We start from the raw sequence: 57,671 nt of genomic DNA, 5'->3' as shown, positions 1-57,671 counted from the left end.
CCGCGGGTACGGCGCGCTGACCCATTCGTTGATGAAATCGACCACGCCGACCACGACGGCGCCCGGCGCGTCGGCTTCGTCGGGAACGATCAGGTTGCACAGCGCGGTGGCGATGCGCCGCTGGCGTTCGTCCAGGGTCAGCGGCCAGATCGATCCCGGGCCGTAGGTCTTGAGCAGGTCCGGGTCGGTGCCGTAACCCACGCCCGAGGGCAGTCGGGGCGGCGGCGGATCGGAACTGCAGGCGGTCAGTTGCATCAGCGGCAGCGCGCTGGCCGCGGTCAGCATCCACTTCAAGGTCGTGCGGCGGTCCATCACAGCTCCTTGCGGCGCATGCGCGCCAGGATGTGGTCGCTGGCGCGCCAGGCCAGCGCCATGATGGTCAGGGTCGGGTTCTTGTCGGCGTTGGAGGCGAACACCGCGCCATCGGTGATGTAGAGATTGTCCACGTCCCAGGTCCGGCACCAGCGGTCGGTGACCGAGGTCTTCGGATCGGCGCCCATGATCGCGCCGCCGAGTTCGTGGATGATCGAGCCGCCGGTGTCGATGGCCTTGGCGCCGTCGGTCTGGACTTGACCCTGCACCCGCCCGCCCATCGCTTCGATGATGTCGGCGAAGGTGCGTTGCATGTGCGCGGCCTGGCGGGTTTCGTGTTCGGACCATTGCCAGTGGAAGCGCAGCACCGGGATGCCCCACTTGTCTTTGACCTGCGGATCGATCTCGCAGTACGAATTTTCGTTCGGAATCATTTCGCCGCGGCCGGCGAAGCCGACGAAGGAGCCGTAATAGCGGCGTACGTCCTGTTTGAACTTCACGCCGTAGCTGCCGCCGGTGAGCCATTCCAGCCCGGCGCCGGTGTGCACGCCGGGCATGCGCCGGCCGCCGCCGAATTCGATGTGATAGCCGCGGGCGAAACCGAGCTTGCCGGCCAATTGTTCCTTGTACAGCCACCACGGCGAATACATGTGGCCGCCGTCGGCGCCGTCTTCGTTGTGCAGCGGCAGGTTTTCCAGCAGCGGCACTTGCCCGGTCAGGTCGGCGCCGACGGTGTCCATCACGTAACGGCCGACCTTGCCGCTGGAGTTGGCCAGACCGTTGGGAAACGAAGTGGATTTGGAGTTGAGCAGGATCCGCGCCGATTCGCAGGCACTGGCGGCCAGCACCACCACCCGCGCGGAGGCGGCGAATTCGCTGCCGCTGGTCTTGTCGATGAAGCGAACGCCGTCGGCCTTGCCCTTCGCGCCGAGCACGACTTCGCGCACCATCGCATCGCAGACGATGTCGAGTCTTCCGGTCGCCAGCGCCGGCGGCAGATGCACGGTAGTCGATTGGTAATTGGCCCCGGTCGAGCAGCCGCGGCCACAGGGCGTGGCCCACCAGCAAGCGGCGCGCCGCTGCATCGCTTCGCGCAGGATCCGCTGCGCTTCCGGGTTGCCCGGATGCAGCTTGGCCGGCAGGTTGCCCGCGTCCAGCGGCCGCGTCAGCACCGCGCGGTGTCCGGCGATCACCGGAACGCCCAGGCGCGCGGCGCGCTGCTGCACCAGCAGATCGCTGACCCTGGGCTTGGGCGGCGGCAGCAACACGCCGTCGGGCGAATTCGGCGTGTTCTCCAGGCCGTCGTTGTCGCCGTACACGCCGATCAGCATCTCGACCTTGTCGTAGTACGGCGCCACATCGGCGTAATCGATCGGCCAGTCGAAGCCCAGGCCGTCGCGGCTGTAAGGCTTGAAGTCGTAAGCACCGTTGCGCAGCGAAATCCGGCCCCAGTGATTGGTGCGGCCGCCGAGCATGCGCGCGCGCCACCAGTCGAAGCGGCCGGCGTGGTCCTCGCGCGCGTTGACGTAGGGCTCGCCGGGGACTTGCCAGCCGCCGTCGACGGTGGCGTCGTAGAAACCGAAGGCCTTGTCCGGGGTGTTGACGCCGCGCAGCGGCGCCTGGTCCGGGGTCTGGAACATCGCGGTTTCGGTCGCCGGCGTGTAGTTGCGTCCGGCTTCCAGCATCAATACCCGCGCGCCTTCCATGCACAGGGTGTAGGCGGTCTGGCCTCCGGCGGCGCCGGAGCCGACCACGATCGCATCGTAGGAATCTCTGATGGCGGCTGCTGTCAGAAAGGGCACGGTAGGACCTCGGCGCGTCAGGATTTCAGGCGGCTCATGTACTGGAAACTCAGCTTGGCGCTGGCCAGCGGCGGCCGTTCGAAGTTTTCCTGTTCGACGAAGTAATGCCGAATCTTCTGCGGGTCCATCGCCGAGAACAGCTTCGGCCAGTCGACGCGGCCGTTGCCGATCTCGACGGTCTGGGTATCGACGCGATCGACGAAGGTCTTCGCGTTCTTGCGCACGTCCTTGATATGCAGCGAGGAAATACGGTCGGCATGCTCGGTCAACAGCTTGAGCGGATCGGCGCCGGCCGCGGTGACCCAGCCGATGTCGAGCTGCATCGTCACCAGTTTCGGATCGGTCAGCCGCAGCAGTTCGTCGTAGGCCCTGACGCCGTCGAAGGAACGGAACTCCATGTTGTGGTTGTGGTAGCCGCAGGCGATGCCGGCTTTGCGGGTCAGCTCGCCGATGCGGTTGAGCTGCTCGGCGTTCCACTTCCAGTCGTCCAGGGTCATGCCGGCGGCGAGCGCATTGCCGTCCTTGAAACGCGCATCGGCGGTCGCGGGAAACGAGATCACGATGTTGCGCGCGCCGACGGCCTGGGCGAAGTCGATGCGTTGCTGCAGACCGTCGCGGGCATCGGACATGCCGCAGTGCATGCTGGGCGCGGCCAGGCCGTTGTCGTCGAGCAACGTGCGCACCTTGGCGACGGGCATGTTCGGTATGCCCGCGAACTCGACTTCGCCGTAGCCGATTGCGGCCACCGCCTTCAACGCGGCCGGCAGGTCTTTGGCGACCTCCTCGCGGATCGTCCACAGCTGCAGACCGATCGGCTTTCCGAGCGGACCGCTGCGCGGTTTGGCGGCAAACACGTTCGGGGACATCATCGCGACCAGCGCCAACGAACCGCTTTGGAGAAAAGCACGTCGATTCAGCATGGTGTTCTCGCTATGTCAAAAAAAGTAAGACCGGTTCAACAAAGACAAAAAATGTCAGGGCCGGAATTCAACAAGCGATGCTGCGTTGCGGCAACGCGTACGTTGCGGATCGTCAGCGAGCGGCCTTGTGACAAGCGTTGCGATGCTAACCATTTTTCGCGGTAGAGTCGTCAACGAATTGGTCTAAGGCAGCCCATGCATGGCGACCCGGAACAATGTCTTCGACGCGATCGTGGTCGGCACCGGCATCAGCGGCGGATGGGCCGCGAAGGAGCTGACCGAGCAGGGATTGAAGACCCTGGTGCTCGATCGCGGGCGAATGGTCAAGCACGGCGAGTACCCGACCGCGCTCAAGCAGATCTGGGAACTGCCTTACGGCGGCCGCCCGACCGAGGACGACCTGCACCACCAGATGGTGACCCAGCGCGCCGGCGTGCTGACTCAGGCGAACAAACATTGGTTCGTCGACGACACCGAACATCCCTACATCGAGAAGAAGCCGTTCGGCTGGGTGCGCGGCTATCACGTCGGCGGCCGTTCGATCATGTGGGGACGGCAGTCGTATCGCTGGAGCCCGATGGATTTCGAAGCGAACGCGAAGGAAGGCATCGGCGTCGACTGGCCGATCCGCTATGCGGACATCGCGCCGTGGTACGACCGGGTGGAACGTTTCATCGGCGTCAGCGGCCAGGCCGAAGGTTATGCGCAACTGCCCGACGGGCAGTTCCTGCCGCCGATGGAGTTGAACTGCGTCGAGCAGCATCTCAAGCAGGCGATCGCCGACAAGCTGGGACGCGCGCTCACCATCGGCCGTACCGCCAACCTCACCGCTCCCCTCGCCCACAGCCCGCAGCGCGGCACCTGCCAGTACCGCAACCTGTGCGTTCGCGGTTGCCCGTTCGGCGCTTACTTCAGCAGCAACTCCAGCACGCTGCCCGCGGCGGAGAGCACCGGCAACATGACCTTGCGGCCCAATTCGATCGTCTACGAACTTATCTTCGATCCGGGCAAAGACCGGGCCAGCGGCGTGCGCGTGCTCGATGCGGAAACCAACGAGCAGATGGAATTCCACGCCAAGGTGATCTTCCTGTGCGCATCCACCTTCGGCTCCACCTCGATTCTGATGAATTCGGTTTCCAGCCGTTTTCCGCAAGGGCTCGGCAACGACAGCGGCGAGCTGGGCTGCAACATCATGGATCATCATCTGGGCGTTGGCGCTTCGGCACAGGTGGACGGCTTCGAGGATCGCTACTACAGCGGCCAGCGCCCCAACGGCATCTACATTCCGCGCTTCGTCAATATCGGCAAGGACAAGCGCGCTTATCTGCGCGGCTTCGGTTATCAGGGCGGCGCGTGGCGATCGGGCTGGACCCGGCTGATGCAGGATTCCGCGCTGGGCGCGGAGCTGAAGAGCAAGGCCGCGCAGCCCGGGCCCTGGGGCATGCGCCTGGTCGGTTTCGGCGAGACCCTGCCCTATCGCGACAACCGCGTCAGCTTCGATCCCGAGCGCAAGGACAAATACGGACTGCGCGTGCTGACCTTCGATGCCGGCCTGCGCGAGAACGAAGTCAAGATGCGCAAGGACATGAGCGCCGAAGCGGCGACGATGCTGGAGGCGGCCGGATTCAAGAACGTCAGCGAATACGACAACGCCGACGATCTGGGCATGGGCATCCATGAGATGGGCACCGCGCGCATGGGCCGGGATCCGCAAACCTCTGTGCTCAATGCCTGGAACCAGGTGCATGCCTGCAAGAACGTGTATGTCACCGACGGCTCGTGCATGACCTCCTCGGCCTGCCAGAACCCATCGCTCACCTACATGGCGTTGACCGCGCGCGCCGTCGATCACGCCGTGCAGGAACTCAAGCGGATGAATCTATGAGCGCCGACCTGCACCGCCGCGAGGCGATACGCCGGGTTGCCTTGCTGATGGGCGGCGCGGTGTCGGCGCCGGCCATCCTCGGCGTGCTCGCCGGTTGTTCGGCCGAGCCCGGCTCATCGGCTGAGACGGGTGCGAAGTCCGAATGGAAACCGGTCTTCCTCACCCAGGCGCAAGCCGCGCTGGTGGCGGAGGTCGCCGAGATCATGATTCCGCGCACCGACACGCCCGGCGCCAAGGACGTCGGTATCCCGGCCTTTATCGACAAGATGTTGAAGGACGCTTACCCGAAGGACGATCAAGCGCGTTTCGTCGCGGGCTTGGCGGATTTCGAAGCCCAGGCCAGGCGCGCGCACGGCCGCGCCTTTCTCGAACTGGACCCGGCGCTGCGCGCGGCGCTGGTGACGCAAGCGCATGGCCTGGCCGTCGAAGCGGAGCGAACCGCGCCCAAACCACCGGCTCAGCAACACCGCCCTTTCATCCAGACGATGAAAGAGCTGACCCTGCTCGGCTACTTCACTTCCGAACCCGGCGCCACCCAAGTCTTGCAGTACCGCCCGATTCCCGGCGCCTATCAGGCCTGCATACCGCTGGCGCAGGCGGGCAACGGCAAGACCTGGGCCACGGAAACCAGCCGCCCGTTCTGATTCGCGGACGTACGCCGCAAGCGCGGCGCACGCCCCCTGCGCGAACACCGATCAAATCTTGGGTTCGACGCCCAGCACTCGCACCTTGCTGTTGTTCGGCAAGGTCAGGCTGCGCACCGCTTTGCTCGAATCGAGGGTGAAGCGATAGCCGAACAAACGGAACGGACGCGAGTCGCGGCTGCCGTTGGAGCTCAATCGCGCCGGCATGGTGATCGCAACCGCTTCGCCGAACTTCGGCGCGTTGTACCAGTCGGTCACGCCTTGCTTGAAGCTGGTCTGGCTGCCGTCGGCGTAGGTGACGACGAAGGTTTGCCCGGCCTGATCGCCGCCGCCCGCCGCGGCCAGCACGTTCAAGACCGAGTATTTCCCCGCCGGCAATTCGATCGTCGCGCTGCTGACCGTATTGGGGCCGTTGGCCGGCCCGAACACGAAGGTCGAACCGTTCCAGCTCAGCTGTTTGCCCAACAAGCCGCTGGCATAGGCGTAGCCCGAGCCGTCCAGCCCGCCGGCGGCGACGGCGGCGCCTTCCTCGAAGATGCCGTAGCCGTTGTAGGCGCGGGTCATCGCCCGGGCGTTGATCCGCAGGATGTCGGCGCGCGAGGGCGTACCGGCTTCGTTGACCAGGAACAGCATGTAGTAGCCCGGCGGCGTCAACGTCTCCAACGCCGGCAGGTTGGCGGTGATGCGTTCGCCGTCGCGAGCGAAGCTCAGTTCCAACCGGCGCTGATCCATGTCGAAGGAATGGGTGACCGATCCGGTCTTGATCAACACCACCCGCTTGACCGTGGCCGCTTCCGGCGAGGTCAGCGCGAGGGTGCCGCCGGCGTCGACGGTCATCGGCGCGGAGGTCAGGGTCGGACGCGGCGCGGGCTTGCCGGTGGCGTCGAACAAGTACGGCGGGTAGTAGATCTCGCCGCTGAGATTGGTCTGCGGGCCGGGCGCGCCGCCGCCGAGGGTCAACACGGTGGCATCGGGCAGCAGCAACGAGGTGGAGTGATACAGGCGCATCCGGGTCGCGGTGGCGCCGTCGCTCCATTTGTTGGTGGCCGGATCGTAGAGCTCGCTGGTGTAGGCGACTTCCTTGTCCGGATAGTCGGCCGGGGTCTTGAGCACGCTGGAATCGCGCAACGCGCCGCCGGAAACGAATACGCGCCCGTCGGGCAACACCGCTGCGGTCGACCAGTGACGCGGCCGCACCATCGACGCGGCCGCCGTGACTTTGGGCGCGCGTTCGCTGATGTCGATCACATGCGCCTGGCGCAGCGCGTTGCGGGTATCGGTGCCGCCGCCGAGTTGCAGAATCCGCGACGGCGCGAACATCACCGCCGCCGAGCCGTGGCCGATATTGCTGCCGGCGAACCGGCCCAAGGATTCCATCGAACCCGTGCCGAGCGGCCGCACCCGGTACATGCTCTGCCCGACCAGGCCGAACACATTGCCGTCGGGGCCGACGAAGTTGTGCGGATACCACCAGTCCAGCGACTGGGTCGAAACCGCGCTGAGCAAACGGTATTTGCCGTCGGTGGCGCGCACTTCCGGATAGTCGGCGCCGCCGTTGCCGCCCTGCAGGAAGATCTCGCCGTTGGGCAAGGTGGTGGCGGTCGCGTACCAGCGCTTGCGCTGCAGGGTCGCGGTGCGGGTCAGGCTGTTGTCGGCGAAGCGGTACAGGGTGACGTCGGCATTGGGGTTATTGGTCGACTGCCCGGCGGGGCTGGTGATGTCGCCGCCGAAGATCTGCACATCGCCGCTGCCGGGCAGCACCAACTGCGCGCTGCAGAACAGATCGACCGCGGTGTTGTTGGGCAGCGTGGTGTGGGCATCGGTGCCGATGCCGAACAGCGGATCCCACACGTCGTAAATGAATTTGCCGGTCTGGATGCCGCGCGCGTCGCTGCCGTAGGTCAGCACGCGGCCGTCGGGCAGCAGCACCGCATGGATGCCGATCAGCGGCCAGCTGAACAACGCGGAGTAATTGCCTTTGACCGGATCGCCGGTTTGCGGGATCGATAACGCGCTGGCGGCTTTGCTCGTGATTGCCGCCGCCTTCGCGCCGGACTTCGGCGCTGGTTGCGCGACCGATGCAAGGTTTGATCCGGTGTCCCGCGCGGATTTCGTACCCGAGAACACGAGCACGACTCCGGCGGCCGAAATGGCGCCGAAGGCCAATTTCCATATCAGTTTCATGGGTGTTTTCCCTAAGTTCTTACAGACGATGACGCCGGTCTGATTGGCCGGTGCAGAACCAATAAAGAAGCGCTAGCTTCAAGAACGTAGAGATGGTGCGCGCTCCCCAGCACTTGCAGAAGGGGGACGCGCGGGTTCGGATGAATTATGTGAATTCAGCGAGCGCCGCGGGCTGCGCGGCGCAACACTCAATTGCGTGATAGGCGCCTCGAATTCAGCTTCGATTCTCACTCATCGCCATCACCGCGAACAGCATCCAGGTGGTGTGCGGAATCCATTGCTCGACCCAGCGCCACTGCTCCGAATCCGGACCGGGCGCGAAGCTGATGCCAGAACCGGTATCGCTGCCGACCGCGCCGGTGATGCCGTTGGAGATGCCGCCCACGAACATTTCGCCGGCGCTCTCCAACACCGTCGGCGGGTTGCGCTTGCCGAAGCCGTAGAGCATGGACATGCCGTAAGGATTGCGGCCCAGGGTCCAGTCGAGTTGGTTCTGGGCATAAGCGGCGCGGTCGGCGGGCAGCCCGTAGCCGGCCTTGCCCTGCTCGGCCGTGCCTTGATCGGCCAACTTGCGGCCGCCGACGATCATCGCCGCGCTGAGCGAAGCCAGACGCGCGCTTTCGCCCTGCCACCAGTAGCCGGTTTCATTGCGGTGCGGAATGAAGAAGCCTTCCAGCACCTCGCCCGCGGCCTTGCCGTCCCGGGTCAGCTGGAAGCGCTGGCGGGCGTAGCCGTACGGGTTGGCGACGGCGTTGGTGATGCTCAGCTCGTGCGCAAGCGCCAGGCCGATCGCGTCCAGCGCGCGTTGGCGACGGCCCTGCTCGGGTTCAATATCGACATAGGCCGACAGGCTGATCACCGGCAGGCCCGCCTCGGCCGCGTGGTAGTACGGGCGGCGGCCGCCGTCGCTGATGAAGCCGCCGTCTTTCTGCTGTCGCGCGATCAGGCGGGCGGCGCGTTCGCGCGCGTCGTCGAGGTAAGCCGACTGGCCGCTGGCGTTGTGCAACTCCACCAGCGCCATCAACGCGGTGTAGTCGTCGATGATGTTTTCTTTGCCGTCGGCGCCGTATTGCGCATTGAACTTGCGCAGGTGCGCGTAGCCACGTTCCGCATCGGCCAGGTATTGAGCGCCGTCGAACTCGCCATGACGGCCGCTCTGCTTGGCCAGCATCGAGGCGCGCGCGAGCGCGGCGATGGCCATGCCGCCGCCGGCGCGAAACGCCGAACGGTACAGCGTGGTGTAGGTGCCGGCCGCGCCTTCGTAACCGGTGACCATGCGCTGGGCGCCCGGCGTTCCCCATTGGTCGAACACGGTGGTGTAGAAATAGCCTTCCGCATCCAGGGTGCGATGCAGATAGTCCGCGCCCCAGAACGCCTCATCTTCGATCTGCGTCTGCAGGCCGTGCGCGGCGAACAGCGCCTTGCGCGCGTGCGCACCGTAGGCCAGCACCCAGGCGGCCATCGAGGCCTGCTGCGGATTGAAATAGTTGGCGTAACCCAGGTGCGACAGGTATTTGCCCTTGTCGCCGCCGGCATCCTGCCAGCCGCCCCAGGCATTCACTCTGCGCGTGCTCTGGAAGATTTGCAGATCGCGATCGGCCTCATCGGTATGGCGGCTGCGCTTGAAGTAGCCCAGCAACTGCGCGCCGGTGGTGGCGAAGACTGCGTTGTCGCGCACCGGCACCGGCGCCGAGGACGCCTGTTGTTTGCCGATGCGCACGTCGACCTGGTACTTGCCGGCCTGCTCGGCATCGGAAAAGTCGACGCTGAAGTAACGCTTGCCCGGGCTCCATTCCTTGAACGGCTGCAGCGGCAACAGTTCGCCCTGCTTGATCGGCTTGCCGTCGCGCAGCACGGTGTAGCTGCCCTGACCGGCATCGCCCGCATATTCGACGATGGCCCGCTTCGGCCCCTGCCGTTCCAGCGCCACCTGATTGATCTGCACCAGCAACGGCGCCTTGGGCAGGCTCACCGACACCGTGGTCTTGGACTTCTCGGCCGAGGCCGCGGCGGCCACCTGCAGCAGGCTGGCCAGCGCCATCGCCAGCGCGGCCATCGTTTGAATTCCGGTCTTGCGGGAGGGCGGCAAACAGGTCATCGGCACGGTTCCGGATAGACTAGGCTCGGATCGCAACTTAGCCATGTGACCGGCCCTCGTCAATAATTACTTCACATGGATGTATGAATAATACGCAGCACCCCTCCCCTACGCTCAACCGGTTCCAACCCCTATGAACAACGGCCGCGGCGCCACCCAGCAATCCAGCGCCCCCTACAACCGCCGGCTGGTGCTGGATTTCATCCGCCAGCACGGCGCGGCTTCGCGCAAGGACATCCAGGAGAAGGTCTCGCTGAGCCCGCAGACGGTGGCCAACATCACCAATGAGCTGGAATCGATCGGGCTGATCGTCTCGCGCCGGCAGAAAGACCTGAAAACCCGCGGCCAGCCGCCGATCGCCTTCGAGATCAATCCCGACGCCGGCCAGTCCATCGGCATCAGCCTGGAACCGGGCCGCGCCTCGGGCGCGCTGGTCAATCTGGTCGGGCGGATCGATGCGCGCTGGGAGGTGCAGTTGCAAGGCTGCGACCGCTCGCAGCTGTTGGCCGGCCTGCTGGAACTGGTGGCCAAGCTGCGCCGGCAGGCCAACAGCCGGGTCTGGGGCATCGGCGTGGCCCTGCCCGGCCCGCTCGGCGATACCGAACTGAGTTTCGTCGGCCCGACCGCGCTGGAGGGCTGGAAAGACCTGTCGATCCTCGACCAGTTGCAGGAAGCCACCGGCCTGCCCTTGTTCCACAGCGTCGACAGCGTCGCCGGCGCGCTCGGCGAGACCCTGTACGGCGTCGCCCGGCACCTGGACAACTTCTTCTATCTGCACCTGAGCGTGGGTCTGGGCGGCTCGCTGATCGTCGGCCGCAACAACTACCGCGGCGCCGACGGCAACGCCACCGAGATCGGCCATGTGCCGGTGGTCCCGGGCGGCACGGCTTGCTACTGCGGCAACCAGGGCTGCCTGGAGCGCTACCTGTCGCTGCATTCGCTGGCCGAAGCCCTGGGCCTGGACGACGCCCAGATCCATACCCAGGACTTGCTCGATCGCCTCGACGACGCCAACGACCAAGCCCTGCAGCAATGGTGCAAGCAGGCGTCCCAACGGCTGCGCGACGCCATCTGCATGATCGAGAACCTGCTCGACCCGCAGACCATCGTCATCGGCGGGTCGGCGCCGCAGAAGCTGGTCCAGCGCCTGGTCGAACTGGCCCAGCCCTGGCACCGCTCGGTGCGCGGCCGCCCCGCCCCGGAACTGCCGCGGGTGATGATTTCCCAGCGCGAGGAAGACTGCTCGCTGCTGGGCGCGGCGGTGCTGCCGATCCATGAGCTGCTCTCGCCGCGGCTGGAGGTTCTGCAAAAAGACGACCTGGGCGAACTCCACGCCGCCGAGCTGCTGGGTCACCGCCCGACCGCCACGGGGCGTCGCATTTAATTAAACTTCCACTGGATATTTTTATTGACGGGGCCGAATTGGGGTGACTATAGTCGCCCCATGAAGCACGACCAGCCCCTGCCCAGCCGCGCCCAATCCAGCCAGCCCCAGGCCGGCGAACCCGCGTTCGGCGAATCGCATTACACCCCGCCCCGTTTCAGCATCGTCGGCGACGTCAGCGTCGACCTGGTCCTGGGCACGCTGACCGACTGGCCCAAGATCGGCACCGAACAACTGCTGCCGCGCAGCGAACTGCGTGCGGGCGGTTCGGCCGCCAACTCCGCCCTCGCCGCCCGCCACCTCGGCCTGAGCCCGCATCTGATCGGCGCCATCGGCGACGACGACCTCGCCCAATGGCTGCTGCTGCAACTGTCCGGCATCCGGGTCGAACTGCAGACCTGCGCCAGCGACACCACCATGTCGGTGGGCCTGTTGCACGCCGACGGCGAACGCACCTTCTTCACCAGTTACGGGCACCTGCAGCATCTGACCCCGGACTTCGTGCTCGAACACCTGCCGCGCGCCAGCGCCGGAAGCGTCGCCTTGTTCACCGCGCCGTTCCTGCTGCCGGGCCTGCGCGAACACTTCGCCCAGTTGTTGGCCGAGGCTTCGTTGCGCGGCTATCGGGTCGCGCTGGACACCGGCTGGCCGCCGGAAGGCTGGACGCCGCGGGTGCATGAGGAAGTCGAGGGCTGGCTGGCCCATTGCGACCATCTGCTGGTCAATGAGCTGGAGGCGATGAGCATCGCCAACCTCGACGACGGCGGCGGCGATCTGCAACGCGCGGTGCAGCGTGTGGCCGGTCTGCTCAAGCCCGGCGCGCATCTGATCGTCAAACTCGGCGCCGCCGGCGCATTGGGACACGTAGACGGCCGCAGCGTCCGCCACGTCACCGACGCGGTCGCGGACATCTTCGACACCGTCGGCGCCGGCGACAGTTTCAACACCGGCTATCTGGCCGCGTGCCTGAATCGAGCCAGCCTGAGCGACGCGCTCGCCGCCGGCTGCCGCACCGCCGCCGCGATCCTGCCGCGCTTCCCGCGCAAGCGCATCGCCGCCGGCGAACTCGCCCATTGCCTGCAGCCGCAAACCTGATACCGGAGCCCCGTCCATGAAGCATCGGCCGCTGATCATCGGTTACATCCTCCTGATCTGGTTCGCGCTGTCCTTCATCACCAACCTGATCGGGCCGCTGATGCCGATCGCGATCCAGGACTTCAAGCTGAGCCTGACCATGGCCGGCTTCATGCCGTTCTCGTTCTTCCTCGCCTACGGCCTGATCTCGATTCCCGGCGGCCTGCTGATCGAAATCCGCGGCACCCGCTACACCTTGTTCGCCGCGTTCGCGTTGAATTTCGTCGGCGCGCTGGCGATCGCGCTGATCCCGGGCTACTTCTCGGTGGTGGCCGGTCTGTTCGTGATCGGCTTGGGGATGGCGCTGCTGCAGGTAGTGATCAACCCGCTGATGCGCACCGCCGGCGGCGAACAGCACTTCGCGTTCTTCTCGGTGATGGCGCAGTTGGTGTTCGGACTGGCCTCCTTCCTCAGCCCGCTGGTGTTCAAGTACTACATGCAGCGCCCGGACGTGGACGGACATCCGCTGGCGTGGCTGACGTTCTATTGGTATTTCAGCGCCGCGTTCGTGCTGCTGGCGCTGCTCAACTACAAGCTGCCGCTGCCGGCGGTGGAGCTGAAGGACGACGAGCGCGCCGGCAGCCGCGAGGCCTACCTCAGCCTGTTGCGCCGCCGCGATGTGCGCTTGTTCTTCCTGGCCATCGTCGCCTACGTCGGCGCCGAGCAGTCCATCGCCAACTGGATGTCGCAGTTCCTGCACAGCTACCACGGCCTGTCGGCGACCGAGCAAGGCGCGGTCGCGGTCAGCCGCTTCTGGGGCTTGATGTCGCTGGGCTGTCTGGTCGGCCTGGGCTTGCTGAAACTGCTGGATTCCAAGCTGGTGCTGGCGATTTTTTCGATCCTGGCCATCGCCTGCCTCGGCCTCGCCCTTTTCGGCCCCGCCTCCCTCTCCGAGTTGGCCTTTCCCCTCGCGGGCTTCTTCTTGTCGGTGATGTTCTCGGTGATCTTCTCGCTGGGATTGAACTCGGTCGCGCAGCACCACGGCGCGTTCTCGGGAATCCTGTGCAGCGGCATCCTCGGCGGCGCGATCGTGCCGCTGCTGATCGGTTTGATCGCCGATCACTGGGGCCTGCGCGCGGGCATGTCGCTGGTGTTCATTCCGCTGCTCTACATCCTCAGCGTCAGCGTCTGGGCCAGACCGCTGGTACGCAACCACACCGTGTACTCCGGGAAAAACACTCCCGTCTCGCCCTGATCGGGGCAACGCATCCGCCACTGCCGGCCTCAACCAAGCACGGGCCCGCCGGCCCGAGTCGCCGTACAACCAGGAGCCAACGATGAAAAAGCATCCCAGCGCTGTCCGACCGACCGGCCTCGCCGTCGCGGTGGCGGCGGTATTGATCGGCTGCGCCACCGCCCCGGTCATGGCCCAGTCCAGCGCGAGCGAGGACGAGCAACAGGCCAGCGCTGGGCAGGCCACCCCGGGCGAAGCCAGGACCACCCTGGAGACCGTGCACGTCTCGGCCACCCGCATCGAATCGGATCTGCTGAAGACGCCGGTGACCGTCACCGCCGTCACCCAGGAAGCGCTGACCCGCGAAGGCATCCGCGACGTGCGCGGCCTGTCGGGCACCATGCCCAATGTGCAGATCGCCTCGGGCCCGGATTCGGGCGTGCAGGTCAGCATCCGCGGCATCGGCGCCAACAACTTCACCGAGATCGGCGATCCGGCCGTGGGCCTGCACGTGGCCGGTCTGTACTCGCCGCGTCCGCAAGGCGCGCTGGCGCTGATGTTCGACGTCGACCAGGTCGAAGTGCTGCGCGGCCCGCAGGGCACGCTGTTCGGCCGCAACTCCACCGGCGGCAGCATCAACATCATCCCGGCCAAGCCGCGCTTCGATTCCACCTTCGGCAGCGCCGAGCTCGACGTGGGCAGCTACAACCTGCGCCAGCTCAATCTGATCCAGAACATCGCGGTCAACGATCGCTTCGCCCTGCGTTTTTCCGCGACCAAGGTCGAGCGCGACGGCTGGATCGACCAGCAGCAGGATTTCACCGACGTCAACATCCCCGAGCGCGGGTTCATCGCCGACGGCATTCCCGACGTCGACCAACGCCGCAACGTCAAGGTCGGGCGCGACAAGTACTACTACAACCGCGACGAATGGGCCGCGCGCATCGCTGCGCGTTTCGCCTTCACCGACAACGTCGAGTGGCTGCTGGCGTACGAGAAATTCCAGAACTCCGGCGCCGGCCAGGTCGGGCTGAAGGACTGCGATCAGGCCGCCGGCACCCGCTTCGCCTGCCAGGGCGGCAAGTGGGACGTGAAGATCAACGTGCCCGGCAAGACCGACATGTCGATCGACACGGTCCGCTCCAACCTCAACTGGTTCCTCAGCGATACCAACAGCCTGGAATACAGCGTCGCCTTCGCCACCCAGAAGCGTTCGCAGATCGCCGACGACGACGGCGGTTATCACGAAATCCCCTCGCAGGTGACCGCCACTTTCCCGGTACCGCCGGAAGGCGACTGGGGCGTGTGGCCGGTGCGCGACAACACCTCGATCACCCTGGATTCCAAGTACAAGTCGGTGGTGCACGAACTGCAGTTCAAGCATCAGGGCGAACGCCTGAAGCTGGTGTCGGGTCTGTTCTGGATGCACGAGAAGAACCAGATCAACTACGCCCAGGAACTGCTGGTCAACGCGCCGTTCGGCTATCCGATCAGCCAGCTCTACCACCAGCCCAACCGCCAGATCGACGCCAAGGCGATCTTCGCCCAGGCCGACTGGCGCTTCGCCCCGACCTGGAACGCCACCTTCGGCGCGCGCTACAGCCGCGACGAAAAGACCGACCGCGGCGGCCAGGTCTACGGCGGCTGGGATACCGAATCGACCGCTTACTACAACGGCCTGTACAACCCCGGCACGCCGGGCCAGCCGGGCTTCCGCCCGCACAACGGCCGCGACCTGACCGAACGCATGGGCCCGTTCGGCGGCATCGACGCCTACAAGCTGTGGGGCCCGCCGGCCGAGAACGAACACTCCGAATCCTGGCGCAAGGTCACCTGGCGCCTGGGCCTGACCAAGGACCTGTCCGACGACGAAATCCTGTTCACCTCGCTGTCCACCGGCTACAAGGCCGGCGGCTTCGGCGACAAGGACGATGCTTGCGGCGGCAAAGTCTGTATCGAGGGCCCGGCCGGCCCGCAGTACACCTTCTTCCCGTACAAGCCGGAAACCGTCACCAACTTCGAAGTCGGCTACAAGGGCTTGTTGCTGGACAAGCGCCTGAGCCTGTCGGTGACCGCGTTCTACAGCCGCTACAAGGACATGCAGGTGACCGGCGATTTCTTCGCCGCCAAGGTCCACGTCGAAGAACCCTGCCCCGATTGGGACCCGACCTGCGATGTGATCAAGAAGTGGCAGACCGTCAACGTCGGCACGGTCAACATCCCCGGACTGGAAGTGGAAGTGGATTACCTGGCCACGCCCAACACCCGCATCGGCGGCTTCTTCTCGTACATCAACAGCAAGATCAAGGACTACCCGACCTTCAGCGACGAGTGGAACTGCGGCGTGCGCGAAGAATTCGGCGCACCGGCCTGCCCCGCGCCCTACAACGGCCCCGACCCGACCCTGGCCGGCCGCCAGATCTACGACATCACCGGCCATCATCTGCCGATGACGCCGAAGTTCACCGCCGGCATCAACGCCTCGCACACCTTCAAGTTCGGCAACGGTTATGAATTGGTGCCGTGGGTCAGCGTGAAGTGGCAGGACAAGATGTATTTCACCCTGCGCAACCTCGACAACCCGCACGTGTCCGACGCGCAGAAGGCCTATACGACGGTCGATGCCAGCTTGAGCCTGCAGACGCCGTCGTTCTGGCGCGCGGAGCTGTATGTGCTCAACGCCACCGACAAGATGACCAAGAACTGGGCCGATGATGCGGGTGGTTTCATTCGTGCTTATTGGAACGATCCGCGCACGGTCGGGTTGCGGGTGCGTTTGGACTACTGATTGACGCGATCGCGATATGGCGCCCGGGCGCCCTGCCTCCCTCAAGGCGCCCGGGCTTTCGTGCGCACACGCGAAAGACCCTGCGCTACCTGTAGGAGCGGCGCGAGCCGCGACCGCGAACCTACGGCCGCCCGCGCAACCATCTGCAACCTGCGCGGTCGCAGCTCGCGCAGCTCCTACAGGTAGGCCATGCGGTTGAAGTGCGATCTGGCCGCTCCCTCGAAACTGTGGCATCCGCCTCAACGCGGCCTCCAAAAGCGTGACCGACCTCACGCCGGGGCCACCCTTGCTGCGCCGCCGCATGCTTTAGCGCCCGGCTTCTGGTGATACTTAAATCGATCCAAAAGCACGCGTATCCGGATCGAGACAGCGGAAGCCCTACCGGTCTAGCTCATTTTTAGATCGATCTAAGCGCCTCCGCCGGCTCAAGACACCAGTCACAGGGGCCACTGAGGGGAGTCATTCGATGAAAGTGCACGCTCGTAACTCGTTGGCGGTCGCGCTGTGCGCGGCGCTGTATGTGCCCGTCTCGGCACAAGCCCAGTCCCAGACTGAGCAAACTGCGGCCACCGCCAAAGCCTCCGATCAAGCCAAGGACCTCGACAAGGTCGTGGTCACCGGCTTCCGCTATTCGATCGAAAAAAGCCTCGACCAGAAGCGCAACGCCAACGCGGTGGTGGAAGTCATCACCGCCGAGGACGTCAGCAAGTTCCCCGACAAGAACGTCGCCGACGCGCTGCAACGCGTGCCGGGCGTGGTGATCACCCGCAGCGGCGGCGAAGGCAAGACGGTGAGCGTGCGCGGCCTGGCGCCGGACCTCACCCTGACCCAGTTGAACGGCAACTACGTCGCTTCCTCCGAAACCAACGATGAGGCCACGCGCTCGTTCAACTACACCCTGCTGCCGGCCAACATGCTGTCCAGCTCCGAGCTGTTCAAGACGCCGGAAGCGCGCATCGACGAAGGCGGTATCGGCGGCACCGTGATTCTGCGCACCCGACGCCCGCTGGAGATGGAATCCAACTCCGGCTTCGTCAGCCTGGAAGGCACCTACTCCGACAGCAGCAAGACCACCGATCCGCAGTTGTCGGCCATGTACTCCTGGCACAGCGACGACAGCCGCTTCGGTTTCCTGGTCGGCGCGACCCAGCAAAAGCGCACCAACCGCAGCATGGAAGTCAGCACCGAGGACTGGAACTGGTACACCGACAAGGTCAACGGCGCGGCCACCCACCCGGTCGTCGATGCCCATGGCCGCCCGCTCGATCCCAGCGTCGGCCAGTGGTGGGGACAAGGCTCGGCGATCAACGACCAAAACGGCCGCCGCTACTCCGGTTTCTTTCTGCCGACCTCGGTCAACTTCGGCGTGCGCGAGGAAGAACGCGAACGCAAGGGTCTGCAGCTGACCACGCAGTTCAAGCCCACCGACAACCTGACCCTGACCGCCAACTACTTCCGCTTCGAGCTGCAAGGCGATTACACGCTCAATCTGCTGAAGATCCCCGAGTGGAACCTGGCCCGGTTCAAACAGGACGGCAACTGGGCCGGCGGCCGCTTGCTCAACGGCTTCACCCTGGACCGCAGCGGCACCATCGTCACCGGCGCGCAGTACGAAAAACTGGCCGGCAAGGCCTACCCCTGCAACGACGCCGAGGCCGCGGCGCAGGGCAAACCCAGCGGCGGTTGGGGTTCGGACGATTGCACCGTGCCGACGCCGCAACTGAGCGGCAGCTACGGCCGCGAAAAGGCGCTGTCGCAGACCGCCGGCCTGGAGGTCGAATGGCAGGCCACCGACCTGCTGCGGATCGCCGCCAAGGGTGGACGGACCTGGTCCAAGGGCGGGCCGTCGATGAACTTCCGCATGTCGGCCAAGCCGCGCCGCAACGTCAACGGCGTGTGGGAGCCCGGCAATAGCTACAGCGCCTGGGATCTGAGCGGCACCCCGTCGATGCAGTTCTCGCCGAACATCCAGAACCAGCTGATGGCGGGCGTCGCCGAGATCGATACCGGTTCCACCGATTCGTCGTGGAAGGAAACCGAGATCAAGCAGAACCACTTCCAGATCGACGCGACCAAGACCTTTCTGAGCGGCTGGCTGGAATCGCTGCAGTTCGGCGCCAAGTACGCCGACAGTTCGGTCCATCGCAACACCGGCAACACCTACTGGGTCTGCCAGGGCGCGGACCCGGGCGATTACAGCAAGCGCTATCAGGCCGGCTGCGACTCGACCGCGGGGATCGCGCAACCGGGGTTCTTCCTGTCCAACCCGATCGGCAATCTGGCCGGCGGCTTCAACGCCAACGTCTTCCCCGGGATCGATTTCCCGGCTTACCTGGGCTATCTCAACAACCGATACGGCGGCATGCAAAGCCGGCGCGAGCCCGACTTCATCTACAACGTCGACGAAAAATCCACCGGCGGTTACCTGCAGGCCAATTTCCGCACCCAGCGCCTGCGCGGCAACTTCGGCGTGCGCGTGGTCAAGACCAAGCAAGGCGCGGAATCGACCGATTCGGTCGAGCGTTTCAACGACTATTTCGCCGACAACACCGCCGGCAATCCGATGTCGTGCACCGATCCCGCGGCCGGCGCGCTGCTGGGCTCCAACGGCGGTTACACCTGCGAAAGCGGCTTCGTCAGGCTGCCCGACCAACTGGGCCGGTCGAAGACCTTCGCGCTCAACACGCTCAACAAGAGCTACACCGACTACCTGCCGAGCTTCAACATCGCCTGGGACGTGAGCGATAGCATCGTGCTGCGCGGTGCCGCGTCCAAGGTCATCGCGCGGTCGGCGTTCACCGACATCGCCTACCCGGGCGGTCTGAACTACTACAGCCCGGAATACAGCGCCGACCGCTCGGCCGCCGGCGGCGGCGATCTGGGTTGGCGAGGCAACGGCAGCAACAAGGATCTGGATCCGTTCGAAGCGACCCAGTTCGACGTCGGCGTGGAGTGGTACTACCGTCCGGGCGCGGTCCTGGGCATGGCCCTGTTCCGCAAGAACGTCAAGAACTTCGTCGTGCCCGTGGTCCAGGACACCGCGGTGACCATCGGCGGGGAAACGGTGACGGTGCAGGACTACAGCACCTCCGCCAACGGCCGCGACGGCGTCTCGCAAGGCGTGGAGCTGTACGCGCAGCACACCTTCGATTTCGGTCTCGGCTTCCAGGCCAACTACACCTACAACGACACCAACCTGGCCGCGGTCGAACTCAACGGCGAGCAGATCGCCAGTTCGCCGTTGGTCGGCAGCGCCAAGAACCAGGCCAATTTCACCGTGTTCTACGAAACGCCGAAGTTCCTGGTGCGGGCTTCGTACAACCGCCGCGGCGAAGTGGTAGGCGGGCTGCACAGCGGTTTGAGCATCTACACCGAGCCCTACTCGCAACTGGACTTGAACGCGTCCTACAACCTCAGCGACCGGCTCAGCCTGAGCGGCTCGGTGCTCAACGTGACCAAGGAAGAACAGCGCGAGCACCTGGGCAACGACACCCGGGCGCGGCTGTGGACCAACAACTACTCCGGCCGGATCATGTATCTGGGTTTGACCTACAAGTTCTGATCCCTGCCTGCGTACAGGCCCGGAAAACCGCCCGCGAGGGCGGTTTTCCGGTTTGGCCGCGCGGCGCGGTCAATCGATGACCGCGATCGCGTCGACCTCGATCAGATAGCCCGGCGACAGCGAGGTCACGCCGAGCAGCACATCGGCCGGCTTGTGATCGCCGAACAACGTCTTGCGCGCGGCTTCAATCGTCGCCAGGCATCGGTCGCGCTGGTAATCGACCACGTAGATGGTGATCTTGGCGACTTGATCGGGCCGTGCGCCGGCCGCGGCCAGCGCACGGCCCAGATTGGCGTAAACCTGGCGCGCCTGTACCGCCAGATCGCCGGGGCCGACCAGATTGCCGTTGATGTCCTCCGGCTCCTGGCCCGAGACGAAGACCATTTTGCTTCCGGTCGCGACCACGACCTGGGTGTAGCTTTGCTGCGGCGGCAGATCGCTGGGGTTGATGCATTCGAGCGTCATCGACTACGTCTCCAGAGTGGGGCGGAAACCGCTGGTTTCTCGCGGCGATTCGATCCCGGACCTTGTCGCGGATCGTTGCCGCCAGTCTAAGCCCGGCTCAGCGAAGTCGGCCGCTGCGCTCACCGCCCGGCCGCGAATCTCGGCGCGTCGTTGGACTCGTCGACCACCGCGGCGACCGCATGCCCGCTGCGCGCGATCGCAGCCATGGTTTCGGCCACCGTCAGCCAGTTCTCGACCCGCACGATCAGCGCGTCGTACTCGAAGTCGCGTTCGAAATTGATCCGACTGCCCAGATCGGCGCGCAACACCGCTTCGGTGATTCCGCGCATGGCCTCGGCATCGATGCTGTCTTGCAGGCGAAACCTCATAGTGCGACCTCGTGCTTGACCGCGGCTGCGGTGGTGGAATCGGATGGGACGGTTTCGCGCCACCACGGCGTCATCGCCTGCGGCGCGCGCAGATCCACGCGTTCGCCCATGCGCGGCGTGGTCAAGGCGATGCCCCGCTCGGCCGCCAGCGCGGACACGCGTTCGAACGGTTCGGTCCACGGGTGCATGGCCAGATCGAAGGTGCCGTTGTGGATCGGCAGCAGCCAGCGGCCGCGCAGGTCCAGATGCGCCTGCACCGTATGCTCAGGCTGCATGTGCACGTACGGCCAGTTGGCGTCGTAGGCGCCGGTTTCCAGCAGGGTCACATCGAACGGCCCGAAACGGCGGCCGATTTCCTTGAAGCCGTCGAAGTAGCCGGTGTCGCCGCTGAAGAACAGCCGCAGCGACGGGCCCTCTTGCGGCCGGTCCAGGATGGTCCACGACGCCCACAAAGTCTTGTCGCTGTCGAACAGGCCGCGGCCGGAAAAGTGTTGCGCCGGGGTGGCGATGAACTGCACGCCGTCGATGGTGGTGCCCTGCCACCAGTCGAACTGGCGGACCTTGGCCGCGTCGATGCCCCACTCGATCAAGCGATCGCCCACGCCCAGCGGCGCCAGGAACACGTCGGCGGTCTTGGCCAGCCGCAGCACGGTGTCGTAGTCCAGATGATCGAAGTGGTCGTGCGACAGGATCACCCCGCGCAGCGGCGGCAGATCCTCCAGCGCGATCGGCGGCGCGTGGAAACGCTTGGGCCCGGCCCACTGCACCGGCGAGGCGCGCTCGGCGAACACCGGATCGGTGATCCACCAGCCGCCGCGCAGTTTGATCAGCATGGTCGAGTGGCCGAGCCGGAACAGGCTGTGGTCCGGCGCTTGTTCGAGTTGCCGCGCGCTCAGCGCCAACACTTGCGGCGGCGCCGCCGGCGCCGAGTCGGCCGGCTTGTTCCACAAGGCGTCGCCGATGATCCGGAGCATCTTGAAAAAGCCGGTAGCCGGGCGCGGGACCGGATTGCGGAAGCGGCCGTCGGCGAACTGCGGCGAGTCGCCGCGCTCGGCGAGCGAGGAACGGGTCTTGGCGGAGGAGAACAGGCAGGCGCTCACGGTGGGGCTCCGATTGGCAGGCTGAAGGGGCGAAGGCGGGAGGCTGAAAACAGGGCGCTCCCGGCTTGCCTGAACATTTACACTGCCCAGTGTAGTGTACTTTTTGAAAAAGTAAACCCATCGGTGTAATCTGTGGCCATGAGCACACCCACCCCGCCCCCGGCCCGCCTGACCGACCGCAAGCGCGCGGCCATCCTCGACGCGGCGGTGATCGAATTCCGCCAGGCCGGTTACGAGGCCACCAGCATGGACCGCATCGCGGCCAGCGCCGGGGTGTCCAAGCGCACCGTCTACAACCACTTCCCGAGCAAGGAAGTGTTGTTCGCGCAGATCCTGCAGCAATTGTTCGAACGCAGCGGCGCCTCGCCGGAACTGGCTTATCGGGCCGACCGGCCGCTGCGCCCGCAATTGCTGGAACTGGTGCGGCAGAAGCTCGACCTGCTGCACGAGGAAGGCTTCATCGATCTGATCCGGGTGGCGATCGTCGCGATCATCCCCTCGCCCGAGCGCGCGCAGGAAATCTTCACCCGGGTCGGCGACAAGGAAGAAGGGCTGACGGCGTGGATCCGCGCCGCGTCCGCGGACGGGCGGTTGAACACCGACGATCCGCAGTTCGCGTCGATGCTGCTGCAGGGGATGATCAAGGGTTTCGCGTTCTGGCCGCAGATCACCTTGGGCAAGCCGATGCTGAGCGTGGCTGAGCGCAAGCGGGTGGCCGAGACCACTACCGACATGTTTCTGGCGCATTTCGCGGCCGAGTGATCGCGGGCGCCTGCGCGGCGTGCCCTCATCCGGTCCTGCGGACCACCTTCTCCCGCCAAGCGGGAGAAGGGCAAAAGCTCCCTCTCCCGTTTACTGGGGAGGTTTGGGGTGAGGGCCGCGCCCTGCCCTCAATAACGCATGACCATAAACAACTTGCCGTTGTCCCTGACCCCCGCCGATATTCCCGGGTAGGTCAAAATCTCGTCGTCGGGATGACGCGGCACCGTCGATTTCCAGTTGAACGCCACGCTGTCCGGCTCGCTCTTCTCCCCCTCGCAGCCCAGAATCTTCACCACTTCCTGGTAGCTCATGCCGTCGACGATCTTGTCGCGCTCGGCATCGCCGAAGGTGCACTTGGACGCGGCGCCGGACTCACCAGCCAACGCAGCGCCGGCGAGCAACAGCGCGCATCCGCCCACCGCGCAAAAACTTGTCAATCTCGAGTTCATTCCTTGACTCCTGATGGCGCCTTCTCGCTACATGCGAAGGTGATCGAAAGCATATTCGATATCGTCACGGCGGAAAATCGCGCGCCCCTCGCAGCGACGCACGCCCGCATCGATTCGGCCGATAAACCGCGCCGCTTACCTGCCTGAACGATTTCTTTTTCACTTGCGTGATCCGAGTCCGGAAGCCGCGTGCGCGCGACGAATTTTCGCGTTGTTGTGCAGTGCGGCGGCGACTTAGGGTGCGCTGTGGCCGCCAAGCCGGGCCACGACGCGAAGCGATCGCTCACCGATGCTCTCGCGTAACCGGATGTTTCGCTGACCGTCCTTCAATCGCCCTGCTCCTGTCGCCGGCCTTGTCGTCCCCACGGCTTGGTTCGCCGGATGCGCGCGCCTGCGCCACGGAAGAAGGCTCTCTCTCTAGGAAGGAAAGACTAATGAAACGACTGTACGGTTCCCTTGCTCTGTTGTCGCTTTCCATCGGCGCCGCGATCGCCGCGCCGGCCAGCTTGCCGGCGGCGTTCGATCACGCCAACGTCGCCTCGGTCGACAAGATCGCGCTGCGCACGATGCCGGCGGTGAACGTGGACAAGTTGAAGGCCGAAGACCGGTTGCGCGACAAGCGCGGCGACATCCCGCGTTTCGCGTTTCCGATGACGGTCGACATCACCCCGCTGAATTCCGGCGTATGGGAAGACCTCGACGCCGAGCACGTGATCTGGCGCCAGCGCGTGCGTTCGGACAAGGCGATGTCGCTGAACTTCGGCTTCAGCCAGTACCACATGCCGGCCGGCGGGCGCTTGCTGATCTATCCGGCGACCCAGGCCAAGGCCGGCGACCGCGATCTGATCCGCGAATACACCGACCAGGACAACAACGAGCAAGGCCAGCTGTGGACGGCGATCGTCCCGGGCCAGGAAGCGATGATCGAAGTGGTGGTGCCGCGCGCCAGCGCCGGCCAGTTGAAGCTGCGCCTGAGCAAGGTCAATCACGACTACGTCGGTTTCGGCCCGCTCGCCCGTCGCCTGGCCGAGGCCAGCGGCGAGAAAGGCGTGTCCGGCGCGTGCAACGTCGACGTGGTCTGTCCCGACGGCAACGGCCGCCGCGACATCATCCGCTCGGTCGCCGCGTACTCCAAGAACGGCTCGTTGGCCTGCACCGGTTCGCTGGTCAACAACACCGCCAACAACAAGAAGATGTACTTCCTCACCGCCCATCACTGCGGCATGACCACCGCCGCGGCCGCCAACAGCATCGTGGTGTACTGGAACTATCAGAACTCGACCTGCCGCGCGCCCAACACCCCGGCCAGCGGCGCCAACGGCAACGGCTCGCTGAGCCAGAACCAGTCGGGTTCGGTGGTGCGGGCGACCTCGGCCAATTCCGACTTCACCCTGCTGGAACTCAGAACCGCCGCCAATCCGGCCTTCAATCTGTTCTGGGCCGGCTGGGATCGCCGCAATCAGAACTTCCCCAGCGCCATCGCCATCCACCATCCCAACGTCGCCGAGAAGCGCATCAGCCTGTCCACCACCTCGACCTCGTTCGTGGCCTGGGGCGGCGGCGCCGGCACTACGCACTTGAATGTGCAGTGGCAACCCAGCGGCGGCGTGACCGAGCCGGGTTCCTCGGGCTCACCCTTGTACAGCCCGGACAAGCGCGTGATCGGCCAGTTGCACGGCGGTCCGTCGAGCTGCAGCGCCACCGGCGCCAACCGCAGCGATCAGTACGGCCGCATCTTCACCTCGTGGACCGGCGGCGGCACCGCGGCCACCCGCTTGAGCAATTGGCTGGATCCGGCCAACACCGGCGCGCAGTTCATCAACGGCATTAACTGATCCGCGCGCGTCCGATTGAAGAATGATCGGACCGGCGAGCCGCTCCCGACCGGAGCGGCTCGCCGCACGCGGCTGATTAAAGCGTCGGCTCCGACAGCGGCGGATTGAGCCGCGCATCCAGCCGGGCGAACTCCTCGACCACGAAATCGATCAGCGCGCGGATCCGCGGGGTCTGACGCATGTCCGAATGAAACCCCGCGCGCACCGAGCGCACCGGCATCGGCTGCGGCACCGCGATCCGCCGCAATGCGGCGTCGCGATCGCCGAGAAAACACGGCAGCACCGCCATGCACGCGCCGCCGCTCGCCGCCGCCAGATGCGCGCGCAATCCGTTGGCGTGCAGGGTCGTGCGCGCCGCGTACGCGACCTCCGGCAGCCAGGCCTCGTGGGGCACTTCGCCGGCGGCGCGGTCCAGCCGCGCCAGCAAGTGCCCTTCGAAACCGTTCGCGGCATCGGGCTGCCCGCGCTCTTGCAGATAGCGATCCGATGCGTACAGCGCATAGGCGGCCTGACCGACCCGGCGCTCGACCAGATTCTCCTGTTCGAACGCGCCGAAGCGGAACGCCAGGTCGGCCTCGCGCCGGGCCAGATTGAACACCCGGGTGTCGTTGATCAGCTCGATCAGCACGCCGGGATGCAAGGCCGAAAATCGCGCCAGCATCGGCGCGATCACTTCATCGCCCAACCAGTCCAGGCTGGTCACCACGATCTCGCCGTTCAAGCCGGTGTCGCGCGCGGCCATTTGCCGCTGCACCGCCAGCGCACCGGCGTCCATTTGCTCCAGCCCGCCGATCAGCGAACGGCCCAGCGCGGTGAGCCGCAAGCCGGCCTCCTCGCGCTCGAACAACTTCGCGCCCAGCCGCTGCTCCAGACCGTTCAAACGACGGCTGACGGTGGGCTGGCTGCTGCCGAGCGCACGCGCCGCGGCGCTGAGGGTGCCGTTGCGGGCGACGGCCAGCACTACTTTCAAATCGTCCCACTCGATCGTCATCGGCCTTGTCCGCTCATGCGTTTTTTACTTATGCCGCCGGCCATGCGTTTTCGAATGGCCGGCATGCCGAATCGATGACTGCGCCGGCCGCCGTCGATTTCTACACTGGCATGCGCGACGTCGGCCGAACAAGTGCGGGAACGCACCTTGCCGCCCGTGTTTGGCGATGCCACCGCTGCCCTCCCCCAAGCGACGACATGCTCACCATCGACCACCTCATCCTGCGCGTCAGCGATGCGCAAGCCTCCATCGGATTCTATCGGCGCTATCTGGACCTGAGTTACGAAGGCCGGGCCGAGCCGTTCGAAGTGCTGCGGGTCAATGCCGACAGCACCCTGGATTTGCTCAACGTGGCGCCGAAAGATCCCCTCCACCTCGCTTTCCGAGTCGACCGCGAACGCTTCGAAGCCACCCGCGAACGCTTGCGCACCGCGGGCATCGCCTTCGGCGGCGGTCCCTTCGCCCGCGACGGCCGCTCGCAGCCGCAACTCGGCGCCGGCGGCTGGGCCGAAGCGCTGTATTTCTTCGACCCGGATCGCCACAACATCGAGATACGCACGCATGAGCCACGCTGAACATTCCATCGCCGCCGCGGACGCGGTCGTCCCGGTGTTTCCCGACCTGCGCGGCAAGGTCGCCGTAGTCACCGGCGGCTCGCGCGGCATCGGCGCGGCGACCTGTCTGGCCTTGGCCCGCAGTGGCGTGCGCGTGGCGATCAACGGGCGTGACCCGCACGCGTTGCAAGCCAGCGTCGCGGCGGTGAACGCGGCCGGCGGCGAAGCGATCGCGGTGGCCGCCGATTGTTCGCAGCTGAGCCAGGTGCAAGCCATGCAGGCCGAAGTCGAACGGCATTTCGGCGCGCCCGACTTCGTGCTCGCCTTCGCCGGCGGCGGCACCGGGCGGCCGGTGCCGGTGCAGGACATCAGCGAACAGGACTGGCGTTCCAGCATCGACAACAACCTCACTTCGACGTTTTTCACGGTCAAGTGTTTCCTGCCCGGCCTGTTGGCGCGCGGCAGCGGCGCGATCCTGACCATGGCCTCGGCCGGCGCGCGGGTCGCCTCCGGCGCTCCGGCCGGCTACGGCGCGGCCAAGGCCGGCATCGTGATGTTGACCCGGCATCTGGCTCAGGAAGTCGGGCCGCAGGGCGTGCGGGTCAATTGCATTTCGCCCTCGGCGGTGCTGACCGAACGCACCCAGACCGCGTTGACGCCGGAACGGCAGGCGCGAATGCTCGCGGGCTTTCCGCTCGGTCGCCTGGGCACGCCGGACGATGTCGCCGCCGCGTCGCTGTTCTTGCTCAGCGATGCCTCGGCGTGGGTCACCGGCGTGGTGTTCGACATCGCCGGCGGTCGGGTCATGGTGTGAGGCGGCCGCGGTATCGCGCGGTCGCTTCGATGAAGTCAGCACCTGGGCTCGCATAACCACAGCGATGTTGCGGGTGCCGACGCCGATGCTGCAGTGCAGATTGACTCCCTTTTGGCGGAGTGAGAGTTTTGATTTAGATCGATCTAAATCTGGGGCTGCACTTGTCTCGACTTTCGACTCCGCCGCGGGCCGCCATCGGCCTGGCGGCGCTCTTGCCGGCGCTGCTGCTGAGCGCTTCGAGCTTCGCCAAAGACAAACCGTCCGCCGCGGCCAAGCCCGGATTCGCGGCTTACACCGAAACCGCCGGCGGCGCCGGTTTCGAGATGCTGCCGATCCCCGCCGGCCGTTTGCGCATCGGCAGCCCCGCCACCGAAAGCGGACGCGCGGCCGACGAAGGCCCGCAAGCCGAGGTCTCGGTCGGCGCGTTCTGGATGAGCAAGTACGAAGTCACCTGGGACGAGTACGACCAGTTCCGCAAGCAAGCCCCCGCGCTGAGCAAGGGCGCCGACGCGCCCGGCGACGCGGTGACCGGGCCGACGCCGCCGTATGCCGACGAATCGTGGGGCTTCGGCAAGGGCCGCCAGCCGGCGATCGGCATGACCTGGCACGCGGCCACCGAATACTGCCGCTGGTTGTCGGCCAAGACCGGCCACCGCTATCGCCTGCCGACCGAGGCCGAATGGGAATACGCCGCCCGCGCCGGCACCGACACGCCGTGGTCGTCGGGCGCCGACGCCGCCTCGCTCGACGCCAGCGCCTGGCATGCCGGCAACGCCAACAGCGTCCCGCACAAGGTCGGCGGCAAGAAACCCAACGCCTTCGGCCTGTACGACATGCACGGCAACGTCGCCGAATGGACGCTCGACCGTTACGACCCCCAGCGCTACGCCGCATTGAAAGGCGCGGCCGCCAAAGATCCGTTCGCAACGCCCGGCGCGGCGCGTTATCCGCATGTGGTGCGCGGCGGCTCGTTCGACGACGACGCCGTGCATCTGCGCAGTGCCGCCCGCCGCGCCTCCAAACCGGCCTGGAGCCGGCGCGATCCGCAGGAGCCGCAAAGCATCTGGTGGCATACCGATGCGAGCTTCGTCGGCTTCCGGATCGTGCGCGCGGTGAACGAAACCCCGGCGCTGAAGCAATTCAAATCCAAGGTGACCCGCGCCAGCCCCAATCAGTAAGCGCTCCCACAGGCAACGCACCGGTCGGCGCTGCTGAGGCGTTCGGATCGGCGGATTCCAACGAACCCAACGGAAAGGCCCCATGACCGACCCACGCGACCCCGCCGCCCCCGCTCTCTTCGATCCGCGTCGCCGGCAATTCATCCAGCGCAGCGTAGGCACCGCCGCCGCGGTCGGCCTGGCGTCGGTGTTCGGCTCGGCTTACGCCGGCGGCAGCGACGAAATCCGGGTCGGCCTGATCGGCGCCGGCGGCCGCGGCACCGGCGCCTTGCGCAACGTGCTGGAAGCCGCGCCGGGCGTGCGCGTGGTCGCCATCGGCGATGCGTTCCCGGAGCAATTGGGCAAGAGCATCGCCGCGATCGAAGCCAAGACCGGCAAGCCCCTGGGCGTACCGCCCGAGCGCCAGTTCAGCGGTCTGGACGCCTACAAGCAAGTGCTGGCGCAAGACATCAACTACGTGATCCTGGCAACGCCGCCGGCGTTCCGGCCCGAGCATCTCAAGGCGGCGATCGAAGCGGGCAAGCACGTGTTCACCGAAAAACCCATCGCGGTGGACGCGCCGGGCGTGCGCCAGGTGCTGGCGCTGTCGGACATCGCCGACGGCAAGGGCCTGAAGATCGCCGCCGGTACCCAGCGCCGCCACCAGGCCGGGTATCTGGACACGATCAAACGCATCCACGACGGCGCCATCGGCGAAATCGTCGCCGCCCGCGCGTACTGGAACCAGGGCGGCCTGTGGCGGATCGACCGCAAGCCGGGCTGGAGCGACGGCGAATGGATGCTGCGCAACTGGCTCTACTTCAACTGGCTGGCCGGCGACATCATCGTCGAACAGCACATCCACAACATGGACGTGGTCAACTGGGCGATGAACGCGCACCCGACCAGCGCGGTCAGTCTGGCCGGCCGGCAAGTGCGCACCGAATCGGTCTACGGCAACGTCTACGACCACTTCGCCACCGACTTCGAATACGAAAGCGGCGCGCACATGATCAGCATGTGCCGGCAGATCGACGGCTGCGCCAACAACATCTCCGAATCCCTGGTCGGCACCCGCGGCAACTCGCGCGTGGATCAGCACGTGATCACCGGCGCCAACGCCTGGAAGCGCGATTCGCGCCTGGCCGAGAGCGATATCGATCCGTATGTGCAGGAGCACGCCGACCTGATCGCGGCGATCCGCGGCGGTAAGCCGCTCAACGAACTCAAGCAGGTGTCCGAGGCCACCTTGACCGCGATCATGGGCCGCATGGCCGGTTACAGCGGCGGCCGGGTCACCTGGGACGAAGCGCTGAATTCGCAGGAGACGCTGGCGCCGGGGCCGTTCACGCTGAGCGGATCGATCCAGGTGCCGGCGGTGGCGATGCCGGGCCGCAACGGGGCCAAGAAATCGGCATGAGCGGGCGGCGCACATCGATGGCGACGGCGGCGCTGCGCGGGTTGTGCGCGCTGCTGTTGCTGGCGGTCTGGGTCTTGCCGGCGGTGGCCGCGCAGAAAGACGGCGCCCTGCCCTCGGTGCTCTACTTCACTTACTCGCAAGGCTACAAACACGAGGTCGTGCCGGAATCCGAACGGATTCTGGTCGAACTCGGCGAGCGCTCCGGGCGCTTCCGGGTGACCGTCAGCCACGACCCGTCGATCATCGACGCCAAGCGGCTGGCGGGTTACGACGCCGTCGTTTTCTACACCACCGGCGAACTGCCGATCGACGAACGCCAGAAACGCGACCTGTTGGCCTTCGTCGAAAGCGGCAAGGGCTTCGTCGGCATCCACAGCGCCAGCGACACGTTCTACCAATGGCCCGAATACGGGCGGATGCTCGGCGGTTACTTCGACGAACACCCCTGGAACCAGGAAGTGACGGTCAAGGTCGAGGACCGCAAGCATCCGGCGACCCGGCATCTGGGCGAGCGCTTGGTCATCGCCGATGAGATCTACCAGTTCAAGGACTGGTCGCGCGCCGACGTGCACGTTCTGCTGAGCCTGGACACCGCCTCGGTCGACGCGGCCCATCCGAAGGTCCATCGCAAGGACGGCGATTTCGCCCTGGCCTGGACGCGCACTCAAGGCAAGGGCCGGGTGTTTTACTCCGCGCTCGGCCACCGGCCCGAAGTCTGGCGCGATCCGCGCTTCCAGAACTTCCTGCTCGGCGGGCTGCAATGGGCGATGGGCAAGTGAAGCCCGCACTGGCCGGTTTGGCGCTGACGGCCGTGTTGTCGACGGCAGCGCCCGCGGCGCCGGCCGAGCCCACGCTCATCCGCTACCAGCGCAGCGAAGCGCACATGGGCACGCTGACCCGCATCGTGCTGTACGCGAGCGATGCGGCGACCGCAGAGCGCGCGATGCAGGCCGGTTTCGCCCGCATCTCCGAGTTGGATCGCGGGCTCAGCGACTACCGCGACGACAGCGAACTGATGCGTCTGGCCGCGCAAGCCGGAGGCGACGAAGTAGCGGTCGGCGAAGATCTGTTCCGCGTGTTGCAAGCCGGCCAGGGCATCGCCGAACGCTCCGGCGGCGCGTTCGACGTCGCCCAGGGCGCGCTGACCCGGCTGTGGCGCAGTGCGCGGCGGCTCAGCGAATTGCCGCAGGCCGAACGGATCGAACGCGCACGCGCCAGCGGCGGCTATCGGCATCTGCATCTGGACGCGCAAGCGCGGACCGCGCGCATCGATCTGGCCGGCATCGGTCTGGACGTGGGCGGAATCGCCAAGGGGTACGCCGCCGACGAAGCGCTGGCGGCAGTCGCGGCGCAAGGCGTGAGCCGCGCCCTGGTCGCGCTCGGCGGCGACATCGCGGTGTCCGACGCGCCGCCGGGTCGGCCGGGCTGGGACGTGAGCATCGCGCCGCTGAGCGGAATCTCGGCGAAAGAAGAAAAGTACGGCTCCCAAGCGACGACGTTGTATCTGCGCCACGCCGCAATCTCCACCGCCGGCGACGCCGAGCAATGGTTCGAGGCCGACGGACGCCGCTATTCGCACCTGATCGACCCACGCAGCGGCTGGCCGATGCAAGGCCGCAGCGCGACCACCGTGATCGCGCGCCACGGCATCGACGCCGACGGGCTGGACACCGCCGCTGCCCTGCTGGGCCCGGTCGAGGGCGCGGCGCTGGTCGAATCGGTGCCCGGCGCGGCCATGCGCATGGAACAGCAAATCGGCGCGGGTAACGCGACGCAGGTACGCACTTCGCCCGGCTGGCCGCGCCAGAATCGATGGGTGTACGACGGCAGCGCACCCACCTTCCGAACGTCTTCGTTGCAATCAGCGAGTCCGCCATGACCCGATCCAACGCTTCCCGCCTGCTCCCGATCGCCGCGCTGTGTTTCGCGTTGGCCTATGCCGGCTGCGCCATCGCCGCCAAACCCAAGGCCGCCAATACCTTGAGCGCGGCCGAGAAACGCGAAGGTTTCGTATCGCTGTTCGACGGACGCTCGCTGCAAGGCTGGCACGGCTACGCCAAGCCGGGGCAGCCGATATCCGGCTGGGAAGCCGTCGACGGCGCGATCGTGCGCACCGCCGAGGGCGGCGATCTGGTCAGCGACAAGCTGTACGGCGATTTCGAACTGCGCATCGACTGGAAGATTTCGCCCGGCGGCAACAGCGGTATCTTCTATCGCGGCCTGGAATCCGAACCGCAGATCTACCGCAGCGCGATCGAGTACCAGGTGCTCGACAACGACCGCCATCCCGACGGCAAGAACGGGCGCGACCGCTGGGCCTCGGCGCTGTATGGTCTGTACGCGCCGGCCAAGATCGCGGTTCGCCCGGTCGGGCAATGGAACCAGACCCGGATCGTAGTGCGCGGCGACCACATCGAACATTGGCTCAACGGCGAGAAAGTGGTCGATTGCGTGCTCGGTTCACCCGACTGGAAAGCGCGGGTGGCGGCGAGCAAGTTCAAGGACTGGCCGTCGTTCGGCGTCGCCCCGCGCGGCGTGATCGGCCTGCAGGACCACGGCGATGAAGTCGCCTATCGCAACATCCGCATTCGCCCGTTGTAACCCCGAGAACGTCGCACCCGACCAGCCACCGCACTCCACAGCCACGGGAACGTCCATGACCGCGTCCATCCGCATCCGCCTGTCGATGATGATGTTCCTGCAGTATTTCGCCTGGGGCGCATGGACGGTCACCATGGGCACCTACCTGTTGCAGACGCTGAAGTTCAGCGGCGAGCAGACCGGCCTGGCCTACGGCACCTCGGCGATCGCGGCGATCGTCTCGCCCCTGTTCGTCGGTCTGGTCACCGACCGCTGGTTCGCCAGCGAACGCGCGCTGGCGGTGCTGTTCCTGCTGAGCGCGGCGACGCTGTACTACGCCTCGCTGCAAACCGGCTTCGTGCCGTTCTATGCGGCCTTGCTGCTGCACATGCTGTGCTTCATGCCGACCATCGCCCTGGCCAACGCGGTCGCGTTCCGGCATATGGACAACCCGCAGCAACAGTTCCCCGGCGTGCGCGTGCTCGGCACGATCGGCTGGATCGCCGCCGGCTGGCTGGTCGGCTACGTGCTGCGCGCCGAGAGCAGCGCCTTGCAGTTCCAGGTCTCGGCGCTGGCCTTGGTCGCGCTTGGGCTGTTCTCGCTGGCGCTGCCGCACACCCCGCCGTTGCCGCGGGCGCAAGGCGCGGCGCGGCCGGGCTTTCGCGACTTTCTCGGACTGGACGCGCTGCAACTGATGCGCGACCGCTCGTTCGCGGTGTTCATGCTCGGCTCGCTGCTGGTCTGCATTCCGCTGCAGTTCTATTACGCGTTCACCAACGGCTTTCTCAACGAAATCGGCGTCTCCAACGCCGCCGGCAAGATGACCTTCGGACAGATGTCGGAGATCGCCTTCATGCTGGCGATGCCGCTGTTCTTCCGCCGCCTGGGGATCAAGGCGATGCTGTTGATCGGCATGGCCGCGTGGACGGCGCGTTACCTGTTGTTCGCCGCCGGCGACAGCGGCCAGCTGATGTGGATGCTGTACCTGGGCATCCTGCTGCACGGCATCTGTTACGACTTCTTCTTCGTCAGCGGCCAGATTTACGTGGATCGCGAAGCGCCCGCGCATCTGCGCGCGTCGGCGCAAGGCTTTCTGACCCTGGTGACCTGGGGCGTGGGCATGCTGATCGGCTCGTGGCTGTCGGGCAAGGCGGTCGATGCCTATCGCATCGCCGGCGATGCCTCTGCCCACGATTGGTCGCGGATCTGGCTGATTCCCGCGATCGGCGCCGGCGCGGTGTTCCTGTTGTTCGCGCTGTGCTTCCGCGACCGCAGCGGAGCGCGCGCGCCATGAGGCGGTTGCGCGCGGGCCTGATCGGCGCGGGTTTCATCGGCCCTTGGCACGTCGACGCGATCCGGCGTCTGGGCCACGTCGAAATCGCGGCATTAGCCGGCAGCGACCTGCCTCGCGCCGAAGCCCGCGCCCGCGAACTGGCGATTCCGCGCGCTTTCGGCGACTGGCGCGGTCTGGTCGAAGACCCGCACATCGACGTGATCCACATCGCCACCCCCAACCGCCTGCACTACCCCATCGCCCTGGCCGCGATCGCCAACGGCAAGCACGTGGTCTGCGACAAGCCGCTGGCCGATACCGTCGAGCAAGCGCGCGAACTGCTGGCCGCGGCCCGCGCCGCCGGCGTGTTCCATGCAGTGACCTTCAATTACCGCGGCAATCCCCTGGTCCAGCAAGCGCGCGCGGCCATCGCCGACGGCGCGATCGGTGCGCCGCATCTGGTCCACGGGCAATACCTTCAGGACTGGCTGCTGCGCGACAGCGACTGGTCGTGGCGACTGGAACCGGAACACTCCGGCGCCTCGCTGGCCTTGGCCGACATCGGCTCGCATTGGTGCGATCTGGCCGAGCACGTCACCGGTCTGCGGATCGCCCAGGTGCTGGCCGATCCGGCCACCGTGGTGCCGCGCCGGCGCAAGCCCGCGCAGTCGGTCGGCAGCTTCGGCGCCAGCGCGGGCGATGCCGGCGAATGGGTCGAGATGAGCAGCGAAGACTTGGCCACGGTGCTGCTGCGCTTCGACAATGGCGCTCGCGGCGCCTTGCTGGTCGGGCAAGTCTGCGCCGGCCACAAGAACGATCTGATGCTGGAAGTCTGCGCGGCCGAGGGGTCGATGAAGTGGCGCCAGGAAGCGCAGAACGAACTGTGGATCGGCCACCGCGACCGCGCCAACGAACTGCTGCAAAAAGACCCGAACCTGCTCTCGCCCGCGGCGCAGCCGTATGCGCGCCTGCCCGGCGGGCATCAAGAATCCTGGGCCGACGCGTTCTGCAATCTGATGCGCGACATCTACGCATCGATCGCGGGTTGGCCCGAGGCCGCAACCGCGTTGCCGCCGACGGTGGCGACTTTCAAAGATGCGCTGCGCGTGCAATCCACCATCGCCGCCATGCTCGACAGCGCCGCGCGTGGCGGCGTGTGGACGCCGGTCGCGCCCCAACCCGAAGCTTGAGGAATTCCGCATGAAACTCGGCGTATTCACCCCTCTGTTCGCCAAGCTGAGCCTGCAGGAAGTGCTGCGCAAGGTGCAGTCGGCCGGGTTGGACTCGGTCGAACTGGGCGCAGGCGGTTTCCCCGGCGCCGATCATCTCGACGTCGAGGGTCTGCTCGCTTCGGCCGACCGCGCCCGCGATTTCCGCAGCCTGGTCGCCGATCACGGGCTGATCGTCAGCGCGCTGTCCTGCCACGGCAACCCGTTGCACCCCGATCCGCAGATCGCCCAGCGCGACGACGCGATCCTGCGCCGCACCGTACGCCTGGCCGAGCGCCTGCAAGTCCCAGTGGTGATCACCTTCTCCGGTTGTCCGGGCGACAGCGACAACTCGCGCATCCCCAACTGGATCACCTCGCCGTGGCCGCCGGAAATGCTGCGGACCCTGGAATGGCAGTGGAACGAGAAAGCCATCCCGTACTGGCGCGACGCCACCGCCTACGCGCGCGAGCACGGCATCCGCATCGCACTGGAACCGCATCCGAACTTCCTGGTGCACAACGTCGACACCGCGCTGCATCTGCGCGCCGAGGCCGGCGATCATCTCGGGGTCAACCTGGATCCCAGCCACATGCTCTGGCGCGGCGTCGACATGCCGCAGGCGATCCGCGCCCTGGGCCCGGCGATCTTCCACTTCCATGCCAAGGACGTGGCCCTGGACCGCGCCAACACCGCCGTGCACGGCGTGGTCGACGCGCGCTCCTACCGCGACATCGCCCAGCGCGCCTGGAGTTTCCGCTCGGTCGGCCACGGCCACGACCTGCTGGTGTGGAAACAGATCATGCAGGCCCTGCGCGTGGCCGGTTACGACTACGTGGTGAGCCTGGAACACGAGGATGCGCTGATGTCGACGGAGCAAGGTTTTCAGACCGCCATCGACACGCTCAAGCTGGCGCTGCTGCGCGATCCGCCCGATGAGCCGTGGTGGACCTGAGACGCATCGCCGCTCATCGACTTTCCTCAAGCACAGGAACCGCACATGCAACGACGCGCCCTACTCCAGTCCATCGCCGCCGGCGCGGCCGTGGCGACCTTGCCGTCGCTGGGCATCGCCGCGGCCCAAGCCGCGCCGCCGGCCGTATTCAAGCTCAAGTACGCCCCGCACCTGGGCATGTTCGAAGCGTCCGCGGGCAAGGACCCGATCGATCAGATCCGCTTCATGGCCCAGGCCGGGTTCAAGGCGTTCGAGGACAACGAATTGATGCAGCGCCCGGTGGCGCTGCAAGAACGCATCGGCGCGGCCCTGGCCCAGGCCGGCATGACCATGGGCGTATTCGTCATCGACGCCGGCGACAACTGGAAGGTGTCCTACGCCACCGGCAAGAAGGAATTCCGCGACGCCTTCGTCAAGACCTGCCGCGATGCGGTGGCGACGGCCAAGCGGGTCAACGCGAAGTGGATGACGGTGGTGCCCGGTTTCTTCGAGGCCAAGCTGCCGCTGGACATTCAGACCGGCCACGTCATCGACGCGATCCGCGCCGGCGCGGAAGTGCTGGAGCCGCACGGGCTGGCGATGGTGATGGAACCGCTCAGCGACCGCCCCGAGTTGTTCCTGCGCACCTCCGCCCAGGCCTACGCCATCGCCCGCGCGGTCGACAGCCCGGCGTGCAAGATCCTTTATGACATCTATCACCTGCAGCGCAACGAGGGCAATTTGATCCATCACATCGATCTGGCCTGGGACGAGATCGCCTACTTCCAGATCGGCGACGTGCCCGGCCGCAAGGAACCGGGCACCGGCGAGATCAACTACCGCAACATCTTCGCCCACATCCATGAGCGCATGCGCAAGGAAAACCGCGACTTCGTGTTCGGGATGGAACACGGCAACGCCTTGCCCGGCGTCGAGGGCGAGCAGCGGCTGATCGAGGCTTACCGCCGCGCCGACGACTTCTGATATCGCAACCCGGTCGCGACGATGCGCCGTCGGCGACGGCGCATCGTTCGTGCGCGAGCTGCGAAATCAGCGGCGATACACCCGCACGTAATCGACGTGCATCTTCGCCGGCAACTTGCTCTCATCGATGTTGAAGCCCGGCCAGTTGCCGCCGATGGCGAAGTTCAGCAACAAGAAGAAGTCGTTGTGGAACTCGTGGGTGCCGTTGATGCCGTTCTGGATATTGGCCTCGTGGAACTTGTTGCCGTCGACGTACCAACGGATCGCGTTGGCGTCCCACTCCACCGCGTACACGTGCCAGTCGGCGACGTTGAGGTTGGTGTTACCGCCGTACTGGGCGTAGTTGCCGTTGTGGTCGCGCCAGTGGATGGTGCCGTAGGTGCGGTTTTCGTTGTTGATGTGCTCCATCACATCGATCTCGCCCGAATCCGGCCAGCCCACTTGCGGCATGTTGGCGCCCAGCATCCAGAACGCCGGCCACGCGCCCATGAACGAAGGCAGGCGCATCCTGGCTTCGATCTTGCCGTACTTGAAGGTGCGCACGCCCTGGGTCTTCATCCGCGCCGAGGTGTAGCGGTAACCGCCGAAGTCCTGGCGCCGGGCGGTGATCACCAGCGCGTTGTTCTCGATGGCGGCGTTCTCGCGCCGGTAGTACTGCAATTCGTTGTTGCCCCAGCCGCTGGAGCCGTTGCCGGTCTCGAACACCCACGACGGGCCGATCGAGCCGTTGAACTCGTCGCTCCACGCCAGTTGCCAGTTTTGCGCCGACGCGCCGCCGGCGGCCGCGCAAGCGATCAGGAAGAGCATGCCTTGCATCAGGAGTTTCATGGGTCTTTGTCCTCGAGGATGGCGTGAAAGACGCGAGTCGATGCGGTCCCGCCGTGACTGCGGGCGAGCCTGCCCGTCGGCGTCGATGGTCCGACCCGGTCAGGTTCGCGGCCGAGGCTGGATTCGTATGACAGCGCTGTCAACGCTGGTTTTTACGGGCGATGGCGTTTGCAGGCCGGTTTCACATTCGGGCTGTGGGCTGGTTGGTAATACGCGCCGTGATCGGCCGATGCGGTGCTGCACGACAGCACGAGGACGCGCCGCGAGACGGCGCCAGGCATCTACGCCTTAAGTCGTAGCTGTCGGTGAGCGGCGGCTGTTGCTGCACGCGAACATAAAAAAACCGCGGCTGCCGAAGCAGCCGCGGTCGGTTCATCGCCTCCCCGCACCGCGCCGTGACGCGGACGCGATGCGGGTATCGGCTTACTTCAGGGTGATCGCGATCAAGCGACCGGTGGTGGTGCGCGAGCCTTCGACGATGTACAGCATGCCGTTGCCGGACACCGCCAACATGCCGGCGACCGGGTACGACCACACCGGCTGATGGGTCGCCAGATCGATCGCGTACACCGCGCGGTTGGTGCTGACGAACGCCAGGTTCTTGGTCAGCACCACGTTGCGGTGGAACTCGGTGTCCTCAGGACCCGGCACCCACGACCACAACACCTGGCCGGTGGCCTCGTCGATGGCGTCGAACGACTTGGGATTGTTCGAGCCGGCGTAGATCACCCCGCCCGCCGTCGCCGGCTGGGTCAGGTACTTCTTCTCGCTGCGCCAACGGGTGTTGTAGCCGGTCACCGAGTAGTTGACCAACGGGCGGCTGCCGTACTGCTCAGCGCTGGACGAGGCCATGCCGCTGAACGCGCCGCCGCTGAAGGCGATCACGTTGTCGGCCGAACCCAGCATCGGCGCGGAGTGGTACGAGTAACCCTGCTCCGGCTGGTACGGATCGTTGATGTTGGCCACGCTGGCGCCGGTGGTGGCGTTGTAGACCTTCAGACCGATGCCGTCGTAGTGGTAGACGTTGTTGTCGTCGACCGCCGGAGTGGCCATGTCGTCGTCGCCGCCGCTGTTCTGCTGCCACTTCAACTGACCGTCGTTGAAGTCGTAAGCCAGCACCGTGCCGCCGTAATAGCCGCCGTTGATGTAGACCAGGTTCTTGTGCACGGTCGGCGCCAGCTGGTTGTCCCACTGGACCGAGAACGCGCTTTGCGAGGCCGCCGCGCCGGTGGCGGCGTTGAAGCCCCACAGGAAGGTGCTGCTGTGGCCGGTGGTGGTCAGGAACACCTTGCCGCCGGCGGTGGCGGGCGGATTGAGCGCCGGGCGGTCGGGCAACACGAACTGCTGCTTCCAGCGCACGGTGCCGTCGGCTTCGTTGAGCGAATACAACCAGGGCTGGCCGGCGTAGACGTCTTCGGAGACGAACACCTGACCGTCCTCGGTCGCCACCGAGTTGATGAAGTTGCGGTCGGCGCTGGTGCCGGTGGTGCGCTTCCATTCCCACTTGTAGGCGAAACGCTCCGGCTTGAGCTTGACCGGGATGTAGCCGTCGTGGGCGGCGTTGCGCTGGAAGGTGCGCCATTCGCCGGTATTGACCCATTCGGTGCCGTCGGACTTGACGATCACCTCATACGCCACCAGGGCCTGCGCGCCCGGGATGATGTTGACGCACGGGGTTTCGCGGCAGACCCGCACGTCGACGAAGCCGCGATAGGTGCCCGCGGCCAGACCCGCCGAGGTGCGCAGGTCGACCCGGTACTTGTTGCGGCCGAGCCAGGTGATGCTGGGATGCGCGATGAAGGTGGCGTTGTCGGGCTCGGCGAAGATGAAACCGCCGCGGCCGTTGTAGGTCACCTTCAGGCTCTTGTCGACCTGCTCGCCTTGCTCGGAGGTCAGCGAGAAGCTGCCCGGCTCGACGAACAGGATTTGCCGCGCGGCGGTGCCGTCGTCCGCCTTGCCGGCGGATGGCGACTGAGCCGAGAGGGTTTTGCGGGCGCTTTCAGGCGCGCCCTGGGGGCCGGGTGCGGCGTCGCCGATAAAATACGCGGCGGCGAAACCGGACAAGCCCAACGCTGCGACCAGCGTCGTCACGTGCAATGACTTCATTCGACCACCTCCATGATGGGTCGTTGATGAGTTGGAGCGTTGCTCCCCTTCCACAGGTCCGGCGGCCGGCGACGTCTATGTCGCGGCGACCGGACCCGATCGACAGGTATTCAGGAAGGGGCCGGGCATCTTAGCCAAACCCGGTCTTGCGGATTGCGACTGTCCGCTGCGGCGTATCGCCAGCTTTGGCTGGCATCGCCTATTTCGTGAACTTGGGTGAGTTTGCCCCCGCCGCGACGGCGCCGGGTCAACCGTAAGGTTTCCGGCAGGTCGGCGCGGCCGGATCTGTGGACCCTGGTCTGCAACCGCCGGCCAGGACGACACCGGCGAGCGGCTCGTAGGCCCAAGGACGTGCGAGCGACCGTCGTCTCATCCATTGCGAGGACATGCACATGACGACCATTACGTATGCCGGTTACGGCGTCTGGAACTCGACCAACGACGTCACCAGCAAGGTCAGCCAGCAGTACGCCAACAAGCAGCGCGAATTCTTCGCCGACAACGGCGACTACGGCGACCCGGCGCCGGGCGAGCGCAAGTACCTGTACATCGTCTGGAACAACGGCGGCGCCAACAGCGGCGTGGTCGGCGAGAACGACGATCGCGGCATCATCCTGCCCTGATCGCGACGCCCGCAGTTGTAGCGATTGAACGCCGGCCGCGGCCACGGCCGGCGTTTTTTTGCCCGCCCTGCCCGCGCCTACGCGTCCAGGGTGGCGCCGCCGTCCACGCGCAGATCGTGCAAGGTGATATGGCGGGCGCGATCGGACAGCAGAAAGCAGATCGCCTCGGCGATATCGTCGGGGTCTGCGATCCGGCCCAGCGGCACGCCCAGGCGGAACCGCTCCGAGGAGCCGCGCAGGATCTGTTGGCGCGCGCTTTCGTCGGCGGCGAAGGCTCGCTGCATCGCGGTGTCGGTCGAGCCCGGCGATACGATATTGCAACGGATGCCGTGCGGCGCCAGTTCCAGCGCAAGGCAACGCAAATACTGAGTCACTGCGGCCTTCGAGGCCGCATACGCCGACATGCCGATGCGCGGCGCGGCGGCCGCGTTGGAGCCGACCGCTACGATGCTGCCGCGCCCGCGCACTTGCATCCGCCGCGCCACCGCCCGGGTCACCGCGAAAGCGCCGCGGGCGTTGACCGCCATGCACGCGTCCCAGTCGTCGATGTCCAGATCGACCGCCTCGCCCACGCGCAGGATGCCGGCGACATGGGCCAGATGATCGATCTCGCCGAATCGCAACTCGATCTCGGCGACCGCGCCGTCGACCGCCGCCGCATCGGCCAGATCCAGCGCCGTCGTCCACACCCGCGCGCCCCCAGCGCGCAGGGACGCGGCGACGGCGTCGAGCCCGTCCGCATCGCGATCGATCAAGGCCAGCGCCGCCCCCGCCTGCGCCAAACGCATCGCCGCCGCCGCGCCGATCCCCTGCGCCGCGCCGGTGACCAGCGCGATCCGCCCGGCGAACTCGCCCTGCGCCGCGCTCACGCCTGCGCCTCGTCGAATTCGTCCATGATCCGATGGCGCTCGTCGTGATAGCGCTCCTCGTCCCAACGGTCTTTCCAGTACGGCACCGCGTACATCATCGATTTGGCCACCGCGCGTTCGCGCAGCAGGAAATCGCGGATCGCCACGACCTGCGCGCTTTCGCCGGCCAAGGTCGCCGAGACCCGGTCCGAACTCGGCCAAGGCAAGCCGCGCACCGCTTCGAGCAGGCGCAGACTCGGCCCGGCCGGCGCGCCGTCGCGCGAGATCCAGCGCGCCGTCAGCCCGGGGTGTTGCGGCAACGGCTGAACTTCCTCGGCATCGGGCACTTCCAGCAACGCGTCGATGCGCGCGTGCCCGGGCAGTTTTGCGATCACCGCGCACAGCAAGGCGTAACTGCTGGGATCGCCGATCAGCAGATGGCGATCGGCATCGGCGCGGAACAACTCCGGCCCGCCGGGCCCGGCCAGACCCAGGCTGTCGCCGACCCGCGCGGTCAGGGCCCAGCGCGAAGCCGGACCTTCGTCGCCGTGCAGGACGATATCGACGTCCAGTTCCTGCGCCTGGGCATCGATGCGGGCGACGCTGTAAGTGCGCACCACCGGCCGCACCGCGCCCTCGGGCCAGACCGGCCCGCGTTCGCCGAGCATCGGCAATACCGGCGCCTCGCCGGCCAACGGCGGAAACAGCAACTTGATGTGCGCGCCTTCGCTGCCGGCCGTAAAACCGGCCAGATCGGCGCCGCCCAAGGTGATCCGGCGCATTTGCGGAGTGCGCTCGACGATCCGCAGCACCTGCAGCAAACGCGCTCTCGGCCGAGCGCTCATGCCGCCTCGCGCTCGGGTTCGATGCGATCGCGCCGCGCCAGTTCGGCCAGCGCGATCGAAGGATCGGCGACCGCCGATTCGATCAAGCGCAGCAGCGCCGCGTGATGCCGCGCCAGCACTAGCTCGGAGTAGGCATCGGGATTGGCTTCGATGTCGAAGCGCAGGCCCTCGGCCAACGGCGACACGGTGATGTCCATGTCCTCGACCGAACCGACCGAGACCGGATGGGCGCGACTGCGCAGGCCTTCGAATACGAAGCCGCGATCGAACGGCATCAGATTCACCACCGGCCCGTACAGCTGCGCGTGACTGTCGCCCAGGCCCAGATCGTTGCGCAGCCATTCGTAGTTGTAGCGCTGATGCGGGCGCAACTCGCGCAGTTCCGCGGCGACCTCGCGGGCCAAGGCCTCGAAACTGCGCTGCGGCGACAAGCGCAGACGCAGCGGCACCACGTTCATCGCCATGCACGGCACGCCGAGCGCGGCCGAGCCGAGCCGGTTCATCACCAGCAAACCGATGCTGAGTTCCGACTCGCCGCTGCGCACGTGCATCCAGGCGAAAATCGCCGCGATCAACCACGCCGACCAATCCACCCCGACTCTGCGCGCGGCGCCCTGCCACTGCGCGTAGTCGCCGGGCGGCAACAGGCTGCGGCGCGAGCGCGAACTATCCGCTGGCGCCAGCTTGGGCCCCAGCGTGACCGGCTCGCCCGCGCCGGCCAGGCGCTGCGACCAGAACCGTTGGCTGTCCAGGCACGCCTGCGAACTGCGATACGCCGCTTCCTCGGCGATCACCGGCGCCAGCGACCAGTCGCGCGCCGGTGCCGGCTCGCGGCCGGCGACGCGCGCCGAGTACAGCTCGGCGACGCGATGGATCACCAGTAGATAGCCGAATCCGTCCAGGGCGATGTGATGCGAGCGCAGATACCAGATGTGGCGTTGCTCGCTCACCCGGATCAAGGCGGTGGCGAACAACGGCCGCTGGGCCAGATCGGCCGGACGCAGCAGATCCTCGCGCATCCACTGCCAGGCGCTGCCCCACGGGTCGGAGCAATCGGCATAGTCCTCGCGCGCGATCAGCACGCTGCGCCGGGTTTGCAGCCGCTGGCGCACGCCCTCGCCTTCATCGGCATAACGCATTTGCAGCGCGTCGCAGGCGCTCAACGCTTCGCGGATCGAGGCCTCCAGGGCCTGGGTGTCGAGCGGGCCTTCCAGCTCGATCGCCTCGCCGGTCCAGAACGAGGGGCTCTGCGGGTCGAGCTGCTGGCCCGCCCACATGCCCAACTGCGGGCCGGTCAACGGCAACGCCGGTTGCTCTGCGAACTGCTCCGAGCCCATCACGCCGCTCGCCGCGACTGGATCAGTTCCCACCATTGCGCCACGCTGCCGCGTTCGGCCAGTTCGACCAGGCCGATCCGCTCGCCGCGGCTGGACCAACGCTCCAGCAGGGTCATCAGCCGGATCGAATCCAGCCCGGCCTCGAACGGGTTGTCCTCGGCCTCGATCTCCTCCAGCGGCCGCTCCATGATCAGCGCCAACTCGGTGCGCAGCGCGATCAGGCTCGCCGGCAGGCCCAGGCCTTCGCCCAGCGCGGTCGTGCAGGCGGCGCGGTCGATCACCACGCCGCAGCGGCGCGAAACGTAGTTCAAGGCCAGCGCATGTTCCTCGGCGGAAAAATCGGCGACCGCATCGGCGATCAGGAACGGCTGGATGTCGTGCATGAACGCATCGGCGACGGTCATCATGCAGCCGATATGGGCGTAGATGCCGCAGACGATCAGCTGGTCGCGGCCTTGCGCGCGCATGCGTTCGCGCAGGTCGCTGGACACGAACGCGCTGTAACGCCATTTGGTCAGCACGGTGTCCTGCGGACGCGGCGCGATGAAGTCGGCCACCGGCGCCAGCTCCGGCTTGGCGGTGATGCCCGGTCCCCACCACGGCTGCAGCAGGCCGCGCTGCACCGGGCTCTGCTGGGTCGGCTGCGCGGTGTAGACCACCGGCACGCCGGCGTCGTCGCAGGCATCGCGCAAGGCGCGGATGTTCTGCAACAGCTGCGGCACCGGCGCTTGTTCGCGGTCGTAGAAGGCCAGGAAATAATCCTGCATGTCGTGGATCAGCAGCACCGCGCGGGCCGGGTCCGGGCGCCAGTCGACCCGATTGACCGGCAGTTGCGCCGCGTCGGGCATGGGATAGGAGGCGATGGCGGGGATGGTCATGGCGTGGCTTCTGCGAGTCGGTTCGGCGCGGCGGACGCGGCGCTGTGGGTGGTTGGCGGTTGAGCGTCGGCGGTTTCGCGGTTCGGCGCGGAGAAACGCGCGCGCAATGCTTTCTTGTCGATCTTGCCGACCGCGGTGCGCGGCAAGGCGGTGAGGAACTCGATCCGGTCGGGAATCTTGAAAGCGGCGATGCCGCGTTCGCGCAGGAACGCCGCCAGTTCGCGCACGGTGGTCACCGGCACGCCGTGGCTGTCGTTGCGCGGGACCACGAAGGCGCAGGATTTCTCGCCCAGCCAGCGGTCGGGCATCGCCACCAAGGCCGCGTCGAACACCGCCGGATGCGCAAGCAGATAGCCTTCGATTTCTTCCGCGGCGATTTTCTCGCCGCCGCGGTTGATCTGATCCTTGGCCCGGCCTTCCACCAGCAGATGCCCGCTCGGCAAACGCCGCACCCGGTCGCCGGTGCGGTAGAAACCGTCGGCGGTAAACGCCCGCGCATTGTGCGCATCGGCGCGGTAATAGCCGCGGATGGTGTAGGGGCCGCGGGTGAGCAGATGGCCGATTTCGCCATCGCCGACATCGCGGTCTTCGTCATCGACGATGCGGATCTCATCATCGGCGCTGATCGGCCGCCCTTGGCTGCCGAGCACCAGTTCGGGCGGATCGTCTTCGCGGGTGTAGTTGACCAGGCCCTCGGCCATGCCGAACACCTGCTGCAAACGGCAGCCGAACGCCTCCGGCACCCGACGCGCGACCTCGCCGGCCAGATGCGCGCCGCCGATCTGCACGCAGTCCAGGCTGCTCAGGTCGTAGCGATTGCGCACCCGCGATTCCAGCCAGGCCAAAGCCAGCGACGGCACCAACGCGACCAGGTTGACCCGTTCGCGCTGGATCAGGCCGAAACACGATTCCGGATCGGCCTGACGCGCCAGCACCACGCAACCGCCGGCATGGAACACGCCGAGCGCGCCGGGCGAGCTCATCGGGAAATTGTGCGCGGCCGGCAAGGCGCACAGAAACACGGTGGTTTCGCTCAGCCCGCAGATCTCGGCGCTGGCGCGGACGCTGTAGAGATAATCGTCGTGGGTGCGCGGAATCAGCTTGGGCACGCCGGTGCTGCCGCCGGACAATTGCAGGAACGCGACCTCGCCGGCATCGGGTGCGGACGGTTCGCGCGGATCGTCGAGCAGGCTGTCGAAGCCGACGAACTCGGCCGCGTCGCCGACGACGATCACTTCGCGCAAGCACGCATTGGCTTGGCGGACTTCGCGGATCATCTCGCGGTAGTCGAACCCGGCTTCGCGGTCGGCGATCACGCAGGCGCTGATCTGGGCGTGCTCGACGAAATAGCCGATCTCGGCGCGGCGATGCGCGGGCAAGGCGAACACCGGCAAGGCGCCGATCCGGAACAAGGCCTGACAGGCGACGTAGAACTCGCCGATGTTGGGCAGCTGCAGCAGCACCCGCTCGCGCGGCGCGATGCCCAAGCGGAGCAAGCCCGCGGCGAAGCGGCGCACGCGCTGGTCGAACTCGGCATAACTCCAGCGGCGCTCGCCGCAGACGATGGCGATGCGGTCCGGATGCGCGGCCGCGCTGCGGGCCAGATCGGCGTACAGACTTACGCCGGTCCAATAACCGCGTTGACGATAACGCTCAGCCAGTTCTTCCGGCCACGCGGTGAATCCCGGCAGCGGTTCGGTGGCGCTCATGCCGCGCCCTCCCCTGCGCCCGCCTCCAGCGCATGCGCCAAGCCCATCGCGCCGAGCATGGTGCCGAGCTTGGCGCTGGTTTCGGCCAGTTCGGCCTCCGGCTGCGAACCGGCGACGATGCCGGCGCCGGCGAACACGGTGGCGCTGTCTTCTTCGATCAAGGCGCAGCGGATGGTCACCGCCCATTCGCCGTCGCCTTCGCCGTCGCACCAACCGACCAGGCCGGTGAACAGGCCGCGGTCGTAGCCTTCCAGTTCGCGGATCGCGCGACGCGCGGATTCGGTCGGATAGCCGCAGACCGCCGGCGTGGGATGCAGCGCCAGCGCCAGACGCAAGGAACTGGTGGTCGGATCGTGCAAGACGCCATCGACCCGGGTCGACAAATGCCACATGGTCGGCGTGGCCACCAACGACGGCGACACCGGCACCTGCAGTTCGCGGCAATACGGACGCAGGGCCGCGGCGACCGCGTCGATCACCAGGGCGTGCTCGTGCAGATCCTTGGCAGAATCGAGCAGACCGCGCGCCCGGCGTTGATCCTCCTGCGGATCGGCCGAACGCGGAATCGAACCCGCCAAAGGATTGGAAACGATCCGCGCGCCGCGCTTGGACAGCAGCAGCTCCGGGCTGGAACCGATCAAACATGCCGGCGGGCCGCCGGCGCCGGCCAGATCCATCGCGAAGGTATACGCCGCCGGCGCGCGCGCCAGCAATTGCCCGAGCAACTGCGCCACATCCACCCGCGTGGCGATGCGCAGGCTGCGCGACATCACCACCTTGCTCAAATCGCCGCCGCTGATCCGATCCAGCGAGCGCTCGACGTTGCGCTTGAACTGGGTCGCCGCCGGCATCGCCTCGATCCGCGGCAAGGCGCGCGGCTCATGGTTCAAGCCGCTGAGCATCGCCCCGCGTTGCCGCGCCCGTCCGGCCACGAACGCGGTCTGCGCCGGCATCCACAAGCGCGAAGGCTGGCCCAGATCGAACGGCACCGCGCCGAGCAGCGGCAAGCGCCCGATCTCCGAGGCGGTCTGCGCCAGCATGCGCTCGGCCGCGCCGGCCAGATCGTCTTCGATCGGCCGCGCCAGCGAATGCAGCACGCCGCGCGCATGCAGTTGATGATTGGCCGAAGAAAACAGCGAGTCGTGCGGCTGGTACGCCGCCAGCAACGAGGCGCTGGACAGGCCGGACAAGCCATGCAACGTCGATGCGGCCCCAGCCGGCGAAGCGGCCTGCGAATCGGCAGCGGCCCGCGCCTGCGCTTCGCCGATCATCGCCGCGCTCCCGCGTGCGGACGCGGCTGCGCGGCGACGCGATCGCCCGCGACCGGCCGGTCGCGGCGTTCAGCGGGAATAATCGAGGCACGAAGCAGCGCGCAAGCCGCGCGTCGGAATGCGTTCAAGGGTCACCTGCAAGCTCTTATGAGTGATTGAGCTTGCGGGCGAGAACGCCGGCTGGCCGGAGGGACGGGCCTGATAGCGTCGTCCGTGACCGCCTACGCTACGCCAACGCTGTGACATCTGGCAAGGTGTTGCGGCGCAGCACGCTGTTCGAATGTGATGACGCGCTCGCGAATTACCCAACCTGCGCGCGGCGTTCAAGATATTCAGGCGCGATACGCGTCACAGCCTGAGCGTTCTCGGCTGCGACGCGCATCACGGGATCGCCTGTCGGCGCGGATCAGTTGTCCTGGTAGTACACGTTGTCGATGAACACATCGACATTCGATGCCGGCGGATCGGACACCAGCATGAACATCTGCTTCACCGCGTGCAGGTCCAGATCGTGGAAGGCGCTGAACGGAATGCTGACCTCGTGCCATTGCCCGTCGCGGACCAGGCCGTACTGCTGGCCGCCGGCGACGAAATCGATCCAACTGTCGCCGAAGGAACTGTTGATGCCGATCTTGAAGGTCGACGGCGTGGTCGTACGCATGTGGAACTTGAGCCGGCCGTTGCCGAAGCGGCTCATGTTCTTGTGCGCGTTCAACGCCACGCCCAGTCCGTACCAGGCGCCGGCGTTGGCGCGGAACGCCATCGATTGATTGCCCTCGTAAGCCGGTGCGGAAATCGCGCTGAGGTTGTTCCACAGCCACAGGTTGGCGTCGCCGTTGAAGTTCAGCCGTGCGTTCATGTCGGCGCGTTCGCTGTACACGCCGAACTTTCCGCTGGGCGGATTGGCGCCGGTGTACAGCTCGCTGCCCGGGTTCTGGTACAGGCGGATGTAGTCGATCTCCATCCGGCCCGGCAGCGGCGCGCTGATCGCCTCGTTCGACATCACGCCGGTGTAGCTGCCGCCGACGGCGAGGTTCAGCAGCAGGTAGTACGGGTGATGGAACTCGTGCAACGACGCGCCTTCGATATTGGAGATGGCGAACTCGAAGAACTGCTGGCCGTCGATCGACACGCGGATGAACTGCGGGTCCCAGGTCATGCGGTAGGTGTGGAAATCGTTGTTGAGATCGAAGGCGCTGTTGTGGTCGAGCCCGTAATCGGCCTGCGAGCCGTTGTAGTCCCAATGCACCGCCGCGCCGACGCGGCGGTTGGTGACGCCGGCGGCGATCGCCGCGGCCGAACCCATTTCCAGAAAGTCGACCTCGCCGCGTGCGGGCCAGTTGCCCATCGTTCCGAGCATCCAGTACGCCGGCCACAAGCCGTTGCGCAGGTCCGGCACCTTGATCCGCGCTTCCAGGGTGCCGTACTTGAAGTGCATCCGGCCTTCGGTCTTCAACCGCGCCGAGGTGAACGCGCGGCTGCCGAAATTCTCGCGCCGCGCTTCGATGATCAAACGGCCGTTCTCGATCCGCGCGTTCTCCGGGCGGCTGGTGTAGTACTGCAGTTCGCTGTTGCCCCAACCGCATATCCCGAGCTGGCAACCGTCGCCGACGTCGTAGATCCATTTCTCGCCGTCGATCGACGGGCCATCGAATTCGTCTTGCCAGACCAGGGTCTGGGCGGCGGCGGGTTGCGGGGCGAACAGGCCGGCGGCCGCGAGCAACGCGGCGGCGGCGATCAGGCGTTGGAAGTTCATGGCAGCGACTCCGGCTGAATGAAGGCGAGCCTGCCCGTCGCGGCCGGACGACCGCCGCGCGACAGATTCGCGGCCGAAACTGGATTCGCATGACAGCGCTGTCAACGGCTTGTTTCATGGGACTTGCGATTTTCCGGAACGATTTCACGTTCGCGATGTGGGCCGGTTGGTAGTAAACGCCCGCGACCGCCCGGCCGGTGTTGCACGACAGCACGGGCCCAGTCGCGCCGCGGTCGCCGGCGCCGATGCGCAAGCCGCCTCGGTGACGGATAATTCGCCTCCCACCGTCCGCTGTGTCCCCATGAATCCCTGCTCCATCCGTTGCCTGCGAACGATCCTGCTGACGACGCTGACGCTGACGCTGATCGCCGCGGCTGCGCCCGCATCGGCGGCGCGCCGGGATCTGCCCGAGCGCTGGATTCACGGCGCCGCCGATGAAGCGCCGTTGCAAGTGCAGCAAGCCGCGCCGGGCTTCTGGGTGCTGCGCCAATCCAAGGCCAGCAACTTCGAAGCGCCGTTCATTTACCTGCTGGCCGGCGACGAGCGCGCGTTGTTGCTCGATACCGGCGCGGAGCCGGCGAACGGCGCCCAACTGCCGCTGCGCACCACCGTCGACCGCCTGCTCGCGCAATGGCAGCGCGAACGCGGCTTGAAGTCGCTGCCGCTGGTGGTCGCGCACAGCCACGGCCATCGCGACCATGTGCACGGCGATGGCCAGTTCCGCGACCGCGACGACACCCGCATCGTCGGCCGGCAAGCCGCCGAAGTCGCCGCGTTCTTCGGCCTGGATCGCTGGCCCGAGGGTCAGGCGCAGTTCGATCTGGGCGGGCGGCCGCTGACGGTACTGCCCTTGCCCGGACACGAGCCGGCGCATATCGCGATCTACGACGCCCGCACCGCGAGCTTGCTCAGCGGCGACAGTCTCTATCCCGGGCTGCTGACCGTGCGCGATTGGCGCGCCTATCGCGCCAGCGCCCAGCGCCTGGCCGAGTTCGCCGCGACCCATCCGGTCGACAACGTGCTCGGCGCGCATATCGAAATGAGCGCCACGCCCGGACGCTTGTACCCGCTCGGCGCCGCGTTTCAACCCGACGAACACGCACTGGCTCTGAGCGCCAGGCATCTGGCGCAATGGCGCGAGCAGGTCGAGAACCTCGGCGATTTCGTCGCCGCGCGCGCCGGCGACGACTTCGCCTTCGCCCGCATCGCCCAGCCGCAGGAATTCGCCGATTCGCCCAACACCCACGGCATGCTGGTGGTGGGCGTGGATGCGGTGTACCTGTCGCATCTGCCGATGTTCCACCGCCCGCACAACTATCAGCTGATCTTCGAAGCGCGCCTGCCCGAGCAGGCCTTGCAAACCTATCGCGCCGACGCCGCGCGCTATCCGGGCGAGTACTACACCCTGGCCCCGACCGAGCAATGGGTGCTGCCGGAGACGATCAAGCCCGATGCGAGTTTCAAGGCCGATCTGTACCGCGGCCATTTCGAACGCGGCGGCGTGCCGATCGTTCGCGACATCCAGGTCGGCGTGCGCGAGCTGGTGCATTTCCGCCGCTTCGAACCCGGCCGCACTGCGCAGCCGACCCACTGGATCGGTTTCGGCCGCGCCAGCGAGCGTTTCCTCGCCCATCGTCTGGAGGGGCCGCCGGATGTGGACCAGATCGTTCAGGTTCGAACAACGACGCCCGCAGCGCCCGAGAATCAGGCACTGCGCAGCGCTGCGCCCACCGCCGCGCCCGGCGGAGCCTTGCAAGTCGGCGATCGCGTCGGCGAGGCGACGGTGCTGCGGGCGATCTACACCGAGTACGGCGACGTGGCCAAGTAACCGCGGCGTCCGCACCTGTCGATTACCGCGCAACCTTCCCACAGGGGTCGACTTTCCGGCTCACGCCGGTTTAACTCCGCCGGCGCGCGAATGCTTGAAACTATCGCTGGCCTGCACCATTCTGTGCCGCACTCCGATCGGCGCCCCATGACCTATTCCTCGCTACTGCTGCGCTTGCTGTTGATCGTCGCGCTATGCCTGAACGGCTACGCGGCGGCGGCGATGTCGGTGGGCGGCGGCCACGCGATGCTCATGGGCAAGACCGCGCCGATGCAGTCGCCGGCGATGGACGCATCCAAGCATGCGGCCATGGCGATGGAATCGGATTGCCACGACAGCGCCGGCATGAACATGGCGGGTCACGCGGCCGATCCGGCGCCGCAGCCCGATCCGATCCAACACGACGACGACTGCTGCGGCAAGTTCCGTTGCCAATGCGACTGTCTGCAGGCCGTGGCGATGGTCCGCATCGCCCTGCCCGCGCCGCCGCAACTGGCTCACGCCGCGCTGGCCTGGCCGCGCGAAGTCGATGCGCCCTCGGGCGTGTCCAGCCTGCCGTTGCGGCCACCCATCGCCTGATCCTCGCTGCCGGGTTCGCCCCGGAACACGGTCGTTCGCGCACATCGCCGATGCTTGCGCGGTCCGGCCGTTCTTACGCGCACCTGCGGATCGGCCTGAGCGGCCGGACCGCGCGTTGCGCGCATCGCGAGAACGATCGCGAAGCTTCCAACGGAAGATGCTGATGAACCGATATTTTTCCAACAACGGCGCGCCGGCCGATGCCGGCCGCCGCCGTTTCGTCGCCGGACTCGCCGCCGGCGGCGCGATCGCCGGCAGCGGCCTGTGGCGCGGCGTCAACGCCGCGCCGGCCATGGTCCAGGCCCCGCAAGTGCTCACCGGCACCGAGTTCGATCTGTCGATCGGCGAAACCCTGGCCAACTTCACCGGCCGGGTGCGGCCTTCGGTCACCGTCAACGGCAGCCTGCCCGCGCCGATCCTGCGCTGGCGCGAAGGCGACACGGTGACCTTGCGCGTGGCCAACCGCCTGCGCGAAGGCATGACCTCGATCCATTGGCACGGGCTGATCCTGCCGGCCAACATGGACGGCGTGCCGGGGCTCAGCTTCGACGGCATCCGTCCGGGCGAGAGCTACGTCTATCGCTTCCGGGTCGGCCAATCGGGCACCTACTGGTATCACAGCCATTCGCTGTTCCAGGAACAGGCCGGCTTGTACGGCGCGATCGTGATCGAGCCGCGCGAACCCGCGCCGTTCCACTTCAACCGCGAGCACGTGATGCTGCTGTCGGACTGGACCGACGTCGACCCGGCCGCACTGTTCCGCCGGCTGAAGAAGATGTCGAGCTACGACAACTACTACAAGCGCACGGTCGGCGACGCAATCCGCGACATCGGCGACAAGGGCCTGGCCGCGACCCTGCGCGACCGCGGCGATTGGGGCCGCATGCGCATGACCCCGACCGACCTGTCCGACGTCAACGGCCACACCTACACCTACCTGCTCAACGGCGCCACGCCCGCGGCCAACTGGACCGGTTTGTTCAAGCCCGGCGAAAAGGTGCTGCTGCGCTTCATCAACGGCTCGGCGATGACCTACTTCGATGTGCGCATTCCCGGCCTGAAAATGACCGTGGTCGCCGCCGACGGGCAGTACATCCATCCGGTCAGCGTCGATGAATTCCGCATCGCGGTGGCCGAAACCTATGACGTGCTGGTCGAGCCGTCGGGCCAGGACGCCTACACCGTATTCGCCCAGGACAACGCCCGCACCGGCTACGTGCGCGGCACCCTGGCGGTGCGCGAAGGCCTGCAGGCCGAAGTGCCGCGCACCGATCCGCGGCCGCTGCTGACCATGGACGACATGGGCCACGGCGGCATGAGCGGCGGCCACGACATGTCGAAGATGAAGGGCATGGAAGGCGGTTGCGGCGCCAACATGGGCATGGCCGGCATGGATCATTCCGCCGGTTCGATGGCCGGGATGGACCATTCGGCGATGGCCAAGCCGGCGGCGACCGGCGATGCGCGCCTGATCGACATGCGCGCGATGTCGGTCTCGCCCAAGCTCGACGATCCGGGCATCGGCTTGCGCGGCAACGGCCGCAAGGTGCTGACCTACGCCGATCTGCGCAGCTTGTTCGAGGATCCGGACGGGCGCGAACCCAGCCGCGAAATCGAACTGCATCTGACCGGACACATGGAGAAATTCGCCTGGTCTTTCGACGGCCAGAAATTCATGGGCGCCGAGCCGATCCGGCTGACCTACGGCGAGCGCATGCGCATCGTGCTGGTCAACGACACCATGATGACCCACCCGATCCATCTGCACGGCCTGTGGAGCGACCTGGAGAACGAGCAGCGCGAGTTCCAGGTGCGCAAGCACACCATCGACATGCCGCCGGGCACCCGCCGCAGTTACCGCGTGCGCGCCGACGCGCTCGGCCGCTGGGCCTACCACTGCCATCTGCTGTACCACATGGAAGCGGGCATGATGCGCGAAGTGCGGGTGGAGGAATGAACATGATCACCACCCTTCCCCGTTCGGCGCTGGCACTGAGTCTGTTGCTGAGCGCCGCCGCGCAGGCGCAGAGCCACGACCACAATGCGCATGCGGCGCCCGCGCAAGCTAAGTCCGAGCAAGCGCAGCCGACGGTCGATCATTCGAAGATGGACCATTCGAAGATGGACCATTCGACGATGCAGAAGCCGACGCCGTCGAAGGCGACCGGCGATTCGGAAATGGATCATTCGACGATGGACCATTCGCAAATGGACCACTCGAAGATGGACCACGCGCCCGCGGCGAAGCCGCAAACATCGGACACGCCGCGCGAACCGATCCCGGTGCCCACGCCGGCCGACCGCACCGCCGCGTTCCCGCCGATCTCGCTGCACATGCAGCACGCGCCCGAGTTCAACCACTACGTGCTGTTCAACCGCCTGGAAGCGGTCGAAGCCGATCACGGCGGCGCCCAGGCCTGGGAAGGCCAAGCCTGGTTCGGCACCGACACCGATCGCCTGTGGCTGCGCAGCGAAGGCGAACGCGAGCACGGACGCACTGAATCCGCCAATCTGGAAGCCTTGTACGGCCGCGCGATTTCGCCGTGGTGGGATCTGGTGGTCGGCGCCAAGCACGATTTCCGGCCGCAACGCGCGCAAACCTGGGCCGCCGTCGGCGTGCAGGGCATGTCGCCGTACAAGTTCGAAGTCGCCGCGACCGCGTACATCGGCCCGTCCGGACGCAGCGCGTTGAACTTCGAAGCCGAGTACGAGTTGCTGCTGACCAACCGGCTGATCCTGCAACCGCTGATCGAAGTCGAAGTGTCCGGCAAACAGGATGCGCGACGCGGCGTGGGTTCCGGACTGAGCACGGTAGAAGCCGGGCTGCGCCTGCGTTACGAAATCAGCCGCCAGTTCGCGCCCTATATCGGCATCAGCCGCGAGCGTGCGTTCGGCGACACGGCCGACTATCGCCGCGATGAGGGCGAGGACATCGACGACACCCGTTGGGTCGCCGGCGTGCGCGTTTGGTTCTGACCTTTTCGGAGACGCAACCGTGAACAACACGATACGCAATACGTTGCGGCTGAGCGCCGCGACGCTGGCGGCGCTCGGCCTGGGCGCCGGCGCGCTGTGGTGGGGCGCGTACGACGTCGGCGCCGATACGCCGCACACCCGGCCGGTGTACGCCTTGCTCGAATTCGCGCGCGAACGCTCGATCGCGGTGCGCGCGGCCAAGATCGAGGTGCCCGCGCTGGACGATGAGCAGCGCATCCGCAACGGTTCCGGCAACTATCAGGCGATGTGCGCCGGCTGCCATCTGGCCCCCGGCATGGCCTCGACCGAACTCGCGCGCGGTCTGTATCCGGCGCCGCCGGACCTGTCCAAGCACGCGGTGGATTCGGCCGCGGCGTTCTGGACGATCAAGCACGGGGTCAAGGCATCGGGCATGCCGGCCTGGGGATCGAGCATGGGCGATGAACACGTCTGGGACTTGGTCGCATTCCTGCGCAAGCTGCCCAGCCTGGACGCGGCCCAGTACCGCGATCTGGTCGCCAGCAGCGGCGGCCATTCGCACGGCGGCGGCGAGACCGAGGCCGATGGCGGCCACCATCACTCGCCCGCGATGGAGGCTTCGCCCGGTCCGCACGCATCGGCTGAGTCTCATGAGCATCCGCCTGCCGCGGCCGAATCGGACCACAGCCATCCGCCCTCGGCCGCGCCGCACGAGCACAAACCCAGGCAGCAGACCGGGCCGGCGCCCACGCCGGAACCCGCACAGGAGCACGCGCACCACCACTGACCCGCGCCAGCCGCCGCGCCGGCGCCTGCCCCGGCCCCGGCCCCGGCGCGGCGGCCTTTTTGTGAACCCGATCGCGGGTTTGGCCACACCGGCCGACAGGCTATGATGGGCCCGAAACGTTCCGGCATAGCCAGAGGAAGCACCATGTCGATCAATTCCAAGGCCCGCCGCGACGCCAAGAAACGCAAGCTGGCCAAGGCCCGCAGCACGCCCCTGCCCGGCGCCACCCGGATCGAGCCGCATGCCGAGCTGCGCGATGCGCACGGCCGGCTGCTGGGCGGGATCGTCCGCCGCGAAGGCGAGTGGACCCTGGGCCTGGGCGGACGCATCGTCGGCGGCTCGGAGAGCGCGGCGCGGGTGCTGGCGCTGCTGGAACGCGCCGCCACCCTGCACCGCCGCGAAGGCCGCGAGGTCAGCCTGGGCTGCTCCAGCGCCCTGCGCAGCGCCGCCCAGAGCGAGGTCGCCGAGCGCGGCATCAGCTTCGAGCAGTTCCAGCAGGAACTGGAAAAAGAACTGGCGATCGATCCGCTGCCCGGGCTCAACGTGGTCCAGGACGTCAGCGAAGTCCGCCACTGAGACCGCCCGCGATCACCCGATGCAAACGCCGCGCCGGTTTTGCTAGGCGCATGCCTACCCGCCGGCCACCGCCGTGGACTTGAAAAGCGGCTACCCGTTCTGGGCGATCCGCAACGGCCTGATGCACGCGTTCCCGCGCCTGGAGCGCGATCTGCGCTGCGAGATCGCGGTGATCGGCGGCGGCATCAGCGGCGCACTGATCGCCGATGAGCTGGCCGCACACGACTTCGATGTGGCGGTGATCGAACAACGCGACATCGGTTGGGGCAGCACCGCCGCCAGCACCGCGCTGCTGCAGTACGAGATCGACACCCACCTGCTCGACCTGTGCCGGCAATACGGCGAACGCCGCGCGGCGCTGGCGTATCGCGCCTGTGCGGAGGCGATCGGCGATCTGGCCGAGGTCGCGCGCCAGCTGCGCGATGTCGATTTCCGCGCGCAATCCAGCCTGTACTACGCCAGCAAGCCGGCGCATGTGCCGGTCCTGCGCGCGGAGGCCGCGTTGCGTGCGCGCCACGGGCTGGACCTGCGTTGGCTCGACGCAGCCGAGTTGGCCGCCGATTACGGGCTGCGCGCGCCCGGCGCGATCCTCAGCGCGCGCGCGGCCGCGGTCGATCCCTACCGGATGACCCTGCGCCTGCTGGCGCGCCTGCAGCGCCGCGGCGTGCAGGTGTACGACCGCAGCCGCATCGACCGCATCGACGCGACCTCGCGCTCGGTGGAACTGCGCAGCAGCGACGGCATCCGGGTGCGCGCTCAGCACGTGGTGATCGCCGCCGGTTACGCCGGCCAGCATTGGATCGACCAGGCCCTGGCGCGTAATCGCAGCAGCTACGCTTTCGTCACCGATCCATTGCCGCGCGAAGAACTGCAAGCCTTGGGCGAGACCTTGGTGTGGGAGTCGGCGCGGCCGTATCTGTACCTGCGCAGCACCGGCGACGGCCGTTTGGTAGTGGGCGGTTGCGACGACGCCATCGATATCCCCGCGCGCCGCGATCGCCGGGTCGAATCGCGTGCGCGCAAACTCGCCGATCAGGTCGCGCAAAGGTTTCCGCGCCTGCGCCTGCAACCGGCCTTCGCCTGGGCCGGCACCTTCGCCGAAACCGCCGACGGCCTGCCCTGGTTCGGGCCGCATCCGCAGTACGGGCCTCGCGTGCAGTTCGCCATGGCTTACGGCGGCAACGGCATCACCTACAGCATGATCGGCGCCGGACTGCTGCGGGCGCGGATCGAACGGCGCCCGCATCCGCTGGCGCGGCTGTTCTCGTTCCAACGCCTGTCGGCTTAGCCGCCGCAACCGGGGCGGCTCAGCGCGCCGCGAGCGAGCGTTGCAAGCTCATTTGCAAGCCGCGCAATCGTCCGTCGAACGCGGCGACCTCGGCGTGCATTTCGCTGAGCGGACGCAGCAGCAAGCGGCCTTCCAGGCGCTGGCCGGATCGGGCCAGCGCGCCGTCGTACAAGGCGACGCTGCCGATCAGGCGATGCACCGCCGCCGCGGTCGCCACGCCGCTGCCGGACGCCAGCGCCGCGGACAGACGCTCGCGATCGTTGGGCAGTTCGCTCAGCAGCAGCGGCAGGGCCGCGCGCAAGGCCGGCGCAATCGGTTCGCGCGGATCCGATGCCGACGCGCGCATCGTCTCCCCGACGCTGGCGCGTTCGGGCAACCATCGGTGCAAGGTTTCGCACAGTTGCGACAATTGCACCGGCTTGGTCAGGTACGCATCCATGCCAGCGGCCAGGCACGAATCGAGCTGTTCCGGCAGCGCGCCGGCGGTGATCGCCACGATCGGCAGGCGCGCGCCGCCGAGCTCGCGCTCTTGCGCGCGGATCCGCCTCGCGAGCGCGTAACCGTCCATCGCCGGCATCTGGCAGTCGGTCAGCAGCAAGTCGTAGCGGCCGTGTTCCAACGCATCCAGCGCCTCGCGGCCGTCTGCGCACAGATCGCAGCGGTGCCCCAGTTGGCG

At 66.8% G+C, this 57,671-nt stretch carries 49 protein-coding genes (1 of these 49 running past the window's edge); 29 read left to right on the top strand and 20 right to left on the bottom strand.

The features are described 5' to 3' along the window. The 3 genes in view from V7787_RS20095 to V7787_RS20085 are tightly spaced (at most 17 nt apart) and all read right to left on the bottom strand, a layout consistent with a single transcriptional unit that may run on beyond the window. Window positions 1-312, bottom strand: the 5' portion of a protein-coding gene (locus tag V7787_RS20095; protein ID WP_336089293.1) for a gluconate 2-dehydrogenase subunit 3 family protein. Its footprint begins 318 nt before the window's first position; only the first 312 of its 630 coding nucleotides appear in the window; it begins with the start codon at window positions 310-312; its stop codon lies off the left edge, out of view. Next, window positions 312-2,114 (bottom strand): GMC family oxidoreductase, encoded by a 1,803-nt coding sequence (locus V7787_RS20090; RefSeq protein WP_336089292.1) that lies wholly within the window; start codon window positions 2,112-2,114, stop codon window positions 312-314. Before V7787_RS20090 ends, V7787_RS20095 begins: the two co-directional genes overlap by 1 nt. 17 nt (window positions 2,115-2,131) lie before the next feature. After that, window positions 2,132-3,034, bottom strand: coding sequence for a sugar phosphate isomerase/epimerase family protein (locus tag V7787_RS20085; RefSeq protein WP_336089291.1), 903 nt, complete (start codon window positions 3,032-3,034; stop codon window positions 2,132-2,134). A gap of 199 nt (window positions 3,035-3,233) precedes the next feature. On the opposite strand from V7787_RS20085, the gene V7787_RS20080 reads away from it, so the two are divergent. Further along, window positions 3,234-4,919, top strand: a complete 1,686-nt coding sequence (locus V7787_RS20080; RefSeq protein ID WP_336089290.1) for a GMC family oxidoreductase — start codon at window positions 3,234-3,236, stop codon at window positions 4,917-4,919. Beyond that, complete coding sequence (locus tag V7787_RS20075; protein ID WP_336089289.1) at window positions 4,916-5,563, top strand: gluconate 2-dehydrogenase subunit 3 family protein; 648 nt, start codon at window positions 4,916-4,918, stop codon at window positions 5,561-5,563. Before V7787_RS20080 ends, V7787_RS20075 begins: the two co-directional genes overlap by 4 nt. A 51-nt stretch (window positions 5,564-5,614) precedes the next feature. Here the strand turns inward: V7787_RS20075 and V7787_RS20070 are convergent, their stop codons facing one another. Further along, window positions 5,615-7,525 carry a galactose oxidase-like domain-containing protein gene (locus V7787_RS20070; protein WP_336089287.1) on the bottom strand — a complete coding sequence of 637 codons (1,911 nt, stop codon included), beginning with the start codon at window positions 7,523-7,525 and terminating at the stop codon, window positions 5,615-5,617. Window positions 7,526-7,541: 16 nt separating this feature from the next. Here V7787_RS20070 and V7787_RS20065 point away from each other — a divergent pair, with 16 nt between their 5' ends. Continuing rightward, on the top strand, window positions 7,542-7,790 hold the full coding sequence (locus V7787_RS20065) for a hypothetical protein (RefSeq protein WP_336089286.1): 249 nt from the start codon (window positions 7,542-7,544) through the stop codon (window positions 7,788-7,790). A gap of 171 nt (window positions 7,791-7,961) precedes the next feature. On the opposite strand, the gene V7787_RS20060 is transcribed toward V7787_RS20065, so the two are convergent. Continuing rightward, window positions 7,962-9,803: a glycoside hydrolase family 9 protein gene (locus tag V7787_RS20060; protein ID WP_336089285.1), complete on the bottom strand. Its 1,842-nt coding sequence runs from the start codon at window positions 9,801-9,803 to the stop codon at window positions 7,962-7,964. A 175-nt stretch (window positions 9,804-9,978) separates the two neighbouring features. On the opposite strand from V7787_RS20060, the gene V7787_RS20055 reads away from it, so the two are divergent. The 5 genes from V7787_RS20055 (at window position 9,979) to V7787_RS20035 (ending at window position 19,887) form a co-directional block, all read left to right on the top strand. Then, on the top strand, window positions 9,979-11,229 hold the full coding sequence (locus tag V7787_RS20055) for an ROK family transcriptional regulator (protein ID WP_336089284.1): 1,251 nt from the start codon (window positions 9,979-9,981) through the stop codon (window positions 11,227-11,229). Window positions 11,230-11,289: 60 nt separating this feature from the next. After that, window positions 11,290-12,324: a carbohydrate kinase family protein gene (locus V7787_RS20050; RefSeq protein ID WP_336089283.1), complete on the top strand. Its 1,035-nt coding sequence runs from the start codon at window positions 11,290-11,292 to the stop codon at window positions 12,322-12,324. A 16-nt stretch (window positions 12,325-12,340) separates the two neighbouring features. Further along, a complete protein-coding gene (locus V7787_RS20045) occupies window positions 12,341-13,558 on the top strand; it encodes an MFS transporter (RefSeq protein WP_336089282.1) in 1,218 nt (405 codons plus the stop codon). A gap of 82 nt (window positions 13,559-13,640) precedes the next feature. Continuing rightward, window positions 13,641-16,325: a TonB-dependent receptor gene (locus tag V7787_RS20040; RefSeq protein WP_336089281.1), complete on the top strand. Its 2,685-nt coding sequence runs from the start codon at window positions 13,641-13,643 to the stop codon at window positions 16,323-16,325. Between the two features lie 466 nt (window positions 16,326-16,791). Continuing rightward, entirely contained in the window at window positions 16,792-19,887 is a 3,096-nt protein-coding gene (locus V7787_RS20035) for a TonB-dependent receptor (protein WP_336089280.1), read from the top strand. Window positions 19,888-19,956: 69 nt separating this feature from the next. On the opposite strand, the gene V7787_RS20030 is transcribed toward V7787_RS20035, so the two are convergent. The 3 genes from V7787_RS20030 to V7787_RS20020 all read right to left on the bottom strand — a co-directional run bounded on the left by V7787_RS20030 (window position 19,957) and on the right by V7787_RS20020 (window position 21,820). Further along, window positions 19,957-20,352 carry a RidA family protein gene (locus tag V7787_RS20030; protein ID WP_336089279.1) on the bottom strand — a complete coding sequence of 132 codons (396 nt, stop codon included), beginning with the start codon at window positions 20,350-20,352 and terminating at the stop codon, window positions 19,957-19,959. 119 nt (window positions 20,353-20,471) lie between these two features. Continuing rightward, on the bottom strand, window positions 20,472-20,720 hold the full coding sequence (locus V7787_RS20025) for a hypothetical protein (protein WP_336089278.1): 249 nt from the start codon (window positions 20,718-20,720) through the stop codon (window positions 20,472-20,474). Further along, window positions 20,717-21,820, bottom strand: a complete 1,104-nt coding sequence (locus tag V7787_RS20020) for an MBL fold metallo-hydrolase (protein ID WP_442965326.1) — start codon at window positions 21,818-21,820, stop codon at window positions 20,717-20,719. Before V7787_RS20020 ends, V7787_RS20025 begins: the two co-directional genes overlap by 4 nt. 138 nt (window positions 21,821-21,958) lie before the next feature. On the opposite strand from V7787_RS20020, the gene V7787_RS20015 reads away from it, so the two are divergent. Further along, window positions 21,959-22,582, top strand: coding sequence for a TetR/AcrR family transcriptional regulator (locus V7787_RS20015; RefSeq protein ID WP_336089277.1), 624 nt, complete (start codon window positions 21,959-21,961; stop codon window positions 22,580-22,582). Between the two features lie 128 nt (window positions 22,583-22,710). Here V7787_RS20015 and V7787_RS20010 read toward each other — a convergent pair whose 3' ends face one another. Next, entirely contained in the window at window positions 22,711-23,031 is a 321-nt protein-coding gene (locus V7787_RS20010; protein WP_336089276.1) for a hypothetical protein, read from the bottom strand. Between the two features lie 434 nt (window positions 23,032-23,465). Between V7787_RS20010 and V7787_RS20005 the strand changes: the two genes are divergently transcribed. Next, window positions 23,466-24,866, top strand: coding sequence for a trypsin-like serine peptidase (locus V7787_RS20005; RefSeq protein WP_336089275.1), 1,401 nt, complete (start codon window positions 23,466-23,468; stop codon window positions 24,864-24,866). A 76-nt stretch (window positions 24,867-24,942) separates the two neighbouring features. Here the strand turns inward: V7787_RS20005 and V7787_RS20000 are convergent, their stop codons facing one another. Further along, complete coding sequence (locus V7787_RS20000; protein WP_336089274.1) at window positions 24,943-25,857, bottom strand: LysR family transcriptional regulator; 915 nt, start codon at window positions 25,855-25,857, stop codon at window positions 24,943-24,945. Window positions 25,858-26,054: 197 nt separating this feature from the next. On the opposite strand from V7787_RS20000, the gene V7787_RS19995 reads away from it, so the two are divergent. The 11 genes from V7787_RS19995 to V7787_RS19945 all read left to right on the top strand — a co-directional run bounded on the left by V7787_RS19995 (window position 26,055) and on the right by V7787_RS19945 (window position 36,781). After that, the gene (locus tag V7787_RS19995) at window positions 26,055-26,432 is read left to right on the top strand and encodes a VOC family protein (RefSeq protein ID WP_336089273.1); all 378 of its coding nucleotides are present in this window, start codon (window positions 26,055-26,057) and stop codon (window positions 26,430-26,432) included. After that, window positions 26,419-27,225, top strand: a complete 807-nt coding sequence (locus V7787_RS19990; RefSeq protein WP_336089272.1) for an SDR family NAD(P)-dependent oxidoreductase — start codon at window positions 26,419-26,421, stop codon at window positions 27,223-27,225. The genes V7787_RS19995 and V7787_RS19990 overlap by 14 nt, the downstream gene beginning before the upstream one ends. Window positions 27,226-27,386: 161 nt before the next feature. Then, window positions 27,387-28,403, top strand: a complete 1,017-nt coding sequence (locus V7787_RS19985; protein ID WP_336089271.1) for a formylglycine-generating enzyme family protein — start codon at window positions 27,387-27,389, stop codon at window positions 28,401-28,403. An 82-nt stretch (window positions 28,404-28,485) separates the two neighbouring features. Next, on the top strand, window positions 28,486-29,802 hold the full coding sequence (locus tag V7787_RS19980; RefSeq protein WP_336089270.1) for a Gfo/Idh/MocA family protein: 1,317 nt from the start codon (window positions 28,486-28,488) through the stop codon (window positions 29,800-29,802). Then, window positions 29,799-30,581 carry a ThuA domain-containing protein gene (locus tag V7787_RS19975; protein ID WP_336089269.1) on the top strand — a complete coding sequence of 261 codons (783 nt, stop codon included), beginning with the start codon at window positions 29,799-29,801 and terminating at the stop codon, window positions 30,579-30,581. Before V7787_RS19980 ends, V7787_RS19975 begins: the two co-directional genes overlap by 4 nt. Then, window positions 30,578-31,681, top strand: coding sequence for an FAD:protein FMN transferase (locus tag V7787_RS19970; protein ID WP_336089268.1), 1,104 nt, complete (start codon window positions 30,578-30,580; stop codon window positions 31,679-31,681). The genes V7787_RS19975 and V7787_RS19970 overlap by 4 nt, the downstream gene beginning before the upstream one ends. Then, window positions 31,678-32,403 carry a 3-keto-disaccharide hydrolase gene (locus V7787_RS19965; protein WP_336089267.1) on the top strand — a complete coding sequence of 242 codons (726 nt, stop codon included), beginning with the start codon at window positions 31,678-31,680 and terminating at the stop codon, window positions 32,401-32,403. Before V7787_RS19970 ends, V7787_RS19965 begins: the two co-directional genes overlap by 4 nt. A gap of 55 nt (window positions 32,404-32,458) precedes the next feature. Then, window positions 32,459-33,676, top strand: coding sequence for a nucleoside permease (locus V7787_RS19960; RefSeq protein ID WP_336089266.1), 1,218 nt, complete (start codon window positions 32,459-32,461; stop codon window positions 33,674-33,676). Next, on the top strand, window positions 33,673-34,845 hold the full coding sequence (locus tag V7787_RS19955; protein ID WP_336089265.1) for a Gfo/Idh/MocA family protein: 1,173 nt from the start codon (window positions 33,673-33,675) through the stop codon (window positions 34,843-34,845). Before V7787_RS19960 ends, V7787_RS19955 begins: the two co-directional genes overlap by 4 nt. Window positions 34,846-34,855: 10 nt before the next feature. Next, window positions 34,856-35,818 (top strand): sugar phosphate isomerase/epimerase family protein, encoded by a 963-nt coding sequence (locus V7787_RS19950; protein WP_336089264.1) that lies wholly within the window; start codon window positions 34,856-34,858, stop codon window positions 35,816-35,818. A 45-nt stretch (window positions 35,819-35,863) separates the two neighbouring features. Continuing rightward, window positions 35,864-36,781, top strand: a complete 918-nt coding sequence (locus V7787_RS19945; protein WP_336089263.1) for a hydroxypyruvate isomerase family protein — start codon at window positions 35,864-35,866, stop codon at window positions 36,779-36,781. A 66-nt stretch (window positions 36,782-36,847) separates the two neighbouring features. Here the strand turns inward: V7787_RS19945 and V7787_RS19940 are convergent, their stop codons facing one another. Both V7787_RS19940 and V7787_RS19935 read right to left on the bottom strand, forming a co-directional pair. Continuing rightward, a complete protein-coding gene (locus tag V7787_RS19940) occupies window positions 36,848-37,609 on the bottom strand; it encodes a glycoside hydrolase family 16 protein (protein ID WP_336089262.1) in 762 nt (253 codons plus the stop codon). Between the two features lie 423 nt (window positions 37,610-38,032). Then, on the bottom strand, window positions 38,033-39,715 hold the full coding sequence (locus tag V7787_RS19935; RefSeq protein ID WP_336089261.1) for an outer membrane protein assembly factor BamB family protein: 1,683 nt from the start codon (window positions 39,713-39,715) through the stop codon (window positions 38,033-38,035). 392 nt (window positions 39,716-40,107) lie between these two features. Here V7787_RS19935 and V7787_RS19930 point away from each other — a divergent pair, with 392 nt between their 5' ends. Beyond that, window positions 40,108-40,338 (top strand): hypothetical protein, encoded by a 231-nt coding sequence (locus V7787_RS19930; protein ID WP_336089260.1) that lies wholly within the window; start codon window positions 40,108-40,110, stop codon window positions 40,336-40,338. 77 nt (window positions 40,339-40,415) lie between these two features. On the opposite strand, the gene V7787_RS19925 is transcribed toward V7787_RS19930, so the two are convergent. The 7 genes from V7787_RS19925 to V7787_RS19895 all read right to left on the bottom strand — a co-directional run bounded on the left by V7787_RS19925 (window position 40,416) and on the right by V7787_RS19895 (window position 48,982). Then, window positions 40,416-41,207: a 2,3-dihydro-2,3-dihydroxybenzoate dehydrogenase gene (locus V7787_RS19925; protein WP_336089259.1), complete on the bottom strand. Its 792-nt coding sequence runs from the start codon at window positions 41,205-41,207 to the stop codon at window positions 40,416-40,418. Further along, the gene (locus V7787_RS19920) at window positions 41,204-42,031 is read right to left on the bottom strand and encodes a siderophore-interacting protein (RefSeq protein WP_336089258.1); all 828 of its coding nucleotides are present in this window, start codon (window positions 42,029-42,031) and stop codon (window positions 41,204-41,206) included. Before V7787_RS19920 ends, V7787_RS19925 begins: the two co-directional genes overlap by 4 nt. Beyond that, entirely contained in the window at window positions 42,028-43,401 is a 1,374-nt protein-coding gene (locus V7787_RS19915; RefSeq protein ID WP_336089257.1) for a condensation domain-containing protein, read from the bottom strand. The genes V7787_RS19920 and V7787_RS19915 overlap by 4 nt, the downstream gene beginning before the upstream one ends. Further along, window positions 43,368-44,246 (bottom strand): isochorismatase family protein, encoded by an 879-nt coding sequence (locus V7787_RS19910; RefSeq protein ID WP_336089256.1) that lies wholly within the window; start codon window positions 44,244-44,246, stop codon window positions 43,368-43,370. Before V7787_RS19910 ends, V7787_RS19915 begins: the two co-directional genes overlap by 34 nt. Then, entirely contained in the window at window positions 44,243-45,955 is a 1,713-nt protein-coding gene (locus V7787_RS19905) for a (2,3-dihydroxybenzoyl)adenylate synthase (RefSeq protein WP_336089255.1), read from the bottom strand. Before V7787_RS19905 ends, V7787_RS19910 begins: the two co-directional genes overlap by 4 nt. Continuing rightward, a complete protein-coding gene (locus V7787_RS19900) occupies window positions 45,952-47,226 on the bottom strand; it encodes an isochorismate synthase (RefSeq protein WP_336089254.1) in 1,275 nt (424 codons plus the stop codon). The genes V7787_RS19905 and V7787_RS19900 overlap by 4 nt, the downstream gene beginning before the upstream one ends. 406 nt (window positions 47,227-47,632) lie before the next feature. Continuing rightward, window positions 47,633-48,982 (bottom strand): glycoside hydrolase family 16 protein, encoded by a 1,350-nt coding sequence (locus tag V7787_RS19895; RefSeq protein WP_336089252.1) that lies wholly within the window; start codon window positions 48,980-48,982, stop codon window positions 47,633-47,635. Between the two features lie 301 nt (window positions 48,983-49,283). Between V7787_RS19895 and V7787_RS19890 the strand changes: the two genes are divergently transcribed. From V7787_RS19890 to V7787_RS19860, 7 genes are all read left to right on the top strand, one after another. Next, entirely contained in the window at window positions 49,284-50,810 is a 1,527-nt protein-coding gene (locus V7787_RS19890; RefSeq protein ID WP_336089251.1) for an MBL fold metallo-hydrolase, read from the top strand. Between the two features lie 147 nt (window positions 50,811-50,957). Then, entirely contained in the window at window positions 50,958-51,389 is a 432-nt protein-coding gene (locus tag V7787_RS19885; RefSeq protein WP_336089250.1) for a CopL family metal-binding regulatory protein, read from the top strand. Window positions 51,390-51,552: 163 nt separating this feature from the next. Next, window positions 51,553-53,346 (top strand): copper resistance system multicopper oxidase, encoded by a 1,794-nt coding sequence (locus V7787_RS19880; RefSeq protein ID WP_336089249.1) that lies wholly within the window; start codon window positions 51,553-51,555, stop codon window positions 53,344-53,346. A 2-nt stretch (window positions 53,347-53,348) separates the two neighbouring features. Next, window positions 53,349-54,365, top strand: coding sequence for a copper resistance protein B (locus tag V7787_RS19875; protein ID WP_336089248.1), 1,017 nt, complete (start codon window positions 53,349-53,351; stop codon window positions 54,363-54,365). 19 nt (window positions 54,366-54,384) lie between these two features. Beyond that, window positions 54,385-55,131 carry a c-type cytochrome gene (locus V7787_RS19870; protein ID WP_442965325.1) on the top strand — a complete coding sequence of 249 codons (747 nt, stop codon included), beginning with the start codon at window positions 54,385-54,387 and terminating at the stop codon, window positions 55,129-55,131. Between the two features lie 144 nt (window positions 55,132-55,275). Beyond that, window positions 55,276-55,707, top strand: coding sequence for a hypothetical protein (locus tag V7787_RS19865; RefSeq protein WP_336089246.1), 432 nt, complete (start codon window positions 55,276-55,278; stop codon window positions 55,705-55,707). A 73-nt stretch (window positions 55,708-55,780) separates the two neighbouring features. Further along, window positions 55,781-56,995, top strand: coding sequence for an NAD(P)/FAD-dependent oxidoreductase (locus V7787_RS19860; protein WP_336089245.1), 1,215 nt, complete (start codon window positions 55,781-55,783; stop codon window positions 56,993-56,995). 19 nt (window positions 56,996-57,014) lie between these two features. Here V7787_RS19860 and V7787_RS19855 read toward each other — a convergent pair. Next, the coding region (locus V7787_RS19855; RefSeq protein ID WP_336089243.1) for a response regulator at window positions 57,015-57,671 on the bottom strand (657 nt) is incomplete at its 5' end.

The organism is Pseudomonas sp. CGJS7, assembly GCF_036961695.1.
This window is presented reverse-complemented; position numbering and strand designations above follow the sequence as displayed.

Bases quoted from the DNA above. Each gene is read 5' to 3' on its own strand.
- V7787_RS20075 (WP_336089289.1), top strand. From the start codon at position 4,916: ATGAGCGCCGACCTGCACCGCCGCGAGGCGATACGCCGGGTTGCCTTG.
- V7787_RS20005 (WP_336089275.1), top strand. From the start codon at position 23,466: ATGAAACGACTGTACGGTTCCCTTGCTCTGTTGTCGCTTTCCATCGGC.
- V7787_RS19885 (WP_336089250.1), top strand. From the start codon at position 50,958: ATGACCTATTCCTCGCTACTGCTGCGCTTGCTGTTGATCGTCGCGCTA.
- V7787_RS20025 (WP_336089278.1), bottom strand. From the start codon at position 20,720: ATGAGGTTTCGCCTGCAAGACAGCATCGATGCCGAGGCCATGCGCGGA.
- V7787_RS19955 (WP_336089265.1), top strand. From the start codon at position 33,673: ATGAGGCGGTTGCGCGCGGGCCTGATCGGCGCGGGTTTCATCGGCCCT.
- V7787_RS19905 (WP_336089255.1), bottom strand. From the start codon at position 45,955: ATGAGCGCCACCGAACCGCTGCCGGGATTCACCGCGTGGCCGGAAGAA.
- V7787_RS19875 (WP_336089248.1), top strand. From the start codon at position 53,349: ATGATCACCACCCTTCCCCGTTCGGCGCTGGCACTGAGTCTGTTGCTG.
- V7787_RS20055 (WP_336089284.1), top strand. From the start codon at position 9,979: ATGAACAACGGCCGCGGCGCCACCCAGCAATCCAGCGCCCCCTACAAC.
- V7787_RS19980 (WP_336089270.1), top strand. From the start codon at position 28,486: ATGACCGACCCACGCGACCCCGCCGCCCCCGCTCTCTTCGATCCGCGT.
- V7787_RS20060 (WP_336089285.1), bottom strand. From the start codon at position 9,803: ATGGCCGCGCTGGCGATGGCGCTGGCCAGCCTGCTGCAGGTGGCCGCC.
- V7787_RS20085 (WP_336089291.1), bottom strand. From the start codon at position 3,034: ATGCTGAATCGACGTGCTTTTCTCCAAAGCGGTTCGTTGGCGCTGGTC.
- V7787_RS20045 (WP_336089282.1), top strand. From the start codon at position 12,341: ATGAAGCATCGGCCGCTGATCATCGGTTACATCCTCCTGATCTGGTTC.
- V7787_RS19900 (WP_336089254.1), bottom strand. From the start codon at position 47,226: ATGATCGGCGAAGCGCAGGCGCGGGCCGCTGCCGATTCGCAGGCCGCT.
- V7787_RS20015 (WP_336089277.1), top strand. From the start codon at position 21,959: ATGAGCACACCCACCCCGCCCCCGGCCCGCCTGACCGACCGCAAGCGC.
- V7787_RS19975 (WP_336089269.1), top strand. From the start codon at position 29,799: ATGAGCGGGCGGCGCACATCGATGGCGACGGCGGCGCTGCGCGGGTTG.
- V7787_RS20040 (WP_336089281.1), top strand. From the start codon at position 13,641: ATGAAAAAGCATCCCAGCGCTGTCCGACCGACCGGCCTCGCCGTCGCG.
- V7787_RS19950 (WP_336089264.1), top strand. From the start codon at position 34,856: ATGAAACTCGGCGTATTCACCCCTCTGTTCGCCAAGCTGAGCCTGCAG.
- V7787_RS20030 (WP_336089279.1), bottom strand. From the start codon at position 20,352: ATGACGCTCGAATGCATCAACCCCAGCGATCTGCCGCCGCAGCAAAGC.
- V7787_RS19960 (WP_336089266.1), top strand. From the start codon at position 32,459: ATGACCGCGTCCATCCGCATCCGCCTGTCGATGATGATGTTCCTGCAG.
- V7787_RS19920 (WP_336089258.1), bottom strand. From the start codon at position 42,031: ATGAGCGCTCGGCCGAGAGCGCGTTTGCTGCAGGTGCTGCGGATCGTC.
- V7787_RS19865 (WP_336089246.1), top strand. From the start codon at position 55,276: ATGTCGATCAATTCCAAGGCCCGCCGCGACGCCAAGAAACGCAAGCTG.
- V7787_RS19935 (WP_336089261.1), bottom strand. From the start codon at position 39,715: ATGAAGTCATTGCACGTGACGACGCTGGTCGCAGCGTTGGGCTTGTCC.
- V7787_RS20000 (WP_336089274.1), bottom strand. From the start codon at position 25,857: ATGACGATCGAGTGGGACGATTTGAAAGTAGTGCTGGCCGTCGCCCGC.
- V7787_RS19910 (WP_336089256.1), bottom strand. From the start codon at position 44,246: ATGACCATCCCCGCCATCGCCTCCTATCCCATGCCCGACGCGGCGCAA.
- V7787_RS19965 (WP_336089267.1), top strand. From the start codon at position 31,678: ATGACCCGATCCAACGCTTCCCGCCTGCTCCCGATCGCCGCGCTGTGT.
- V7787_RS19890 (WP_336089251.1), top strand. From the start codon at position 49,284: ATGAATCCCTGCTCCATCCGTTGCCTGCGAACGATCCTGCTGACGACG.
- V7787_RS19930 (WP_336089260.1), top strand. From the start codon at position 40,108: ATGACGACCATTACGTATGCCGGTTACGGCGTCTGGAACTCGACCAAC.
- V7787_RS20010 (WP_336089276.1), bottom strand. From the start codon at position 23,031: ATGAACTCGAGATTGACAAGTTTTTGCGCGGTGGGCGGATGCGCGCTG.
- V7787_RS19880 (WP_336089249.1), top strand. From the start codon at position 51,553: ATGAACCGATATTTTTCCAACAACGGCGCGCCGGCCGATGCCGGCCGC.
- V7787_RS19945 (WP_336089263.1), top strand. From the start codon at position 35,864: ATGCAACGACGCGCCCTACTCCAGTCCATCGCCGCCGGCGCGGCCGTG.
- V7787_RS20080 (WP_336089290.1), top strand. From the start codon at position 3,234: ATGGCGACCCGGAACAATGTCTTCGACGCGATCGTGGTCGGCACCGGC.
- V7787_RS19895 (WP_336089252.1), bottom strand. From the start codon at position 48,982: ATGAACTTCCAACGCCTGATCGCCGCCGCCGCGTTGCTCGCGGCCGCC.
- V7787_RS20035 (WP_336089280.1), top strand. From the start codon at position 16,792: ATGAAAGTGCACGCTCGTAACTCGTTGGCGGTCGCGCTGTGCGCGGCG.
- V7787_RS20050 (WP_336089283.1), top strand. From the start codon at position 11,290: ATGAAGCACGACCAGCCCCTGCCCAGCCGCGCCCAATCCAGCCAGCCC.
- V7787_RS19990 (WP_336089272.1), top strand. From the start codon at position 26,419: ATGAGCCACGCTGAACATTCCATCGCCGCCGCGGACGCGGTCGTCCCG.
- V7787_RS19995 (WP_336089273.1), top strand. From the start codon at position 26,055: ATGCTCACCATCGACCACCTCATCCTGCGCGTCAGCGATGCGCAAGCC.
- V7787_RS19940 (WP_336089262.1), bottom strand. From the start codon at position 37,609: ATGAAACTCCTGATGCAAGGCATGCTCTTCCTGATCGCTTGCGCGGCC.